The sequence below is a fragment of the Brevundimonas sp. genome, assembly GCF_046299595.1.
GTDB lineage: Bacteria > Pseudomonadota > Alphaproteobacteria > Caulobacterales > Caulobacteraceae > Brevundimonas.
Window position 1 is genome coordinate 165,948 of the sequence record NZ_JBKBHQ010000001.1, and the last position, 54,604, is coordinate 220,551.

A 54,604-nucleotide genomic window follows, 5' to 3' on the forward strand; every position below is an offset into this window, starting at 1 on the left:
GGAAGGGTGCCCTGGCATGCTCCTCGCGCAGGATGTCCGCCATCACCGCATCGGCCTCGCGCGTATGCACCACCAGCGGCAGGCCGCTGAGGCGAGCCGCTTCGATATGGGTACGAAAGACCTTGGCCTGCACATCGCGCGGGCTGAGGTCATAATGAAAGTCGAGCCCGCACTCGCCGATTCCGACCACCTTCGGGCGGCTGGCCAGCTCGGTCAGGGTGTGCGCCGACAGGTCCGGGTTCTCCTTAGCTTCGTGCGGGTGCGTGCCCACGGTGCACCAGATGTCAGGATGCGCCATGGCGAGGGCGTGAGTGGCCTCGAAGGTCGATACCCGATCCGAAATTTCCACCATGATGCCGACACCGGCGTCGCGCGCGCGCGCGATGACAGCATCGCGATCCTCGTCGAACTGGGGGGCGTGCAGGTTGACGTGGCTGTCGATGAGCATGGCGGGGCGAACTCAGGAAGGCGGCGCGAGGGTGCGGATGCGCGCCACTGCCTGCTGGAAAACCTCGCCGCGATCAAGGTTCAAGGCCAGGGCGCGCTCGCGCAACTCGCCGATCTCGGTCCACAATGCGGCCCAGCGCTCGCTGAGGCGTGCGCCGTCACTGCCGCTGACGGCGCGGGTGCGGATGTGATCTTGAATCAGGGCAAAGGTGTCCTCGAAGCGCGTCTGACCGTCGGCGCGCCTCAACTGATCGCTGTGGGCCAGCACCTCGCTTGGGCTCACGGTGCCCTCGACGATACCGGCCGCCAGGGCATCAAGCTCAAGAAGCCCCCTCGCCTGCGCCGACAGGGCCGCGCCCGGCGCGCCGCGCGACAGCCGCGCCAGCTCACGCGCATCGTGCCGCTCGACCCCCGCATCGGCGAGCCAGTCGATGAGCGTGTCGCTGTCCATGGGGCGGAAGGTCAGCTTGCGACAGCGCGAACGGATCGTGTCGAGCACGCTGCCGGGTGAATGACACACCAGCAGGATCACACCCTTCTCAGGCGGCTCCTCAAGGCTTTTCAGCAAAGCATTGGCGGAGTTCACATTTGCATCATCGATGGCATCGATGATCGCCACCCGCGCCCCGCCCATACTGGGGGACTTGGCAAAGAAGCCGGGCAGCTCGCGCATCTGGTCCACCGAGATGGACTTCCTGAGCCTGCCGCCCTCGCTGACGCGCTCGATGACCATCAGGTCCGGGTGTGCCTCGGCACTGATCATGCGGCTGACCGGATCGCTGGCGGGCACGTCGAGCCCTTCGCCCTGCCCGCCCAGGAGCTTTCGCGCGACCCGATAGGCGAAGGTTGCCTTGCCGACGCCCTCAGGCCCGACCAGCATCCAGGCGTGGTGCAGCCGCCCGCGTCCCAGCGCATCGAGAAAGGCCGCCTCGGCCTCGGCGTGGCCCACCAGATGATAGCTGTCCCGAGGATGGCGAGGTGCGTCGCTCATGAACGGTTCCCCTCAAGGACACGGATTGAGGCGCGCTTCGATCACTTTCCACACCCGCGCCTCGATCTCGTCTGCCGTGCCCGAGCCGTCGATGAGAACACAGCGATCGGGATAGCGCGCCGCAATCGCCTCCCACGCGCCGCTCAGGCGGGCATGAAAGGCCTCGCCCTTGCTCTCGAAGCGGTTTTCCGCGCCGCCGCGCGCCAGCGCCCGCTTCAGGCCCTCGGCGTGAGGCAGCATGAAGATCAGGGTCAGGTGCGGCTGGCTCTCGCCGACCACATTGCGATCCAGTGTCTCGATCAGATCGGCGCTGACCAGCCCGGCCTCGGACTGATATGCGCGGGTGGAGTCGGCGAAGCGGTCGCACAGCACCCAGTCGCCGCGCGCCAGAGCCGGGCGGATCACCCGCTCCAGATGGTCGTTGCGCCCGGCATACATCAACAGGGCCTCGGACAGCGGCGACCAGCGCCCGGCCTCGCCTTGCACCAGAAGCGCGCGCAGGGCCTCGGCCCCGGCCGTACCGCCTGGCTCGCGCGTTGCCAGTACGCTGTGTCCGCACGCCTCGAGGCGCGCTTTCAGCCGGGTGAGCTGGGTGGACTTGCCTGTCCCCTCCCCGCCCTCGAATGTGATGAATCGTCCGCCCATGTCCCATGCACCATGGCGCTGCGAGGCCCGCAGGCAAAGCCCGGGGTGCGCGATTTCCTGTGGTCGAACGCCGCTGTGCGGGGCCGGGTGGTCCCGGCGTCAGCGCGAGGGCAGCAGGGACGCCTGGGGATAGCCGCGCGCGATCACGGCCTGGCGGGCCTGTTCGGCGCGATTGGGATCATCCCAGGGCCCGACCAGAACCCGATAGGCCCCGCGAGAGAATTCGTCCACGCGTGCCTGCTGGCCCAGTCGGCGTGCGGCCCGCTCTGCCGGTCTGCGGGCATCATAGCGTCCGGCCTCGATCCAGTAGCCTGCTGCATGGGCCTGGGTCTGGACCGGGGGTTGAGCCTGAGCGGCTGCGCCGGTCTGAGGCGACGGAGTGCCTGCGAACTGGGCCGGCACGCCTCCGCCCGTGCGCGGTGCCCGGCCCACATAGCGCACCCGCACCCGGCCCACGCCGCGCTCCAGCAGGCCCAGTTCAACGGCCGCCTGTCGCGACAGGTCGATGATGCGCCCTTCGACGAACGGGCCGCGATCATTGAGTCGCAGGATGACGGTGCGCCCGTTCTCGAGGTTTGTGACCTCGACCAGACCCGGCAGAGGCAGGGTCTTGTGGGCAGCGCTAAGCCCATGCATGTCGAAGATCTCGCCCGTCGCGGTGGGCCGACCGTGAAAGGCATCGCCGTACCATGAGGCAAGACCGACTTCGTCATAGTCGGGGTCCTCGGCCGGGTGATACCAGACGCCCCTGATCTGATAGGGCCGCAGCGTCCCGCGCACGATCGGGGCCGGGTCGGTCACCTCGGGGATCGGCGCCCTGACCGGGGCGTGTGCGCGCACCGGAGCGCCCCCCGCTCCCGCCCCCACCGGCGCGGAGACGCTGGCACAGGCGCTGACCACCAGAGCGGACATGGCGCTGATGACGAGGGATGGCAGGGATCGCGAGGTCATGGGTCTCAACCGGCAGCTTGGTGCAGAGCAATTATTCTGGCAGCGCCGATTTCAGCTTTGGTTAACGCCCGGTGATGCTGCTAGAACGCCGCTTCCCGGATGGACAGGTGGCCGAGTGGTTTAAGGCAGCGGTCTTGAAAACCGCCGTAGGTGGAAGCCTACCGTGGGTTCGAATCCCACCCTGTCCGCCACCCTTTGAGATCGGTGAGCCGAGCAGGCGGGTGCCCCCATATGCAAAAGGGTCGCCCGTGGGCGACCCCTTCAACCAACCGTCTTCATTGAGGAAGATGGTCGGAGCGACAGGATTCGAACCTGCGACCCCTTGACCCCCAGTCAAGTGCGCTACCAGGCTGCGCCACGCTCCGAGGCCGCTCCGTATAGACGCGGGCGCGCCCGACCGCAAACCCTAAATCCCGCCCTGCTACAGCATTTTTCCGGCAGACTTGCCACCCTGGCCGGTCAGCTGGTCAGCACGCGGTCGAGGCGGGCGCGGGCAGTCTCGATCTCGGCCAGGGCGGCGCGCAGTTCGGCCATGCGAGGAGCGATGTGGAAGGCTGTACGCGATGCGGGCGTATCACTTGGGGCGCTTGTGGCGGCGGGCGCGTCAGAGGGCAGGCCTGTCTCGTTGCTCGCGGCAAGCATGGTGGCCAGATTGCCCGACAGGGCCGCCGCGCCATGTTCCCTGTAGAGCCGTTGCAGGCCCTTGATGGTCAGGCCCTCGTCCTGGAGCAGACGGCGCACCGCCTTGAGGGTGTCGATGTCGGCGGCGCGATAGAACCGGCGTCCGCCTGCGCGCTTCATGGGCTTGATGAAGGCGAACCGCTGTTCCCAGAAGCGCAGGACGTGCTGGGGCACCCCGACTTCCTCGGAGGCTTCCGAGATGGTGCGGAACGCGTTGGGCCCCTTGGTCAAGCGCTCAGCCCCGACCGTTCGCTTCGTCGACCTTGCCCTTCATGATCTGGGAGGCGCGGAAGCTGATCACGCGGCGCGGGTGAATGGCGGCGGGCTCGCCCGTCTTGGGATTGCGGCCCATGCGTGCACGCTTTTCGCGCACCTGGAACACGCCAAAGCCGGTCAGCTTGACGGTCTCGCCGCGCTCGAGCGATTCGACGATCAGATCGAGGGTGCGCTCGACCAGAGCGGCGCATTCCTGTCGCGACAGCCCGACCTCCTGATGCACCGCCTCACACAGATCGGCACGGGTCAGTGTGGACTGGCTCATGGATACGCTCCCGACAAGAATGGGCTGAAATGATATCGTCAATACTCGCAGCGAGAGGCAGCCGCGTGCCCTCACCTCATGCGCGAGGGCGTAACATCTGACCCCAAAAGCCAGAACTGTCAAAGCCGAACAGCGGTTTTCCGCTTAAGGTTAAAGCCTTACGGCGCAGGCCCCCCAGGTGAGCCCCCCGCCCATGGCCTCGAACAGCACCAGGTCGCCGCGCCTGATCCGCCCATCGCGGATGGCGGTGTCCAGCGCCAGCGGGATGGAGGCCGCAGAGGTGTTGGCGTGGTGGGAGACGGTGGAGATCACCTTGTTTTCGTCGAGCCCGAGGCGTTCGCCCACGCCCTTGATGATGCGCTGGTTGGCCTGATGGGGCACGAACCAGTCGACCTCGGCGATGGTGATGCCTGCGGCGGCGGCGGCGGCCTCGATGGCCTCGGCAATGTTGATGACGGCGTGGCGGAACACCTGATTGCCTTGCATCCTCAGGTGGCCCACGCGGCCATCTGTGGCCACGCCGCCGTCGACATAGAGCAGATCAGACTTGCGCCCGTCACTGCGCAGCGCAAAGCCGAGGATGCCGGTATCGGCGGGCGTGTTGCGCCCCTCGACGGGCTCGAGCACCACGGCACCCGCACCGTCCCCGAACAGCACGCAGGTGGTGCGGTCGCTCCAGTCCATCAGGCGCGTCATTTCCTCGGCACCGATGACCAGGGCGCAGCGGGCCTGTCCGCGCGCCACGAAGCCGTCGGCCACGCTGAGGGCATAGACGAAGCCAGAGCAGACTGCCTGAACGTCGAAGGCCGCACAGACCGGCACGCCCAGCTTCTTCTGCACGATAGCGGCCGTGGCGGGAAAGGTCAGGTCGGGCGTGGTGGTGGCCACGATGATAAGGTCCACATCGCCAACGTCGCGACCCGCATCCTTCAGTGCCGCGAGCGCGGCCTCAACCGCCAGGTCCGAGGTCGGCTGATCATCACGCGCGCGGTGACGCTGACGTATGCCGGTGCGCTCGACGATCCATTCGTCCGAGGTATCGACGATCCTGGCCAGATCGGCATTGCTGACGATGGTTTCGGGCAGATAGCTGCCCACGCCGGTGATGGCGCTACGCATGAACGCGGACATGACTAGACCCTGCTTTCCTCGGCGTGCTGCGTATGCGCCTGTGCGGCGGCGGATGCGCCATCCATGACACGGCCGAGGCGTTCCAGATTGGCGGTGACCTTGCGCGTGTAGTCGCTGCGGGCCAGGTCGACGGCGACGCGGATCGCATTGCCGAAGCCATAGGCGCTGGCGCCGCCGTGGCTCTTGACCACCACGCCGTTGAGGCCGAGCAGCGGGCCACCGTTGATGGCATTGGGGTCTATGCGCGCCCGGATCTGGCGCAGGGCCGGCATGGCGATGGCAGCCCCGACGCGCGAGCGCACACCGCTGGTCAGTGCCTCCTTCATCAGCGATGAGATGAACCGTGCCGTGCCCTCGGCGGTCTTGAGCGCGATATTGCCGGTGAAGCCGTCGGTGACGATCACGTCCACGGTGCCCTTGGCGATGTCGTCGCCCTCGACGAAGCCCTGATAGTCGAGATCGAAGCCGCCGGTCCTGAGCAGGCTGGCGGCCTCGCGCACGGCCTCGTTGCCCTTGATGTCTTCGGAGCCGATGTTGAGCAGGCCGATGCTGGGCCGCTCGACACCGTGAACGGCACGGTGGAACGCCTCACCCATGATGGCGAACTCGACAAGCTGCTCTGCGTCGCTCGACACATTGGCCCCGACATCCAGAACCGCCGTGATGCCGCGCAGGGTCGGCCAGCTCGCCACGATGGCAGGGCGCTCCAGACCCGGCGCGGACATTCGCAGGATCAGCTTGGACATGGCCATGAGCGCGCCGGTATTGCCCGCCGAGACCACGGCATCGGCCTTGCCGTCGCGGACCATCTCGATGGCGGACCAAAGGCTGGTGCCCTTGCCGCGGCGCACGGCCTGGGCCGGCTTTTCGTCCATGGCCACGACGCGCTCGGTGTGGACGATCTGGCAGATGCGGCGCGCACGTGCCAGACGCTTCAGCTCTTCGCGCAGGGCCGCCTCGTCCCCGTGCAGAACGAAGCGCACGTCCGCATCAGGATTGTTCTCGAGGTAGGACTCCACCCCGCCCGCAACGACGGACGGACCGTGATCGCCACCCATGGCGTCCAGCGAGATGATGATCTCTTTTGGCAAGAAGGTAAGGCTCCGAGGTGCGCCCGCCGCCCCTGGCACTTGGCGCATGGATGTTTCGGCGAACGATAGCGCCCGGCTGGCCTGATGCAAACCTTGCGCAGGGGAAATCTTTCAGGGCCTCGTCCGCGTAGTCTCTAGTCCTGATCGCGCAGCCTGGCGAGCACGGCAAAGGGTGATGGCGGCGCTTCGCTCTCGGGAGCTTCGAACACGGCGCCGGGGGCGCGCGGGAACGGATCGAGGCGCAGCGCGAGCTGCTCGACCGCATAGACGCCCAGGTCCACACGCGGGCTGTCGATCAGGTCCGGCCCCTCGTCATCGGGGTTGAGTTCCAGCACGCCGTCCTCACCCACAGGCGCCTGATCACCCTGAACCAGCCAAAGCGAGAACGGCTCGCTGATGCGGAAGGCCAGAGGGGCCAGGGTCACACCGCACACCTGTTCGCCCTCGGCATCGATATGGCCCGACAGGCGCCACTCCCCTCGCCCGCCACTGATCTCGAAGGTCACGTCAAGGCGGCCCAGACTGGCCAGATCGAGGGCGCGGGCAATGACGGCGCGCTCGGCTTCATCGGGTGTCACGCGGGCCGAGGCACCGGCTCTGGCCGAGGCCAGATCGAACATCATCGAGTGGATGGGAGGCGGCGCACTCATGTCACCACCTCCGGCCAGGCGACCCTGGCCTGAAGAAGTTCGCGGATGTCCTGAGCCGCGAGATGCGCTCTCGTGCGGTGCACATAGTCGGCGAGGGCCGGGGCGTGGCTTGCCGCCTCGTTGCCATAGACGTTGCGGCCCAGGGCGGCGGGCAGAGCCTCGCTCTGGCTGCGTATCAGGGGCTCATAGGCCTTCATGCGCCCGAACAGTGATTCGCCCAGCTTGCGCATCTTCTTGGCGATGGACAGATCACCCACCCCCAGCTCCCGCAGGGTGTTGTCCAGCGCCGAGACATAGGTGTCGAACAGGCTCTGCGAGGCTTCCAGCCCCTCAGGCGTGCCCTCGTCGCGCAGACGCATGACCAGCAGCAGCACATGCAGGGTGTAAAGCTCGAAGCGGGCGTCGATCTCATCGGCGACCCCAAGCGCGGTATAGAAAACCCGGCTGCGCGCCTGCTCGCAGGCCTGCTCGTAGAGGCGTACGATCGCCAGTTCATGCTCGGCGGGTCTGAAGATGGATGAAAACAGTCTTTTGAGCACGGTGCGCTGCCCCTTTTCGGCCTTGGCGTTGAACTAATGCTCGCGGGGCGCTAGGTCAAAGTGATCTGAGTTTTCGGGCAGGCATCATGAAACGCACCCCCTCCTCGCTTCTCGTCGGCGCAGCCGCTTGTGCTGCACTGCTGGCCGGACTGTCGGCCTGCGCGCCCACCGTTGGCCGCCATGGCTTTCAGCCCGTCGACGCGCGCCCCACGGACATCGTCGCGGGCACCGACACCCGCGAGACGGTGCTGTCGCGCCTCGGCTCGCCCTCGACGGTCACGACCTTCGACAACGACATCTGGTACTACATCAGCCAGACGACCGAGCGGTACACCTACAACCGCCCGCAGGTCTCCCAGCGTCAGGTGGTGGCCATCCACTTCAACGAGCGCGATCAGGTCAGCGACGTGCGCGTCCTGGGCCTGGAGGACGGCCAGAGCGTGGCCATGAACAGCCGCGAGACTCCGACCCGCGGTCGCCAGCTCACCATTCTCGAACAGCTGCTGGGCAACGTGGGTCGCGGACAGCTTCCTAACACCGAGGAAAACGATCCGGGCCGTCGCCGCCCGGACTGATACTGGCTGGACCCGAACTGGCGCACACAGTCAGCGCGCCTCAGCTCTCTGAACACAGGAAAACGCCCCGGAGATCGCTCTCCGGGGCGTCTTTGGTTTGCCCGAGGCGAACGGATCAGACGATCCGGCCGCTCGCCAGCACCGCCAGCAGCAGAAGCGCGACGATGTTGGTGATCTTGATCATCGGGTTCACGGCAGGGCCGGCCGTGTCCTTGTAGGGATCGCCCACGGTGTCGCCGGTGACGGAAGCCTTGTGCGCCTCCGAACCCTTGCCGCCATAGGCCCCTTCCTCGATGTACTTCTTGGCATTGTCCCACGCGCCGCCGCCCGAGGTCATCGAGATGGCGACGAACAGGCCCGTCACGATCACGCCCATCAGCATGGCGCCGACCGCAGCAAAGGCATTGGCCTTGTCCGGCTGGATCAGCATGATGGCAACGAACAGGACGATGGGCGAGAGCACTGGCAGCAGGCTCGGCACGATCATCTCCTTGATCGCGGCGCGGGTCAGGATGTCCACGGCCTTGCCGTATTCGGGCTTGGCCTTGTGCTCCATGATGCCGGGAATCTCGCGGAACTGGCGGCGAACCTCGGCCACGACGGCCTCGGCTGCGCGCCCGACCGCCATCATCGACATGCCCCCGAACAGGAAGGGCAGCAGACCGCCGAACAGCAGGCCCACCACCACATAGGGATTGGACAGGTCGAAGGCGACTTCACCCAGCCCCGCGAAGAACGGATAGCTCTCCGGGTTCGAGGAGAAGTAGCGCAGGTCTTCGGTATAGGCGGCGAACAGCACCAGCGCGCCGAGGCCCGCCGAGCCGATGGCATAGCCCTTGGTCACGGCCTTGGTGGTGTTGCCCACGGCATCGAGCGCATCGGTGGACACGCGCACATCGGCAGGCAGGCCCGCCATCTCGGCAATGCCACCGGCGTTGTCGGTGACGGGACCGAAGGCGTCCAGCGCCACGATCATGCCCGCCACGCCCAGCATGGTGGTGGTGGCGATGGCGATGCCGAACAGGCCGGCCAGCTGATAGGTCGAGACGATGCCGAGGATGATGGTCAGGGCGGGCAGGGCCGTCGATTCCAGCGACACGGCCAGACCCTGGATCACATTGGTGCCGTGGCCCGAGGCCGAAGCCTTGGCGACCGACTTGACCGGGCGGAAGCCCGTGCCGGTGTAGTATTCGGTGATCACCACGATGGCGGCGGTCACGGCAAGGCCGATCACGCCGGACCAGAACAGGTTCATGGGCTCGATGACGGAACCGTTGAACGCCGTCACCGGCCCCTCGACCAGCATCGAGATCAGGAAATAGAGGCCGATCACCGAGAGCACCCCGGTTACGATCAGGCCCTGATAGAGCGCGCCCATGATGTTCTGGCTCTTGCCGAGGCGCACAAAGAAGGTGCCGATGATCGAGGTCACGATGCAGACCCCGCAGATGGCGAGCGGCAGCAGCATCATCAGGTCCACGAACGGCGTCTCGCGGAAGAAGATCGCGGCCAGAACCATGGTGGCCACGGTCGTCACGGCATAGGTCTCGAACAGGTCGGCGGCCATGCCGGCGCAGTCGCCGACGTTATCGCCCACATTGTCGGCGATGGTGGCCGCGTTGCGCGGATCGTCCTCGGGGATGCCAGCCTCGACCTTGCCGACCATGTCGCCGCCGACGTCGGCACCCTTGGTGAAGATGCCGCCACCCAGGCGCGCGAAGATCGAGATCAGCGAGGCACCGAAGCCGAGGGCGACCAGGCCGTCGATCACGGCGCGGCTGGTGCGCTCAAGCTCAAGCACCTCGGTCAGCACGGCATAATAGCCTGCCACGCCCAGCAGGGCGCCACCGGCGACAAACAGGCCCGTTACCGCACCCGAACGGAAGGCCAGAGACAGGCCCTTGTCCAGACCCAGCGAGGCGGCGTGGGTGGTGCGCACATTGGCGCGCACCGAAATCAGCATCCCCGCATAGCCCGCTGCACCCGACAGCACGGCACCGATGACGAAACCGGCGGCGGCATAACCGCCGATCAGCAGCCAGGCGGCCACCAGAATCACCAGCCCGACGATGCCGATGGTCGTGTACTGGCGGCGAAGGTAGGCGGATGCGCCTTCCTGGATGGCGGCAGCGATCTCGCGCATCCTGTCGCTGCCGGTTTCGGCCTTGAGCAGGGAGGCGGTCTGGATGGCACCATACAGCACCCCCAGCACACCGGCCCCGATGACGAGCCATAGGTAGGAACTCATAGCGTTTCAGCCCTTTGTTTTGTGATGCGCGCGGACCCTTGGCGCGGTGCCTGAACAGGCGTGCCGCCTTCCGGTCCCCCCGTGCGCAGCGGGCGCATGTTCGCCCCCCGGGAATTGCGGCAGGAAAGTGCCAAATGCCAAAGGCTTGCGCAACCTGTCAGTGGGCGGGCTGTGGATAATCAGGTGCCGAGCATGGATGTTCGCCGCCGCGGCGTCTGGCTGGTGACTTCGGCGCGCACGACGAAGCCCTCGCCAAGGTGGACACGCGCGGCAGCCTCTGCGGCGGCGCGGATGCGCGGCTCGCTGAGCAGGAGCCAGGTGTCGGGCAGGGTAAAGGGCACGCGGTGCGCCGCCCTGACAATGGCATCGCGGATGTGGGCCGAGCGGTTGCGCGCCTGGGTCTGGTCCTTTCCGGGCGCCAGATGCAGGCGGATGTGCACGAACACATAGTTGCGGATGCGCCCCTCGCTCAGCACCGGCAGGCCAACGGGCTGCAACTCGACGGTGGCGGCAGCGGGTGCCTCGTCACCGCCACCGGCCATGGCACGGCCCGCAGAAGCAGAAGCGGCAACAGCGGCGAGAATCAGGGCGGCGCGGCGGTTCATGCCCTGCACACTGCCAGAGCCCCGTTAGCGAAACCTTTTTCGCCGTGGCGCGCGAGCGTCAGTCCTCTCCGTGACGCCAGCCAAGCCGCGAGGGGGTCAGGGGACTGTCGCCATAGCGGACTTGCAGGTGACCGGATTCGGTCACTTCGCCCAGCACAGTCAGGCGCAGGCGCCGCTCCCGCGCCTCAAGCTCCAGAGCAGAAAGCGCGCCGGGATGGGCCGTGAACGCGACCTGATAGTCATCTCCACCCGTCGCCAGCGTCAGGGCGGCATCGACGGGATCGACCCGGTTCTCGAACCAGCTGAGTGCGGCGCGCGACATGGGCAGGCGCGCAAGATCAATCTCCATACCCGTGCCGCTGGCCTTGCAGATGTGGGCCAGATCGGCCAGCAGGCCATCGGAGACATCGACCGCAGCATTGGCATGGGCCTGCAAGGGCTCGATGAAGTCGCAGCGCGGCTCAGGGATACGATAGCGCTCCAGCAGGGCCGCCTCGCGCTCAGGCTCCAGCGACAGGGTCTGCTGTGCGACCTTCAGGCCCAGATAGCCATCGCCTATGGTGTCGGTGACCAGCACGAGATCGCCGGGCCTCGCGCCCGAGCGGCGCACCATGCGCCCGATTCTGACCAGTCCGATCAGGGTGGCGGAAAAGACATATGGTCCGGGGGTTACGACCGTGTCGCCCCCCAGCAGGGTCAGGCCGTATCGACTCTGGTCCTCGCGAAGTCCGGCCGAGAAGGCTTCACGCTCGCGCCAGCCCGAGCTTTCGCGCCACGCCGTCGACAGCAGATAGCCGAAGGGCATGGCTCCCTTGGCGGCCAGATCGGACAGATTGACCCTCAGCAGCTTGCGCGCCACCAGGTCGAGGGGGTCTTCGGGCAGGAAGTGCACGCCCTCGACGATGGTGTCCTTGGTCAGAACCAGATCATGCCCCGAAGGGGGGCTAAGGCACGCGGCATCGTCCATGAGCGACAGGGCGGCCTCGTGCTCGGCCAGGGGGCGGAACAGCCGGGCTATGGTCTCGAACTCGTCCGCGCTCTCAAGCCCTCTGGTCACGCGCGATACCGTCCAGTGCGGCGTTGACGAACCGGGCCTCGGCCACATCGAAGAACGCCTTGGCCAGCTCGACATATTCGTCGATCACCACCTCGGTGGGAACGTCGCGCCGATGGGCCAGCTCCCAGCTCGCCGAGCGCAGCAGGGCGCGCATAGTTGCGTCGATGCGCTCCAGCTTCCAGCCCTCGGCCAGACGCGCGGCTATGGCCTGATCCAGCGCCTTTCTCTGATCGACGACGCCGCGAACGATCTGGGCGAAATAGGCTTCGTCGGCCTGGGCCAGAGGCTCGCCCTCGATGTCGGTATCGAAGCGGTGATCGGAGAACTCGCGCACGACCGTCTCGACGCCCTCTCCGCCCAGCTCCATCTGGTAGAGAGCCTGAACGGCAGCCAGTCGCGCGACGGTGCGCGCGCGCCGCTCGGCCGAGGTCAGGGAGGCAGGCGCACCGCTGGCCTCGAGCTGTTCGAGCGCGGCGCGGATGGAGGTCGGATCACTCATGCGGGGGCTCCCCGGAAAACACGGCGCAAGGCTATCAGGTCGAGACAGGCACGGGCAGCCCCCCCTCCCTTGTCGCCTTCGCTGGCGCGCGCGCGCGCCCAGGCCTGATCCTCGTCCTCGACGGTCAGTATGCCGTTGCCAATGGCCAGCCCGCGCGTGGCCAGCTGCATCAGGCCGGCCGAGGACTGATCGGAGACGATCTCGAAATGGTAGGTCTCACCACGGATCACGCAGCCCAGGGCCACATAGCCGTCGTAGTGGATACCGGCGGGCGAGCGCGAGGCTTCCTCGGCCATGGCGATGGCCGCGGGGATTTCCAGTGCGCCGGGCACGGTGACCACATCAACCTGCGCGCCGTGAACCTCGAGATAGTCCCGCGCACCGGCCAGCAGGGCTTCAGCCAGATCGTCGTAGAAGCGTCCCTCGACGATCAGGATTCTGGGTCGGTCGGTCACTGAGCGTCCTTTCCATCCATGTCGCGCCAGCCGACGATGCGCAGGCCATAGCCTTCCAGCGCAGTCGGGTTGGGACGGGTCGTGCTCATGACGATCATGTCGCGTACGCCGAGGTCCAGCAGGATCTGGGCGCCCACACCATAGGCCTTGATGGCCCGGTCGCTGCTGGCGGGCTTGTCGCCGCCGCTGAGCCGCTCGGCAAGGCCCTTCAACTCGGGATCACGCAGGAACACCATCACGCCCGCGCCCGGATGCGCGCTCAGGCTGCGCATGGCGCGCGGCACATAGTCGTGGCGCGCCTCGGCATGACCAAGCAGGTCCGCTGCGAAATCGACCTGATGCATACGCACCAAGGTGGGCTTGCCCGGCGCGATCTTGCCATGGACCAGCGCCACGTGCTCCACGCCCTCGATGCTGTTGCGATAAAGCATGAGGCGAAAATCGCCGCCGTGCACGCTCTGGAACGGGGTTTCCATGACCCGCTCGACATGGCGCTCGGTGCGGCGGCGATAGGCGATCAGATCGGCGATGGTGCCGATCTTCAGGCCGTGCAGCCGGGCAAAGCCGATGAGGTCCGGCAGGCGCGCCATGCTGCCGTCATCGTTCATGATCTCGCAGATGACCCCGGCGGGGTTGAGACCGGCCATGCGCGCGATGTCGACAGCCGCCTCTGTATGGCCCGCGCGCACCAGAACGCCGCCATCGCGCGCCACCAGCGGAAAGACATGGCCGGGCGAGACCAGATCGTCGGCGCTGCGGTTGGGATCGACAGCCACCTGGATGGTGCGGGCGCGGTCGGCGGCGGAGATGCCGGTCGTGACCCCTTCCCTCGCCTCGATGGATACGGTGAAGGCCGTGCCCATGCGGGTGCGGTTGTCGCTGGCCATGGGCGGCAGGCGAAGCTGGCGCGCTCGCTCGGAGGACATGGCCAGACAGATCAGCCCGCGTGCATGCTTGGCCATGAAGTTGATCTGTTCGGGCGTGGCGAACTGGGCGGGAATGACGATGTCACCCTCGTTCTCGCGGTCCTCGGCATCGACCAGGATGTAGGGGCGTCCGTTGCGGGCATCCTCGATGATGTCCTCGATGGGACTTATCGGACTGTCGTTGCGGTTGGCGGCGGGGGTAATCATCATGTCTCCTGAGCCGCGCGCGCGGCGGGCTCTGTCTCATGCCAGCGCGCGAGGTAGCGCGCCAGCATGTCGATTTCCAGATTGAGCCGGTCGCCGGGCCGCTTTTCTCCCAGTGTCGTCGCCGTGCGCGTGTGGGGGATGATATTCACGCCAAGGCAGCGGTCCTCGACCGTGTTGACCGTCAATGACACGCCGTCGATGGCGATGGAGCCCTTGCGGGCGATATAGCGGTGCAGAGGCACAGGCGCTTCTATGATCAGGCGCAGCGATCCGTCCTCGGAGCTGGCGGAGACCAGCGTTCCGACACCATCGACATGGCCCGAGACGATATGTCCGCCCAGCTCGTCGCCGGCCTTCAGGGCGCGCTCCAGATTGACGCGGCGGTCAGGCCGCCACTCCCCCAGCGTGGTCAGGTCCAGCGTCTCACGCGACACTTCGACCGCGTAATGGTCAGCCCCCTTGGAGACGACCGTCAGGCAAACGCCGTCGTGGGCAATGGAGGCACCGATATCGACTGTGGACAGGTCAAAGCGTGTCTCGATCTCGAGGCGCAGCGCTTGGCTGTCTGGCTCGACGCTGCGGATGCGGCCCAGATCGGTGATGATGCCCGTGAACATTTCAGGCGCGGCCTTTCGATGCGGCGCGTTCGTATCGCTCCCACAGGTCGGGGCCGAGGGGCTGAACGTCAAGTCTGTCGAAGCGCGGCGCATCGCCCAGTGCACTGACCGCCAGCGCACCGATGCCCGCGAGACCTTCCTCGCCGATCACCACAGGCGCGCGGAACCACTCGATGCGATCAATAAGCCCGGCCCGCAGGAACGAGGCCGCCACGGCCCCTCCCCCCTCGATAAGAAGGCGCTTGAGTCCGCGCCCGGAGAGATGGCGTGCGACCGCTTGCGCATCGACGCGGCCCGAAGGGTCGGCGGGAACCTTCACGACCTCAGCATCAAGATGATGAGCCGGTCCGGCAGAGGTCGTCAGGATCAGGCTGCCCGGACCCAGCAGGCGAGCGCCGGGCGGCGTGCGAAGCGCGCTGTCCATGACGATACGCAGAGGTTGCGGGCCACTGTATCCGGGCAGGCGGCAATCGAGGCGCGGATCGTCCGCCAGAACCGTGCCCACGCCGACCATAATGGCGTCGTGCTCGGCGCGCAGGCGATGGCCCTGTTCGCGCGCCGCCTCGCCGGTGATCCACTGGCTTTCGCCCCGCGCCGTGGCGATCCGGCCGTCGAGGGATGTGGCCAGCTTGAGCGTGATCGTGAGCGCGTTCATCCCCGCGGATCGGGATCGCTCAGGCCCTCGTCGCCAAGAAACTGGGCGAAGTCGCTCGTCTTGCGGAAGTCCTTGTAAACGGATGCGTAGCGGACATAGGCCACTTCATCGACCGATTTCAACGCCTTCATGATGAAATCTCCCACGACGTGCGAAGGGATTTCCGTCTCGCCCAGGCTTTCGAGCTGGCGGGTGATGCGGCTGACAAGCTGCTCGATCTGGTCGGGCTGCACCGGTCTTTTGCGGAGCGCGACATTGAGCGAGCGTTCAAGCTTGTCGCGGTCGAAGGGTGTGCGCCGTCCGTTCCGCTTGAGGATGGTCAGTTCGCGCAGCTGTACCCGCTCGAAGGTCGTGAAGCGCCCGCCGCACGCCGCGCACAAGCGCCGCCGCCGGATCGCTGCCCCGTCATCGGAGGGGCGGCTGTCCTTGACCTGGGTGTCGGCATTGCCACAGAACGGGCACTTCATCGCGTGTGTCCTCAGGCCGGATAGATGGGAAAGCGCGCCGTCAGGGCCCGCACCTCATCGGCCACGCGGGCGCTGACCTCGGGATCGGCCTCGGCCTCGCCCCTCATGCTGTCGATGATGTCGGCGATCATTTCGCCGACGCGGCGGAACTCGGCCACGCCGAAGCCGCGCGTGGTGGCCGCAGGGGTTCCGAGGCGCACGCCGCTGGTGATGGTGAAAGGGGCCTCATCAAAGGGAACGCCGTTCTTGTTGCAGGTCATCAGGGCATGCTCCAGAGCCGCCTCGGTGGCCTTGCCGGTCACGCCCTTGGGCCGCAGGTCCACCAGCATCAGGTGGCTGTCGGTGCCGCCCGACACGATGTCGAGGCCGCGCTCCTGCAACACCGCAGCCAGAGCGCGGGCGTTGTCGATCACCTGCTGGGCATAGAGGCGGAACTCGGGCTTGAGCGCCTCGCCGAAGGCCACGGCCTTGGCCGCGATCACGTGCTCGAGCGGCCCGCCCTGAAGGCCCGGAAACACCGCAGAGTTGATCTTCTTGCCCAGCTCCTCGTCGTTCGACAGGATCATGCCGCCGCGCGGGCCGCGCAGGGTCTTGTGGGTGGTGGTCGTCACCACATGGGCGTGGGGCAGAGGGTCGGGATAGACGCCGCCCGCGATCAGACCCGCGTAGTGGGCCATGTCCACCATCAGATAGGCGCCGACCGAGTCCGCGATCTCGCGGAAACGCTTGAAATCGATGTGGCGGCTGTAGGCCGAAGCCCCGGCAAGGATCAGCTTGGGGCGCTCGCGCTCGGCCATCTCGGCCACATGGTCATAGTCGATCAGGCAGGTATCGCGGCGCACCTGATAGGTGACGGGCCGGAACCACTTGCCGGACTGGTTGGCGGGACTGCCGTGCGTAAGGTGCCCGCCACAGGCCAGATCCATGCCCAGAAAAGTGTCGCCGGGCTTGAGCAGGGTCATGAAGACGGCCTGGTTCGCCTGAGCGCCAGAGTGCGGCTGCACATTGGCAAAGGCGCATCCGAACAGGGCCTTGGCGCGATTTCTTGCCAGGTCTTCGGTGATGTCGACATATTCGCAGCCGCCATAGTAGCGACGGCCCGGATAACCCTCGGCGTACTTGTTGGTCAGCACCGAACCCTGGGCCTGCAACACCGCGCGCGAGACGATGTTCTCCGACGCGATCAGCTCGATCTGCTCGCTCTGGCGCTTCAGTTCGCCCGCGATGCCGGCGGCAACGTCCGGGTCGCTTTCGGCCAGCGTGGCCTGAAAGAAATCCGCATGGGTGAAGGGGGTGTCGAGCGTTGCTGTCGTCACGGCGCTGTCCGGCTGGGTGTGAAACACAGACCTTTCTAGACCCCGCGCGGATTGGCCACAATATCTTGTGGGTCAGCGGGTCTTGCGCTTCAGAGGCCTGCGAGCTGTCGTCGCAGCTTGGAAAGCGCGATGCGCTCCAGCGAGGCGCGCTGGCTCACCGGCCCGATGGCCGTCGCTTCGGTGCCCGTGGCAACATGGACCACGGCGCATTTGAGAAAGGGGCCGTTACGGCTCAGCTCGATGATGATCTCGCCCAGCCCCTCCGCCATCTGGCGTGTCATGGCCGGAGTTCTGGCTCAGGCCGCTGCCGGACGACGCGCCACGTTGCAGTGCGTCCACAGGCGGTCCATGGCCGTGACGAGGGCTTCCATCATGCCGTCGTCATGGTCGGGCGAGGGCGTGAAGCGCAGGCGCTCGGTGCCCTTGGGCACGGTCGGATAATTGATGGGCTGGACGTAGATACCGTGCTCGTCCAGCAGCAGGTCCGAGACCATCTTGCAGTGGACGGGATCGCCGACCAGCACCGGCACGATGTGGCTGACCGAAGGCATGACCGGGATGCCCTGGCTCATGAGACGCGCCTTCAGCTCTGCGGCCCGCGCCTGATGGTCGAGGCGCAGGTTGCGGGCCTGTTTCAGGTAACGGACGGAGGCAAGCGCGCCTGCGGTCAGGGCGGGCGGCAGGGCCGTGGTGAAGATGAAGCCTGGCGCCCACAGGCGGATCGCATCCACCAGGGCAGCGCTGCCGGCGATGTAGCCGCCCATGACGCCTATGGCCTTGCCCAGCGTGCCCTCGATGATGTCGATCTCCTCCATCAGGCCCTCGCGCTCGGCGATGCCCGCGCCCCGATCGCCATAGAGGCCGACGGCGTGAACCTCATCGAGATAGGTCAGGGCGCCGTACTTCCGGGCCAGAGCCACGGTTCCGGCCAGATCGGCGATGTCGCCGTCCATGGAATAGACGCTCTCGAAGGCGATCAGCTTGGGCGCGTCGGCGGGCGCGGCCTTCAGCAGGTTTTCGAGATGCTCAAGATCGTTGTGGGCAAAGATGTGCCGCTCACAGCCACCGTGGCGGATGCCCGCGATCATCGAGGCGTGATTGAGGGAGTCGGAAAAGACGATCAGGCCGGGCAGCAGGCGTTGCAGCGTCGAGAGCGTCGCCTCATTGGCCACATAGCCCGATGTGAACAGGAGCGCCGCCGCCTTGCCGTGCCAGTCGGCCAGTTCGGCTTCCAGATCGACGTGCCAGCGCGTCGTGCCCGAGATGTTGCGCGTGCCCCCTGCTCCGGCGCCGGCCTCGGCGATGGCCTGCTGCATGGCGTCCAGCACCACGGGGTTCTGCCCCATGCCGAGGTAGTCGTTCGAGCACCACACCACCACGTCCTGCTCGCTGCCGTCAGGGCGGCGGCGCACGGCCCGCGGGAACGCACCGCGCACACGCTTGAGGTCGGCAAAGACGCGATAGCGCCCCTCCCCCCTCACGCGCTCGACGGCGGATTCAAATGCGGACTGATAATCGAACAAGGAAAGACCTTCCGGTGCGTTGCGGCACAGATGACGGGCTTTTTCGCATATTCGCTTTGGCTGCGTCCATGCCGCGGACGGGACAAAACGCCGCAAAGCCTTAATTGATAACGGTTCTCAACAGGGACTCAGTCCTGCTGACCGATCTCGGCCAGGCGCCCGCGCAGCAGTTGCAGCACGGCCGAGAAGTCCTTGCCGCCATAGCCCAGCCGGTCGAACAGGGCATAGGTGGCTTCGGCCTGGGCCCCCAGAGGGGTGGTGGCTCCGGCCTTGGCCGCAGCGTCCTGCGCCAGCTTCAGATCCTTGAGCATCATGGCCGTGGCAAAACCACCCTCATAGCCGCGATTGGACGGGGCCGCAGGCACCGGTCCGGGCCAGGGATAATAGCTGGTCACGCTCCAGCACTGGCCCGAAGACTTGGAGGCGATCTCGAAGAAGCGCTCGGGCTCAAGCCCCAGCCGCTCGGCCAGGGCGATGGCCTCGCAGGTGCCGATCATGCTGATGCCCAGCAGCATGTTGTTGCAGATCTTGGCCGCCTGCCCCGCCCCGTGACCGCCCGCGCGGATGGTGGCGCGCGACATGGGCTCAAGCACGGTTTCGATCCTGCTGAAGGCGTCCTCGTCACAGCCGACCATGAAAGCCAGGGTGCCTGCATCCGCCGCTGCCGTCCCGCCGGACACCGGTGCGTCGGCAAAGCTGTAGCCCTCGTTGGCCGCAAGACCCGCCACCTTGCGGGCCGTCTCGACATCGATGGTGGAGCAGTCGATCAGCAGGGCATCCGTGCGTGCATGGCCCAGAACCTGATCGGTATAGACTTTCAGCACGTGGGGACCGGCCGGCAGCATGGTGATCACGGCATCGGCGTCTGCTACCGCCTCGCTGACCGATCCTGCGGCCAGACAGCCCGCCTCCACCGCCCTGTCGAGAGCCTCTCTCGACAGGTCGAATGCGATGACCTCGCGACCGGCGCGCGCCTGATTGGCGGCCATGCCGCTGCCCATGTTGCCCAGTCCAATGAAGGCGATCTTCATGGCGTCGTCTCCCGGTGTTTGTTCTGTCAGGGCGCTGGATTAGACCCAATGGCGTGCCGATGCCAGCACGCGATCAGCCTTGTGTCACAGCGGGGTCCATTCCTCGCCCGCGGGCAGCGGCGCAAAGAGGGCCGCGATGGTCTCGTCACTGACGTCCTCGATGCGCGCTGGCGACCAGCGCGGCGCGTTGTCCTTGTCGATGATCACGGCGCGCACGCCTTCCTGAAAGTCATGGGTGCCAACGATGCGCCCGCCCAGTCGGTATTCCATGGCCATGGCTTCGGCAAAGCTGGCCATGCGCGCGCCCTCGCGAAGCTGGCGCAGTGTGACCTTCAGGGACTGGGGTGACTTGGCACGCAAGATAGCAAGCTGCGCCGCGGCCCACTCGGTGCCTTCATCGTCCAGCGCCGAGAAGATCGCCTCGATGCTGTCATGGCCGAACAGGCGGTCGATGGCCTCGAGATGCTCGCTGACCGGTGCAGGGCCGGGATCAGCCGCCAGTTCGGCAAGGACATCTTCTGCAGGGGCCTCGCCCGCAAGCAGCGCCGCCTTAATGGCCTCGATCTTCTCGACAGGAACGAAGTGGGTATGGATGCCCAGCGCCACTGTGTCTGCCGCCTTCAGCCGTGCTCCCGTCAGGGCCAGCCAGGTGCCGCTCTGGCCCGGCAGGCGCGGTAGGAACCAGCTTCCTCCCACATCAGGGAACAGGCCGATGCCGGTCTCGGGCATGGCATAGGTGGTGCGCTCCGTGGCGATGCGGATCGCGGCCGGCTCCGAGATGCCGACACCTCCGCCCATGACGATGCCATCCACCACGGCGATGACCGGCTTGGGATAGTCGAACAGCAGTTGGTTGAGGCGATACTCGGTGTGAAAAAACGCCCTGGCTTCCACTGCATCGCCCGCACCGCTCTCGGCGATCATGCGAATGTCGCCCCCGGCGCAGAAGCCGCGCTCGCCCGCATGGTCGATCAGCACCGAGCCGACCGCGGGATCATCGCGCCAGCTTCGCAGGGTCTCGATCATGGCCTCGCACATGGCCTTGTTGAGCGCGTGCAGGGCCTTGGGGCGGTTCAGGGTGATGACACCCATGCCATTCTCGACACGGGTGAGGATTTCGGCTTCGCTCACAGAACGCTCCATCGATACTGTTTTCATGCAAGAGCGCCCGCACCGGGCGCTGAGGCACTTACTGATCGTGCGGCCATAGCTCGGGTCTGCAGTTCAACGTGGCCGCAGCAGTCGGCCCACAGAGCCACAGGTCAAATGTGATCGTATCGCCCGGCCGCCCGAAGCCAGGTTCAAGGCGCGCGAGGTGCATGCGGCGCACCAGGTTTTGGCCGAAGCGGGAGCGCTCGGGCAGCTGACGGATCAGACGACAGTTCCGGACCTGGTCTTGCGGCGCGATCACACAGCTTATCCTGACCTGAGTGAAGTCTGCCGACGGCATCTGCGCGATAGGCAGATACGCCCAGTTGACCCGCATATGATGCGCGGGCCCCTCATCCTGCCCGGCCTCGGCAGGCTCGGGCATGTCTTGTGCGGCAAGGGGAGTCGCAGCGATCAGACCCGCGACAAGGGCCATAGCAGCTGTCGTTCGGCTTGAGTGGTTCATTGCCTCATCATCTCCCGCGCGGTGATGACGCGCATGATCTCGTTGGTGCCTTCCAGAATGCGGTGCACGCGCAGGTCGCGCACGATGCGCTCCAGCGGATAGTCCTTCAGATAGCCATAGCCACCGTGGATCTGAAGCGCGTCATCGGCGATCTCGAAACAGGCATCGGTAGCCATGCGCTTGGCCATGGCGCACCACTTGGTCTTGTCGGGGTGGCGCGTGTCGATGGCCCAGGCCCCGCGCAGTACCATCAGGCGTGCCGCATCCAGCGCCGTAGCCATGTCCGCCAGCTTGAACTGGGTGTTCTGGAAGGCATCGAGCGACTTGCCGAACTGCTTGCGCGTGGCCGCATAGCTCTGGGCCGTCTCCAGCGCCAGGCGCGCCCCGCCCAGCGAGCAGGCGGCGATGTTCAGCCGCCCGCCATCCAGCCCCATCATGGCATAGCGGAAGCCGTCGCCTTCCTTGCCCAGCAGGTTTCGGGCCGGCACGCGGCAGTCATCGAAGCTGACGATGGCGGTCGGCTGGGCGTTCCAGCCCATCTTTTTTTCCTGGGCCCCGAAGCCGAGGCCCGGCGTGTCCTTGTCGACGACGAAGGTGGAGATGCCTCGCGGCCCGTCCTCGCCCGTGCGCGCCATCACGACATAGACGTCAGACGTGCCCGCCCCCGAGATGAACGCCTTGGAGCCGTTGAGGACATAGTGCTCGCCCTCGCGCCGCGCTGTGGTGCGCAGGGCGGCGGCGTCGGAGCCCGAGCCCGGCTCGGTCAGGCAGTAGCTGGCGATCTTGTCCATGCCCACCAGTGCAGGCACATAGCGCGCGCGCAGCTCGTCCGAGCCGAAACTGTCGATCATCCAGCACGCCATGTTGTGGATCGAGATGAAGGCCGCCACAGAGACGTCGCCGCGCGAAAGCTCCTCGAAGATGATGGCCGACTCGACCCGGCCCAGACCCGTCCCGCCGTGCTCCTCGCCGGTGTAGATGGCGGCAAAACCCAGCTCGGCGGCCTTGCGCATCACATCGACGGGAAAATGTTTCTCCTCGTCCCAGCGCGCGGAATGGGGTGCAAGCTCGCTGTCGGCAAAGGCCCTTGCCATGTCGGCAATAGCGCGCTGGTCCTCGGTTAGGGCGAAATCCATGAGCGAAATCCCGTTGTGACGTGCGGGGTCGTCCCCGGTCTTGTATCTGGCCGTCGGCAGTTTTAACCACCTGCACGGTTGAGCTATGAGCCCGATGGGCGCATCGTCAGCCGCTCATAGCGCGCTTTCTGGCGCAGGAGACAGACCCACGATGACGGAAACGGCTTTTAGTGGACGCCCGCCCTCTGCGTCGAGTGATGATCGCAATCTCGCTTTCGTGACCTATGCGCTTCTGTTCGCCTCGCCCTTCGTGTTCGGCCTGACCGCCCTGATCGCCGTGGTGATCGCCTATGTGCGCAAGCCCGAGGCCGAGCCGGTCGTGGCGAGCCACTATCGCCATCAGATATTCGCCTTCTGGATCGCCTTTTTCCTTTCCGTCCTGGCGGCCGCAGGACTGATGGTGGCCGTGGGCTTTCTCGTTTACGAAAACCTCTTCTCGCTGCTGTCCGCCACGCCGGCCGATCCGTGGGAAGCGGTGGCCATGGACGTCTCGCCGCGCTTGCCCGCCGCCTCGCTGGTCGGGCTCATCGCCTTTGCCACCTGCTATGGTATGGCAACCCTGTGGCTGATCGTGAATGTCGTGGTGGGCATACTGAGGCTGAACGCCGGACGCGGTTTCGGCCGCGCGGCCAGCTGAGCCGAGCCTCGACAGCCTCATGAGCCTGCCTCCTGCCCCCTATCCCTACAGCCGTCCGAGACGCCTGCGCGCCAGTCCCTGGCGCCGCCGCCTGGTGGCCGAGACCACGCTGTCGCCTGCCGATCTGATCTGGCCCCTGATCGTGCATGACGGGGACGAGGCGCGCGAGCCCGTGCCCTCCATGCCCGGCGTCGAGCGCCTGTCGGTGCGCGCCTGTGCCGAAGCAGCGCGTGAGGCCGTGGCCATGGGCCTGCCCGCTGTCGCCCTGTTTCCCCATGTCAGCCCTCGGGTGAAGGATGCCCAAGGCTCGGGTGCCACCGATCCTTCCGGGCTGATCCCGGACTGCATCAAGGCGATCAAGGATGCCGCACCCGATCTGGGCGTGATGTGCGACGTGGCGCTGGACTGCTACACGGATCACGGGCACGACGGGCTGCTGCGCGAGGGTGTCATACTGAATGATGAGACCGTGGCGCGCCTGTGCGAGCAGGCTCTGGTTCAGGCCGAGGCCGGGGCCGACATCATTGCGCCTTCGGACATGATGGACGGGCGCGTGGGCGCCATCCGCGATGCGCTCGAGAGCGAGGGCCACAGGGACGTGATGATCCTGTCCTATGCGGCCAAGTACGCATCGTGCTTCTACGGCCCCTATCGCGATGCGGTGGGCTCAGCGCGCGCACTCAGCGGCGACAAGAAGACCTATCAGATGGACCCCGCCAACAGCGATGAAGCCCTGCGCGAGGTGGCGCTCGACATCGGTGAGGGTGCAGACGCGGTGATGGTCAAGCCAGGACTGGCTTATCTCGATATAATCCAGCGCGTTGCAGAGCGTTTTGAAGTTCCGGTCTTCGCCTATCAGGTGTCGGGCGAGTATGCGATGCTGAAAGCTGCGGCCGCCAACGGCTGGCTGGACGAGGACCGGGCCGTGATCGAGACGCTCATGGCGTTCCGGCGCGCGGGCTGCGCGGGCATCGTGTCTTATTTCGCGCCTAGGGCCTGTCGCCTGCTCGGGGCCTAGCGCCCGGTGAGGCGCGCGGCGAGGCTGGAAGTATCCCAGCGATTGCCGCCCATGGCCTGAACCTCGGAATAGAACTGGTCGACCAGGGCGGTCAGGGCCAGATGGCTGCCGTTGGTGCGCGCCTCGTCCAGAACCAGACCAAGATCCTTGCGCATCCAGTCCACGGCAAAGCCGAAGTCGAACTCGCCCCGGCTCATGCTGGCCCAGCGGTTGTCCATCTGCCAGGACTGGGCCGCGCCCCTGGAGATGGCCTCATAGACGCTCGTCTCGTCGAGCCCGGCGCGCCGCGCGAAATGCAGGGCCTCTGCCAGCCCCTGAACCACGCCCGCAATGCAGATCTGGTTCACCATCTTGGTGAGCTGGCCTGAGCCCGCCGGACCCATCAGACGCATCGCCTTCGCATAGGCTGCCATGACCGCCTCGGCGCGCGCAAAGGCGGTCTCGTCGCCGCCTGCCATCACGCTGAGCGTGCCGTTCTCGGCCCCCGCCTGCCCTCCCGAGACGGGGGCGTCGATGAAATGACGCCCGCCCGGCGACAACAGGTCGGCCATCTCTCGCGCCAGCGTGGCCGAGGTGGTGGTGTGATCCACGACAATGGCGTCATCGCTCAGTACTGGCTGTGCTTCGTGCACGACCGCGCGAACGTCGTCGTCGTTGCCGACACACAAGACAAGAAACTCCGCGCCGTCAGCAGCCTCCCTGATGGTAGCCGCCACCGCACCGCCGTTGGCCTCGGACCACTGTTGCGCCTTCGCGAAGGTGCGATTGAAGCCCCTCACCTCGTGGCCTGCACGCACCAGATGGCTGGCCATGGGCGCGCCCATGACGCCCAGTCCGACATAGCCGATCCTCATCAGCTGCCCTCCGTGCCGATCCGGCCATAGCGGCCGCGATAAAATGTCAGCGCGTCACCTTCGCGCGATTCGAAGGCCCGGACGGCTCCGACAATGACCATGTGATCGCCCATCTCGATGCGCTGATGGGTGGTGCAGTCGAGGCGCACGAGCGCGCTGCGCAGGCGCGGCGGCTCCTCGCTGTGGCGGTCGAACTCTTCGTCAGACAGGGCGCAGACGCCCCAGGCGAAGCGATCGGACATGGCCCGGTCCTCGGCTGCGAGCACATGAATGGCGAAACGCTCAACACCCGCGAAGGCCCGCCACCGCTCCGAGTTCTCGTCGAGGCACCACAGCACCAGAGGTGGCTCCAGCGAAACCGAGGTGAACGAGTTGACCGTGATGCCCAGTGCGCCCTGCGGCGTGTGGGCCGTCACCACGCAGACGCCCGTGGCAAAGCCGCCCAGCGCCCGGCGATAGGCCGCCGGGTCCATCCCGCCATACGCCGCTCCTGATATGGGCCGTGGGGTTGTCGTCAAGGCAATGTCCCGCTCTGGCGTGCTTGAAGGTCACACATAGTCTCGGCCTTGCGCCTGCGCGAGCCCCGCAACGGCCTCTTAACCAAACCGCCCTAGCGTTCACGGTGCTTTGTGCGGGGCCTTTGCGATGTCGATGAACGACCGTCCGATTCTGATCAAGAAGATCAAGAAGGGAGGCCACCACGGCCACCACGGCGGCGCATGGAAGGTCGCCTACGCCGATTTCGTCACCGCCATGATGGCGTTCTTCCTGCTGATGTGGCTCATCAACACGACCGACCCCGAACAGAAGCGCGGCATCGCCGAATATTTCGCCCCCGCCAGCGTGTCCCAGTCCACTTCCGGCTCGGGCGGCATACTGGGGGGCACTTCGCTGGGCCAGGACGGCTTCCGCAGCGACGGTTCCAGCTCGGTCGTCAGCCAGCTTGCGCCAGAGGCCCCCGACAATGCCCCGCCCGATGCAGGCCAGAGCACCAACCTGGCCTCGGCCAGCGAGGAAGCCCTGCGCAGCGAGATCGCGCGGCGCGAGGACGCGGCGTTCCAGAGCGCGGCGGCGTCCCTGCGACAGGCCATGCAGGATATGCCCGAACTGGCCGAGCTGTCGCGTCACCTCATCATCGACCAGACACCCGAGGGCCTGCGGATCCAGCTCATCGATCAGGAGGGCCGCTCCATGTTCGAGGAAAACTCGGCACGCCCCAACGAGCGTGCGCGCGTTCTGCTGCGGGCCATCAGCCGGGTGATCAACCAGCTTCCCAACCGCATCAGCATCACCGGCCACACCTCGGCTGTGGCCGGATCGTCACGGGCGTCATCCGCCGGTGACTGGCCGCTGTCGAGCGCACGGGCGGAGTCGTCGCGCCAGATCCTCATGACCGCAGGCGTGGATGCGGACCGCGTGTTCCAGGTTTCGGGGCGGGCCGGTGCCGAGCCGCTCTATCCCGACGATCCTTCCCTGGCGGGCAATCGGCGCATCGCCATCGTGCTGCTGCGCGAGGCGCCGGTGCTTCCCACCGACACGCGGTTCTGAGCCGTGGCAGCGGCGCGTTCGCCCATCACGCGCCAGACCTTGCGCCGGGGTGCGACTTGTCCCCAAATCACGCTCAGGGTCCGAGGACTTGCGCGGACGCATGGGGTCATGGCGCTGTGACACAGCTCTACACATCGCGACAGCTCAGGTTCTTCCTGACGGCGGCCTCGCCCTGTCCCTACCTGCCCGGTCTCGAAGAGCGAAAGGTGTTCGCGCACCTGCCGTTTTCGGATGGCTCCATCGTCAATGACCATCTGACCCATGCAGGCTTCCGGCGCTCGCAGAACATTGCCTATCGCCCCGCCTGCGAGGGTTGCAGCGCCTGCGTCTCGGTGCGCCTGCCGGTGCTGGAGTTCCGCCACAGCCGTGGACAGCGCCGCGTGCTGGCCCGCAACGCCGATCTCACCCGCAATCTGGTCGAGGCCGAGGCGACGACCGAACAGTTCGACCTGCTGCGCCGCTATCTGTCCGCGCGCCATCCCGGCGGAGGAATGAGCGAGATGGTCTGGCCCGATTATGTGGCCATGGTCGAGGACACGGCAGTGCGCACGCACCTGATGGAGTATCGCCTGCCCTCCCCGGACGACGGGCCGGGTGATCTGGTCGCCTGCGCGCTGGTCGATGTGATGTCGGATGGGCTGTCGATGGTCTACAGCTTCTTCCACCCAAGGATGGAGCGGCGCAGCCTGGGTGTGTTCACCATCCTCGATCACATCGCCCAGGCGCGGCTGGTGGGCCTGCCGCATGTCTATCTGGGCTATTGGGTCAGGGGCAGCGACAAGATGGACTACAAGGCCCGCTTCCGACCGCTGGAGGCCCTGGGCCAGCAGGGCTGGCACCGTCTTTCTGCGACCTAGAGAATCTTGCTCAGGAAGGCCTTGGTGCGTTCCTCGCGCGGATTGTCAAAGAACTGGGCGGGCGGCGCCTGCTCGACGATCTCGCCTTCGTCCATGAAGATCACGCGGTCGGCGACCTGGCGCGCAAAGCCCATCTCGTGAGTGACGACCACCATGGTCATGCCGCCCTCGGCCAGTTGCACCATCACGTCCAGCACCTCTCCGACCATCTCGGGGTCGAGGGCGGATGTGGGCTCGTCGAACAGCATGATCTCGGGCTGCATGGCCAGTGCGCGCGCGATGGCCGCACGCTGCTGCTGACCGCCCGACAGCTGGGCCGGGAACTTGCGCGCGTGCTCGGCGATGCGCACGCGCTCCAGCAGGGCCATGGCGCGCTCCTCGGCCTGACGGCGCGGCTCTCGCTTCACCCAGATCGGCGCAAGGGTCGCATTCTCCAGCACGGTGAGATGCGGGAAAAGATTGAAGGACTGGAAGACCATGCCCGTGCGCCTGCGCGCCTGTTCGGCGGCCTTGCGCGGCCCGGCCAGATCGACGCCGCTGACCTTGACCGTGCCTTCCTGATAGGGCTCCAGCCCGTTGACACAGCGGATGAGGGTCGATTTGCCCGAGCCCGAAGGCCCCAGCACCACGACCCGCTCGCGCGGGGCAATGGTGAGATCCACGTCGCGCAGGACGTGCAGGCTGCCGAACCACTTGTTCAGCTTCCTGATCTCGACGACCGGCTGAGCGGCCTCGGCTTGGCTGGCAGGCGTTGAGGCCATCAGGCGGTCTCCTTGGCCGGGGCGCGGTCAATGGCGATGACATCGGGGCGCGCGTTCAGGCGACGCTCCAGCGATGCCGACCAGCGCGACAGCGAAAAACAGATGATCCAGAAGAACAGGGCGATGAAGGCATAGGCCTCGCCCTCCAGCCCCTGCCACGAGAAGTCCGCCAGCGCCTGACGCATCACCCCGGTCACATCCAGTAGCGCGATGACGTAGACCAGGGTGGTATCCTTGAAGAGGGCGATGAAGGTGTTGACGACGGCCGGGATCGAGATGCGCATGGCCTGGGGCAGTACGATCAGCGCTGTTGTGCGGCTCCAGTCCATGCCAAGCGCGCGTGCCGCCTCGCCCTGCCCTTTCGGGATTGCTTGCAGCCCGCCGCGGATCGCCTCGGCCATGTAGGCGGACGAGAACAGGGTGATGACCACGACCGCGCGGGTGAGCTTCTCGAGGCTCACACCCGTGGGCAGAAAGAGCGGCAGGACGACCGACGCCATGAACAGCAGGGTGATCAGCGGCGCACCCCGCACGAACTCGATGAAGCCGACGCACAGGGCCTTGACGACCGGCAGGCGCGAGCGGCGCCCCAGCGCCAGGGCTATGCCCAGAGGCAGCGAGAAAACAGCTCCCGTAATCCCGATCAGCAGATTGAGAAACACGCCGCCCCAGTAATCGGTCGGCACCGAGGGCAGGATGCGCGCGCCTCCCAGAACGGCCCAGGCACCCACGACGAACAGCGGCGCCAGCGCCAGCGTCCATGACGGCAGCCTGCGCACGATGACCGGCAGGCACGCGCCGACCAGCAGCAACGTCGCCAGCGCGACCCGCCAGAGGTGTCCCTCGGGGTAGAAGCCGGCCAGAACCTGACGCCACCGCGCCGTAACGACGGCCCAGCACGCGCCGCCCGCCTCACAGGCGCTGCGGTCTTCGCCCACCCATGTGGCGCGCAGCACCGCCCAGTCGAGGGTGATCCAGGCAAACCAGACCACCAGCGCCCCCACGATCAGGGTCACTATGGCATCCAGCGGCGTGGCAAAAAGGTTGGTGCGCATCCACGCATAGGGACCGGCCGCGCGCGGCGGAGGCCTGCGGCCGGCGCGGGAGGGCAGTGGTTGGCTCATCTGTTCGCTCATGCCGCCCTCACCTCGGATTAGCCCAGCGGCTGGTGCGGGCATTCCACCAGTTCATGAAGGCGCTGATCGACAGGCTGAGTGCCAGATAGAAGGCCATGACCATGGCCAGGGTCTCGATGGCCTGGCCGGTCTGGTTCAGACTGGTGCCCGCGAACACCGCGACCAGATCGGGATAGCCGATGATGACGGCCAGCGAAGAGTTCTTGGCCAGGTTCAGGTACTGGCTGGCCAGCGGCGGCACGATCACGCGCATGGCCTGTGGCAGCACGACCAGGCTGAGGGTGCGCCGCTCATCCAGGCCCACGGACTGCGCGGCCTCGCTCTGGCCGGGCGGAACGGATTGCAGCCCTCCGCGCACCACTTCTGCAATGAAGCCGCCGGTGTAGAACGACAGCGCCGCCCACAGCGCGACCAGCGGGGGCGAGAACCAGATGCCGCCGGTAAAGCCGAAGCCCTCGGCCTGCGGCAGGTCAAAGCCCGTGGGATTGCCTGTCAGAAGCATGGCGGCGGTGACACCGACACCGGCAGCGGCCCAGCCCCAAAGCGGCGAGACGCGCGCACCCATCTCGCGGCGGCGGCGCCTCAGTATGGATGACAGCACAAGGCCGATGACCAGAGCGGCGGCGGCCAGCATCAGGGCCGTGCCTCCGGCATCGTTCCACTCGGGCCTGGGCAGGTAGAGGCCCCGGTTCGACAGCCATAACAGCCCGCCCGCGCCCAGAGCATCGCGCGGCGGCGGTGCCACCAGCATCAGGCTGTACCAGAGCAAAATCTGGATCGGCAGGGGCGTGTTGCGCGCGACCTCGACGTAGGTGGAGGAGATGATGCGGGCCAGCCAGTTGCGCGACAGCCGCATCACCCCGGCGATCAGGCCTAGAAAGGTCGCGGTCAGTATGCCCAGTGCTGCCACCTGGAGCGTGTTCAGCGCGCCGACCAGAAACACCCGCGCGTGGGTGTCTGTGGGCGAATAGTCGATCAGGGACTGCGAGATGTCGAACCCGGCCTCTCGCCCCAGAAAGTCGAAGCCGGAAGAGAGGCCGCGCGCGGCCATGTTGGTGGCTGCGTTCGATGCCAGCCACGCGATGAGGGCCACGAACGCCCCAAGCAGCAGAGTCTGGGCGATCAGCCCAGGCCAGCCTCCGGTCCAGGCCCGGATGTTGTCTCTTGCCCCCATGAGATCAGGACCTAGCGGATCGGCGGCGCATACATCAGGCCGGGCCGGGGCGCGTTCCACTGCGCATTGAGGCCGCGTTCCAGGTCGAGCGGAGAGCCCGAGCCAATGTTGCGGTCGAAGATCTGGCCATAGTTGCCCACGGCGCGGATTGCGTTCGCCGCCCAGTCATTTCCAAGCCCCAGCATCTCACCGAAGCCCCCTTCGACACCCAGCAGGCGCCGCACGTCCGGGTTGGTTGATGTGCGCCGCATTTCATCGACGTTCTGAGAGGTTACGCCAAGCTCTTCAGCGAGAACGATGGCGTAGAGCGTCCAGCGGACGATGTCGGCCCACTGGGCATCATCCTGGCGCACCACGGGGCCGAGCGGCTCTTTCGAGATCACCTCGGGCAGGATCATGTGGCTTTGCGGATTGGGCATGGTGGTGCGCGCCGCCGCCAGCGCAGAGATGTCTGCGGTAAAGGCATCGCAGGCCTCGCGCGCATAGTTGGAGCGCGCCTGATCCTCGGTCTCGACCACCACGGCCTCGTAACGCAGCCCGCGTGCGCGGAAATAGTCGGCGAGGTTCAGCTCTGTGGTCGAGCCGGTCTGCACGCAGATGCGCGCGCCGTTCAGCTCGGTGGCGCTGTTCAGGTTCAGCGACCGGCGCACCATGAAGCCCTGGCCGTCGTAATAGTTCACCCCGCCGAAGTCGAGCCCGAGGCTGGCGTCGCGCGACAGGGTCCAGGAGGTGTTGCGCCACAGCACGTCCACCTCACCCGACTGCAGGGCGGTGAAGCGCTCGCGAGCCGACAGGGGCGAGAAGCGGATGGCATCGGCATTGCCCAGCACGGCTGCTGCCGTCGCGCGGCAGAAGTCCACGTCAAACCCCCGCCAGCGGCCCCGATTGTCGGTGTAGGCAAAGCCTACCAGCCCTTGGTGCACACCGCAGTGCAGGCGCCCGCGCTGGCGCACCGTGCGCAGGGTCTGGCCGCTGGGGCGCGCGCCCTCTGTCAGCGAGGAATCCGGCACGCCCTCCACGCCTGCCGCCGTGGGGGGCGACTGATCGACGGCCGATCCGGGATCACCACAGGCCGCCAGCGTCAGACCTGCCAGTAGGCTGGCGGCAATCGCTGCGGGGGCCGACCTGATCATGGAAGCGTTCTCCTCGAACTCGATACCGCCTGGCGGGCTGTTGAGGGAAGTGGCGCTTGAACGGAGCGCCTGCCCTGCCATCATGGTTTCAAAAGCCAGTCTTGACCCCGTGCCGTCAAGCCCGCCCATGCCTGCCTGTTCATGAAAGCTGCACATTCATGGCCCGACGTCCCGCCGACAGAACCCGCCTGATCGCCGCGACGACCCGGCGCGATGGACTGCGCAGGCCCGTCAATCCGCCCATCGAGCGCGCCTCGACCATGCTGAACGGCGACCCGGGCCGCATGCGCGACGAGACGCTCGGCCCCGTCTATGGCCTTGATGGCATGCAGGCGAACAAGGACCTGCGCGCCGCCATCGCCGATCTGGAGGGCGCGGCCTACTGCGCGATCACACCCTCGGGCCTGTCGGCCGTCACCGTGGCACTGATGGCGAGCTTGCGGCCCGGCGACACCGTTCTGACCACGGATGCGCTCTATGGCCCCAGCCGCCGCTTTCTCAAGCGCTATCTGAAGCGTTCGGGAATCACCGTGCGCTATCATGCGGCAGGCGCAGACACCGACGAGATCATCGCGGCCCTGCCTGGCGCGAAAGCGCTGCTGATCGAATCGCCGGCGTCGCTGACCTTCGAGATGGTGGACGTCGCCGCCCTTTCGTCAGCAGCGCGCGCGCAAGCGGTCACAACCATCATGGATAACACCTGGGCCTCGGGGCTGGCCTTTCGTCCGCTCGAGCACGGCGTGGACATCAGCGTTCAGGCGCTCACCAAATATGCCTCGGGTCATTCGGACGTGCTGATGGGCGCCATCTGTACCGCTGAGGGCGTTCACGCGCGTTCGGTTGCAGAAGTGATCGAGGATCAGGGCTGGCACGTCTCGCCCGACGACGCCTGGCTGGTGCTGCGTGGCTTGCGCACCCTGCCGCTGCGCTATGGCGAGCATGGCCGCTCGGCGCTGATGATCGCCCGGTGGCTGGACGCGCATCCGGCGGTAGATCGCGTGCTGTATCCACCCCTGCCCGGCTCGGTCGGACACGCGCTGTGGCGCCGTGACTATACTGGCGCACCCGGCCTGCTCGGCATGGTGCTGAACGGCGCGGACGAGAAACAGGCGCATCGTTTCATGCAGGCGCTCAACCTGTTCGGCATGGGCTATTCCTGGGGCGGGTTCGAGAGCCTCGTCACCCATGAAAGCCCGCAGCTGTCTCACCGCCTGCATCCGCCGGTGCTGAAAGGCGCGCTGATGCGCCTGCACATCGGTCTTGAGGATCCCGACGACCTGATCGCCGATCTCGATCAGGCTCTGGGTCAGGTCTGCGGCCCGGACGCATCCTGACCATTCGCCGTTCGCATACCTCTTATTGGGGATGCGGCGGCTGATTCACTCTCGCACATTCCGCCCCAGGGCCGCGTAGGCGCGCCTCGTATCAAGGCTTCATTTCCTGGGGGAAGACAATGCGTAAGATTACCATCGGACTGCTGGCCGCAACGGGCATGGTGCTGAGCGCCGGGGCCGTCGCTGCACAGGACACGGGTCTTTATGGCTCGGTCAACATCGGCACGACCTCGGTCAAGGATGTCGACATCGAGTACTACGACATCGGCGGCGCGTTCGGCGGCACGGGCACGCGCGACAGCATCGAGGGCACCTATCACATCAAGCGCGGCACTGCCTTTCGCATCAGCCTCGGCTATGACTTCGGCGCCGTGCGGTCCGATGTCGAGATCAGCTATGGCCGTAACGACATCGAGGGCCTGAGCCTGACCTCGGTCAATGGCGGGCCGGTGCCGACGCTGACTCCTGCCGATTACGACGACATTTGCGACTATCTGGAAGTCGACAACTGCTCGGGCTCGGGCAACCGCATCAACTTCTCGGGTGAAGGCGTGCGCCAGGCGACCGCGATGGCCAGCGTCTGGTTCGACCTGCCGGTCGCCACCCAGTTCAGCCCCTATGTCGGCGGCGGCATCGGCATCAACGGCTTCGAGACCGGCGGTGAGGGCGACGCCACTTTTGCCTGGCAGGTCGGCGCGGGCATGGCCTTCAACGTGACCCCGAACCTCGCCATTACGGCGGACTATCGCTATCGCCGCGCGGGCTCCTCGGAGATCGTGTGGGATACGGACTCGGGCTTCAATGTCGGCCCGATCAGGACTCAGACGCTCAGCGTCGGGGTGCGCCTGCGTTTCTGACGCCAGGCGTAGAGGCTCCAGTCTTTCTGGAGAGTACTGTCTGAACGAGACTGGCCGGGCCCTTCGCACAGGGGCCCGGCTTTTTCGTGTGGGCTGGGAGCGCGCAGCGCAGTCCGCGGAACTATCAGAGAGGCTGCTGAGAAACGCGGGGCCTGTCAGCGCGGCATGTCGGTAAAGCGGTGGGCTGGCGCCAGGTCAGCCGCCAAAGCGTCACCTACGGACTGGGCGCCCTCGTCGCCCAACGAGTGCTGCCGCGTGCCTTTGGCTCTAGATATTCACCTTGCCCCTGGGTCAAAAAAACGCCTGTCATGGCCACAAATCGAGAACATACCGATCAATGCGAACAACAATGCCGTCTGACGTCAAAATACTATACTGTATATGTTTGTTTCTTACAGCAAGAGCACCATTTTTTGCGCACCAATCGCTTCCATCGTTCCGCATGTAGCGGTCTCCATCAATATTAATTGACTCTCGGGCGCAAAGGTAGCTGTATACATAATAGCCTTCAAATAAGACGTCCTCTGTATAAACGAACCGGTCGCCCACTCTCAGGTGCTCAAACTCTTTGGCTTCCATCAAATGACACGCGCTCAGGCCAAAGAAAAATATACCCATCAAACCTAGAGCGGATGTCTGCAGAATTAACATATCTGTTCTATGTTTCGGCATGAATTTTCAACAATCTCTGCAATTTCGCCCGGTGGAAGACAAACTTCATTTAAAGTTACTGTGCTGACTTACATATTGCTTGGCACAAAAAGCTAGCCCGGCTACGCTCGCACTCATCATGACAGGTGCGCCACCACGATTATGCTGTCGGCCAAAAATGCATTTCACCGAACCAAGTGTTGAAGCGAGCAAGATAGCTTAATTCAACAAGGTGGTCGACAGCCGGAGCCCTGCCTGCACACGAAACTATAACACTGCTTTTATTTGCGGAGCGTATAGTTGGGCCGACAATCATTTCCTGACCGAGGCACGCCATCCTGTGTTCAGATGTTGCTTGAACAAATTCCTCGTGGCTTATGCTTCCTCCACCCCACAAGCACGTAGGCCCCCAGTCGCCCCCACAACGAAGCGCTTTTTCTAGCGCTAGGGTTCGATCACTCTGCGATGAGGTCTGTGATCCCAACATTGCTGCCAAAGCGATAACCATAACGGATGTCAACAGTCGCAAGGACAGACTCAAGACATGCATCAATTTAACGCCTTCCTTCTGGCTCGCGAAATTCAAGGCGTCTTACACCGTGTCCGCATTGGGTATCTGCTCATAATCGCTAGAATCTGTACATATTACGCCACCCCAAAGATGTAAGCTGACTTGCCAGTGTGGCAGCCTCTGCCCCCCCCCCCGGCGGCCAAGTACCCACGGCGTGGGTGAAAACATCGGAATGAGTTTCGACCAAAAACCGGCGGGGACGATCAAGAGTAACGCTCTTGCAGAAATCCACGCGAACCCACGTGCGCGCGGCGCAGGCCGCGGAGCTATCAGAGAGGCTGCTGAGTAACGCGGGGGCCGGAAGTCGGCCAGCGAAGTCCTGGCGGAGACGGAGGGATTCGAACCCTCGATACCCTTTGGGGGTATGCCGCTTTAGCAAAGCGGTGCCTTCAGCCTCTCGGCCACGTCTCCACTGGGGCGCACCGAATAGCGGGCAATGCGCACGCGCGCAATGGACATGATGGATGTTAACGCGACATCCACGCGCCCTGTGCATGATCGGCCCCGAACCCGTTGCCAGCGCTGCTGATTCCGAAAGCCCAAGTCCAGCTCATGCCTGCCTCTCGCCCCCGCGCCGAAGCCTGCCCGGAAACAGGTGACGAGGGTGCCTCGCGCACCCGCCCGCGCCTCGACGCCCATGCCTTGCAGGCCCTGGCGGCGCGTCTGGTCACCGAGCCCGGCGCGCGCGAGAAGACGGCCCCATCGGACCAGACCCGCCAGCGCCTGAGCATCGAAGCGCGGCGCGGCCCTTTCCGCCCCGGCGCATGGGCCAGCGCCCGCGAGCGCCAGAGCGTCTATCTGGCGGCCCATTATTTCCGTGCCCTCGACACCCTGGCGGTGATTGCCCTTACCTTGCTGGCACTGGCCTACTTGAGCGGCGCGCCCGAATTGCTCGATGCGCGCCTTGCTGCCGTGCTGCCCCTGTTCGCCGGAGCCGCCACTGTGCTGGCGATGAGCGCCTCGCTCGGTGTCTATCGCTTCACGGGCCGTGAGCGCACACGCCGCCACCTGGCCAAGCTGCTGCTGAGCGTGGCGAGCGGTCTGGCCTTGGCCTGCATGCTGTGGCTGGCGCGGCCCGCTGCCCTGCCGCTGTCAGGCGTGCTGATCTGGGGCGCTGTGCTGGCGCTGTGCCTTACGGGGCTTCATGGCATCTGGAATGCGAGGGTCGGGCGCTGGCGCAGGCAGGGTCTGCTTTCGCCCAATGTCGTCATAGTCGGCGCCACTGGCCACGCCCAGCGCCTGATCGATGCGGCGCTGAAGCGACGGGACATCAATGTGCTGGGCATCTTCGACGACCGTTTGGCGCGCTCGCCTGACAGCGTGTCGGGTGTGCCGGTGCTGGGCGATGTCGACACCCTGATGGGCCATCGCATGATCCCTTATGTCGATTCCATCGTGCTGGCGGTCGATCCGGCTGCGCGCGGGCGCGTGCGCGAGATCGCAGAGCGGCTGTCCGCCCTGCCCAACAGCGTCTCCATGCTGATCGACAGCCCTGATGGCACCGGCGCCGACGAGGCCCTGCGCCGCCTTGCCGACACGCCGCTGGCCAGCATGGCGGGGCGCGCCAGCCCTGATCAGCGCGCCTTTCACAAGCGTGTGCAGGATCTGATCGTCGGCATGGTCATGCTGCTCGCCCTCGCGCCTGTCATGGCCGTGATTGCCCTGCTCATCCGACTGGACGGGCCGGGACCGATCTTTTTCCGCCAGCGCCGCCACGGCTTCAACAACGAGGAGATCGTGGTGTGGAAGTTCCGCACCATGCGCCCCGAGAGCGCCGACGCGCGCGCCGAGCGTCAGGTCACGGCGGACGACGAGCGCATAACGCGCGTCGGGCGGGTGCTGAGAAAGACCAGCCTCGACGAGCTGCCCCAGCTGTTCAACGTGCTCTCGGGTGAAATGTCGCTGGTCGGCCCGCGACCCCACGCCATCGGGATGAAGACCGGCGAGACCGAGTCCGCGCGCCTCGTCGCCGACTATGCCCATCGTCACCGGATCAAGCCGGGCATGACGGGCTGGGCCGCGATCAAGGGCTCAAGAGGGCCGCTGCACAGCGCACAGGACGTCAGGCGGCGCGTACAGCTGGATGTGGAGTATATCGAGCGCCAGTCGCTCTGGCTCGATCTCTATGTGCTCGCCATGACCGCGCCCGTGTTGCTGGGAGACCGCGCGGCGGTGCGCTGATCATGTTCTGGCGCGGACTCTGGGGCTATCTGCCCGCCAATATCGTTCAGGGCGCGGTCGGCTTTCTGGCCATCGTCATCTTCACGCGCCTGCTCACGCCGGACGACTTCGGCCGTTATGCCCTTGCCTATGCGGTCCTGACCCTCAGCCACGTCGCCGTGTTCACCTGGCTGGAAGCGGCCATGGCGCGCTTCTGGGCCGCGCAGCAGACGCCCGCACAGATCGCGGACCACTTCCGCAGCCTGTATCGCACCGTTTTTGGCCTCAGCGCTCTTTTCGTGCCCATGGTTGCCCTGGTGCTGTGGCTGTGGCCCGCCCCCATGGCTCTCAAGGCCGCGCTGGCGGCAGGCCTGCTGGGTGTGCCCGTGCGCTGCGTCGTGCGCCTCGTGCAGGAGCGATACCGCGCCGCCGGTGAAGTCGGGCCCGCCGCCCGTCTCGACATGGCCCAGAGCGTGCTCGGCCTGCTGATCGGTGTCGGCTTTGCCTGGGCAGGATTCGGCGGGGCCGCGCCCCTGATCGGGCTGGCGCTGGCGCCCGTTCTTGCCCTGCCCTTCATCCTGCCTGCCGAACTCAAGTTCGCCCGCGAGGGCCAGGTCGACAGTGCACGCCTGCGCTCTTATGCGGCCTACGGCTATCCCATCGCCGCATCACTGGCCCTGACGGTGATCCTGTCGTCGACCGACCGTTTCCTGCTGGCGGCCTTCATGAACGAGGCCACGGTGGGCGCCTATCACGCGGGCTATTCGCTGGCGAACCGCACGCTGGATGTGATGTTCATCTGGCTGGGCGCTGCCGGTGGCCCGGCCCTTGTCATGGCGCTGGAGCGCGGCGGGCGCGAGGCCTTGGCTTCGGCGGCGAGGGAACAGTTCTCGACCTTCGTGCTTCTGGCCCTGCCCGCCTGCGTCGGCCTGATGCTGGTCGCAGGCCCTCTGAACACCCTCATGATCGGCGAGGCCCTGCGCGCTGATGCCACCCGCATAACGCCGTGGATCGCTCTCGCCGCGCTGCTGTCAGGCATGACGACCTATTATTTCCACCAGGCCTTTACCCTGGCACGGCGCACCGGCTGGCTGCTGGGCGTCATGGCGATCCCGGCGCTCAGCAATGTCGTGCTGAACGTGCTGCTGATCCCCGCCTTCGGCATCATGGGTGCGGCCTGGGCGACGGTGGCCAGTTTTGCAGTGGGCCTGCTGGCCTCGATCCTGATCGGTCGCGCCGTCATGCCCATGCCGGTGCACTGGCGCACCCTGGCCCAATGCGGCCTTGGCTGCACTGTCATGGCGGTCGTGGTGCTCATGCTGCCCGCATGGGGTGGGCTGCCGGAGCTGTTGCTCAAGGCGGCGGTAGGGGCCGGAGTGTATGGCGTGGTCGTGCTTGCGCTCGACACCGCAGGCATCCGCAGATTGGTAAGAGGCCGCCTGCTTCGCCTGCGTGAAGGTGGAGGAATGGCGTGAGCGCCCCTGCGCCAGTCGCATATGTCCAGAACGCCGCCCGCGAGCGCGGCGCGCCCGTCTCGCTGTCGGTCCTGATCCCGTTTTTTAAGGATGATCCCTCCGCCTTGCTGGCCGAGCTTGAAGCCATGGCGCCCGAGGGGGTCGAGATATGCCTGCTCGATGACGGCACAGGCGACAGCGCCCTGACGCGGCGGCTCGCTGAGCAAGTCACTGCCATGACCTGCCCGGCCCGCCTGATCACTCTGGTTCGCAACGCCGGGCGGGCTTCGGGGCGCAATATTCTCGCTGGCGCGGCACGCGGCGGACACCTGCTGTTTGTGGATTCCGACATGCTGCCCGACGATCCGGGCTATCTGCTGCGCTGGCGCGAGCTTGCGAGCAGAGACAATCCGGCGGTGGCCTTTGGTGGCTTCAGCCTGAAGCGCGCGCCAGACAGCGCCCCGTTCGCCCTGCACCGCGCCATTGCTGCACACGGCGAATGCCTTGATGCCGCACAGCGCGCCCGCGATCCGGCCAAGCACGTCTTCACCTCGAACCTGCTGGTGCGTCGTGATGTGCTTGACGCCCACGCCTTCGACGACAGTTTCAGCGGCTGGGGCTGGGAGGATGTCGAGTGGGCGATGCGCGTCGCGCGCCATCATCACATCGTGCACATCGACAACACCGCCAGTCACCTGGGTCTCGACACGCCCGAGGCCCTTGTCGCCAAGTACGAGCAGTCTCCTGCCAACTTCGCCCGCATGATTGCGCGCCACCCCGAGGTGGTCAGCCGCTATCCCAGCTATCGCGTCGCGCGCATGATCCGTGCCCTGCCGCTGCGCAGTGTGTTCAGGCGCATACTGCGCGCCGCTGTGCTCGCCTCAAGCCTTCCCGGGCGCGTGCGTGCGCGCCTGCTTCGCCTTTATCGCGCGGCCCTCTATGCCGAGGTGGTCCGATGAACCCGATCTACAGCGCGGACCGGAGCCTGAAGGGCAAGCTGCGGCGCAGGCTGGCGCGCCTGCGCCATCGCCGCAGTCTCGTCGACCTGCCCGAGGGGCCGATCGTCAGCTTTACCTTCGACGATGCTCCGGCCAGCAGCCGCGAGCACGGCGCGCCCATTCTGGAGGCCAGCGGCAGCCTGGGCACCTGGTATGTCTGTGCGGGGCTCTGTGGGCAGGACAGCCACATGGGCCGCTTTCTTGATCACGACGAGATTGCCGATCTGGCCGCGCGCGGTCACGAGATCGCCTGCCACACCTACAGCCACCTCGACTGCGGACGCGCGCTCCCCGATGCCACGGGAGAGGACTGTGAGCGCAACCGTGAGGCTCTGGCACGAAAGGGATTTGATCTGCGCCACTTCGCCTACCCTTACGGCGAGGTCTCGGCATCGGCCAAAGCCATGCTCGGCGCGCATTACGGCTCCATGCGTGCGCTGCATCCCGGTCTCGTCAAGGCGGGCAGCGACCGGAACCAACTTCCTGCCGTGGGCATCGAAGGGGCCGATGGTCTGGACCGCGCGCGGCGCTGGATCGACCGGGCGGTGCAGGAGCGCGCCTGGCTGATTCTCTATTCCCATGACGTGCGCGAGAGCCCGTCCGACTTTGGCTGCACGCCCGGCACGCTGGAGAAACTGGTCAGTCATGCGAAGGCGTCGGGGGCAAGGATCGCGCGCGTGGGCGATGTGATCTGATGGTCGCGCTCGCTGTCATTATCCCTACCCTGCGAAGGCCTGACAGCCTTCAGCGCGCGCTCCTCTCGCTGGTTCGCCAGCAAGGTGCCCCGCCTTTTGAGGTCGTTGTCGTCGACAATGACCCCGATGGCTCGGCGCGCGCGATCACAGATGCCCTCCCGGTGCCCTTTCCCCTCACCTATGTGCACGCCCCCCGGCCTGGTGTGGCAACCGCGCGCAACGCCGGACTGGCCGCCACCAGGGCCGGGCAGATCGCCTTTCTCGACGACGATCAGGAGGCCATGCCCTCCTGGCTGGGCACGCTTTGCCAGACCCACGAAGCACTGGGTGCCGATGTCACCTTCGGGGCGATCACCGGAGCCATACCGGACAGCGTGACGCGGGGACGCGCCCACCTAGAGCACTTCTTCGGCCGCCACGGCCCCGCCGAGCCTGCCCTGATCGATGAGCCCTACGGCTGTGGCAACAGCCTGATGAACCGCGCCAGCGCCCTGTCGGGATCAGCCCCCTTCGATGTGCGGATGGATGCCACCGGCGGCGAGGACGATGTGCTGTTCGGTACGCTGAAAGCCAAGGGCTGCCGCTTTGGCTGGGCACCACACGCGCGCGTGCTGGAACATGCCCCCGCCCACCGGGCCACCATGGCCTATGTGCTGAAGCGGGCATTCGCCTATGGCCAGGGCCCCAGTCAGGACGCAGCGCGCAGACGCGACATGGCAAGCCTGATCCGGCACATGGGCACAGGGGCGGGCCAGGCCGCAGTGTTCTCCATCGCTGCGCTCGCATCATCGCGCGAACAGGCTCCGGCGCGCTGGGACAAGGCCGCACGAGGTCTTGGAAAGTTATTTTGGTTCAGTATCTTCGAGCCTCATCTTTACGGAACGGCTGAACTGAGACGAACTTACCGCCAGAGCTGATCAGCCACCCGCAACGCGCCTCAGAAAGCCCGGCATTTCAAAGCGCGAGCGGTTCAGAACCACTCCGGCAATCGTGCCGCCTGCGGCCTCGATCTCGTCGCGCAGCACTCCGGCGTCAGCCACATCGGTGCTCTCGGCCGCCAGCACCAGAACAGTGGCGTCGACATAAGGTGCCAGCACCAGGGCTGCATCCGAGCGATCCAGAGCTGGCGCATCGACGATCACGGTATCGGCATGGGGGCGCAGCGCCTGCCAGTATCGCTCCGATGCCACGATGACCGGGCGCTGTCCGGCCTTGAGCGCTTCGACGCGAAAGCGCGTGACCCACAGCCTGCGCCCCAGTGCGGGACGCGCCAGCATGAGGCGGGCAGGTGCAATCGCACGGCCCTCGCGCGACTTCAGCGGCGGCGCAATGGTGAAGAAGCTCGAGCCGTCAGGAGTCGAGGCCGTGGCCGATCCCAAAGCACCAAAACGCTCGGGATCCTGATGGACGGCATCCATCTGCGAGGGGCTCATCAGATCGGCATCAATAAGCCACACGGGCTTGCGCGCACGCACGGCACAGATGCGGGCGAACTCGCGCGCGACGCTCGACACACCCTCGCCAGAGCTGGAAGCCACGAACTGGATCACCCGCCCACGGTGGGGTGCAGACGGCCCGAGCGCCGCCCACAGTCCCGCCATTTCGGATGTCAGATCGACCATCGAATCGTCACACGCACAAAGACATCCGCAGCCTAGACCAAGTGCGCCCCGGTTGAAATCAGCGCGCCTTGACCGGGGCGACCGCCAGCACCGGCAGGTCGAGGGTGCGCGACACGCTGTGCTCGGTGATGAAGCCCCGGCGCGAGAAAATGCGCACCAGCCCCACGCACAGCGCGGTGAACCCGGCGAAGATCAGCGCCAGCAGCATAAGCGGGAACTTCATGCTGGAACCGCGCGTGGGCGGACTGGCACGCTCGATCACCGTGACGGAGTCGGCTCCCCCTCTGGCAAGGTCGCTCGAGGCACGGCTCTGGGCCTCACGGCTTGTGAACTCTCGGATCGAGGTGGTCAGCACGTCGCGCTGGGCGCTTAAGGTCGCGTTGCGCGATTCCAGCTCCGTCATGCGGGTCTGGCGGTCGCGCAGGTCGGCAAGCTGGCGGTCGAGCACGGCCCGCCTGGCCACAAGGGCGTCATGCTCGGCCTGGGTGTTGATGCGCTGGGTCTCCAGATCGACCCAGATGGGATTGGGGCCGACGCGCATCTCGCGCGGGCCGATGGCCGTGCCGCTGGCGACGAAGCCCTCGAGCTGGGCGATGCGTGCCTCGATGTCCTGCACGGGCTGGGCATCGGGCTGATAGCGAGACAGCAGGCTCTCGCGCTCGGTCCGCAGTTGCAGGATCTGATCCTGGGCGGCGATGTTGAGATCCTGGGACAGGGCGACTTCCGGCGGCACGGCGCGCATCTGCTCGGTCAGCGAGACCAGCCTTCGTGCCGCCTGGCCCGCCTGGGCATCGACGCTGAGGCGCTCGGCAAAAGTCGTCTGATAGGTCGCGGCAAGGGCGCTGCGAAGCGAGCTGAAATCGCCGATGCCGTTGGCCGCCAGAAACTGCTCGTACTCCTGATCCACCGCTTCCAGCTCGTTCTGGAACACCTCGCGCTGGCCCCGCAGCAGAGGCGTGGTCACATCGCGGAACACCTCGCGCCGGTAGACAAGATACTGATCGATGACCGTGTTCAGCACTCTGGAGGCAAAAGCGGGATCACGATCCCGATAGCTTAGCGAGACCACGCTGTTCTGAGGAGCGATGCCGACGCTGAGATTTGAGCCCAGCGCCCGGATGGCGGCGCGCTCGGCCGCCTGACGCTCGGTTGCCGACGGATTGTCGCCAAGGCGCGGCTGGAAGGCCTGCAGCCCCAGTGCGGCAATCACGCGTCGCTTCAGCTCCTCGCTGTTGAGAATGGCGGCTTCGGACTGCACGAGCTGCTCGACCTCGGGCACGGCCCCGCGCGCCGCATCGCCTGCTCGGGGCTCATAGACATACTCCTGGCCCAGGCGGACAAAGAGGCTGGCATTGGCCGTGTAGGTGCGCGGGATCAGCAGAAAGATCGCCACTGCGGCCACGATGGCGATGGCCAGAAAGACGCCGAGCATGACGAACAGCTCGCGCCACAGCAGGGCGGCGAGGTCGAACAGGCCGTAGCGCGGCCTCGTCACGACTGTGGTGCTGGAACGCATGAACGCTATGACGACCGCTCGGCTTGAGGAATCGGATAAACCTTAACGCCATGCACCCTGAACGAAGGTGCGTTAACCACTGCTTACCTTCTCGCGGGCAGCTTGGCCCGTGCGAGGGCCGGTAGGCGCCCGCGGCGCGACTCAGGGCATGATCCTGCCGTAGCGCCTTCGCGTCGCCAACCGATGCGCGCCTCGCCAGAAGCGGACCGACAGGCACGATGATCAATCGCCGCGTGATGATGATGACGCTGATCGGCACCGGGCTCACGGCCTGTGCCGCTGGAGGCAATGCGTCCCGGATGCCCCTGCCCGGCCAAGGCAGCGCACGTGAGGCCGGCCGGGCGCCGGCTTTTCCAGATATTGCGTTCGCGGACTGGTCCGATGCCGAGCCGGAATATCTGCTCTATCCGGGCGATGAGCTGAACATCCGCTTTCCCACGGCGAGCGAGCTCAATCGCGATGTCAGGGTCGGCCCCGACGGGCGCATCCAGCTTGCCCTCATCGGACAGGTAATGGCGGCGGATCGCTCATTGCCGGAGCTGTCATCCGATCTGGAGCGGGCCTATGGCACCCAGCTGCGCCGCCCCGTCGTCGAGATCACCCTGGCGCAGTCCGCTCCGCTCAAGGTCTGGGTGGATGGAGAGGTGGGCCAGCCCGGCGTCTATGATATGCCCGGCGATATCGATGCGTGGCAGGCCATCATCATGGCGGGCGGATTCCGGCCCAGTGCACGACGCTCCGAGGTCGCACTGATCCGCCGCGGGCCGGGCAGCGTGCGCATGATGCGTGTCATCGACCTTCGCCAGAGGCTCAACCCGGTGGCGCTGCGCCGCTCGGACATCCTGTTCGTGCCCCGCACCAGCCTGGCCGAGCTTGCGGTGTTCTTCAGCCAGATCCGCGACGCCCTGCCGATTGGCTTCAACTACACGATCAACGGGCAGTATCAGCAGTTCTGACAGCGCTTGCGGCTGGCGGTTCAGGCCGAAAGGGCGACCCGGCCCTGATCGATCCACTGGCGCGCGGCGCGCTGGGCGGCAGCGATGTCGTCCTGCTCCATCTCGCGCGACAGCTCGCGGCGAAAATCGCGCGCGGCCTGAGAACCGCGCATGGCCGCAAGGTTCAGGATCATGTGGGCCGAGACCAGATCGAGCGGCGCACCGCCCGTGCCGGTCGAATACATCCGCCCCAGTTCGAACAGGGCCTCTGCGTCCATGTCCGGCGTGGGCAGCGGCATGAAGCCGTCCTCAAGGCCGCCTTGCGTCAATTCTTGCGCGTTCATAACCATCATCCCTGGCTTGAGCCCCGTTCTGAGGCCCGCTTGATGAGGTGATGAAACCGCCGCGCACCTGAAGCCAGGGTTAACGCCGAACGGCGCCAGCAGACTTTTGCGTAAAGGAGCCCTTTACGCAGAACGCGCACTTCATGGCGCGTCAACAGAGGCAAACAGATCCTCTACGACTGCATGGTGCGCGCGCCGGATCACCCTCACCGCAGGGCGCGCTGGCCGAACAGCACCTTGCGCGCTTCCTCTGCGCTTTTTCCGCTCGATGCCAGATTGCCGCGCAGCTCCTGCCCTACGGCAAAGCCGCGCTTGACCCCTTCACGCGACCCGACCCGCTCGAACCACGCCTTGAGCGCGGGGGTGTCGTTCAGGTCCTGGCCCTGATTGGCGTAAGGCACGATCCAGGGCCAGATGGCCATGTCGGCAATGGAATAGTCGCCGGCAACATACTCACGATCGCTGAGCCTGCGCTCAAGCACGCCATAGAGGCGGTGAGTCTCGTCGGTGTAGCGGCGCACGCCGTAGGCCAGCTGGCGCTGGTCGTGAATGATCGCGGGCGCATACTGCCTGAAGTGATGGGTCTGGCCTGCCATGGGGCCAAGCCCGCCCACCTGCCAGAACAGCCACTGATCGACCTCGGCGCGGGCGCGCTCGTCGGATGGATAGAACTGGCCTGACTTGCGCGCCAGATACTGCAAGATGGCGCCGGACTCGAACACGCTGATCGGCTGGCCCTCCACGCCGCGGTCGATGATCGCAGGCATACGGTTGTTGGGCGAGATGCGAAGGAAGGCAGGTTCGAACTGCTCGCCCTTGCCGATATTGACGGGCTTCAACTCATAATCGAGACCCATTTCCTCCAGCGCGATGGAGACCTTCCAGCCGTTGGGCGTGGGCCAGTACCAGAGTTCGATCATCGGACAGCCTCATGTGGTTTCTGCACAGGTGGGCGCTTGATGCACCGCTTTCAACCGGCACCCGGCTCAACGTGGGGCGCCGCCCGTTCAGGCTTGTGAACGGGTCATTCAACAGGCGTTCAGCCAGGCACCAGCACATCTGCCTGCGGGCTGAGAGGGATGGGTGTTCGACACCTGGCAGGGGCACGGTCGGGACAGGGATCGTGGCCGAAGACATGAGGCAGCCATGAAGAACTTCGCCAAGCTGGCTATCGCCGCCATCGCGCTGAGCGTGGTCGCGGCCCCGATGACGGCAGAGGCCCAGTCGCGCCACGACCGGCGCGAGTGGCGCGAGGATCGCCGCGATCATCGCTATGACCGACGCGATCACCGGCGCGACTATCGCCACGACAGGCGCGATGCGCGTGCGGACTGGTGGCGCGGGCGTCCGGAGTTCCGCGACTATCGCGGTGCGCGCCACGGCTATTACTACGCTCCGACCTATGGCTATTACCGGGTCGAGCCGCGCTACTACGGTCATCGCTGGGCGCGCGGGCACATCCTGCCGCCTGCCTATCGCACCTATTATGTACGCGACCCCTATCTCTATCGCCTGCGCCCTGCCCCGCGCGGCTATCGGTGGGTGCACGTCAACAACGATATCGTCCTGATCGCCCTGGCCACGGGTCTGATCGCGGAGATCGTCTACGGCGTCTATTGAGACAAGACGCCCGCGGACACGAGGGGCCTGCCGGGCGCGACGGGCCCCTTTTTCGAGCGCGCAACGCAAAGCCGCTTGGATTCCGTCGCCTGACGGCACCGTTCAGCAAAGGTTCATGGCGCGCTCTTCATTTTCATGAACAAGCGCATGACAGGGGCGCCGGGAGATCTGAACCGAAATGAAAAAATCCTTGCTCGTAGCGACGGCGATCGCATCGCTCGTCCTGCCTCTCGCGGCACCCATATCCGAAGCCATGGCCCAGGATCGTGGCGGCCGGGGGGAAAGATCCGAGTCGCGCGGTGATCGCGGCAGTGCCGATCGCGGCGGTCAGCGCGGCGGTGACCGCTCATCGGCCCAGCGGCCCGAACGCGATTCCCGCGACACCACCCAGGCACCCTCGCAGCGTCAGCGTCCCGCACCGCCGCAGCGCCAGGCCGAGAGCGCGCCAGCGCCTCAGCAAAGTGCCCCGCCCTCCAACCGAGGCGGCGGCCAGCAATCGGGCGGCCAACGCGGTGGTCAGCAGTCTGGTGGTCAGCAACGCGGTGACAATCGCGGTGACTGGAACCGTGGCGGCCAGCAATCCGGCGGTCAGCAACGCGGCGACAATCGTGGCGGCAATGATCGCGGTGACTGGAACCGGGGTCAAAACCGTGGCGGCCAGCAATCCGGCGGGCAGCGCGGCGGCGACAACCGCGGCGACTGGAACCGGGGTGACAACCGTGGCGGCCAGCAAGGACGTCCTGACGGGCGTCGTGACGACAATCGCGGCGACGGCAACCGCGAATGGCGTCGTGACGACAACCGTGGCGGCAACTGGCAGGGCCGTCCCGACAACCGCCGCGACCCGCGCGCGGAGGAACGCCGTCGCAATCATCAGAACTTCCAGCGCAACTGGAACCGCGACAACTGGCGCCGTGACTTCTCGCGTCGTCACCAGCCCAACTGGCACCGCAACCACCCCCGGTTCCGTGGCTATCAGGGCGTAAGGGTCGGCTTCTATTTCGCGCCGGGCTATGGCTACTACAGCGTGCCGCGCCAGTATTTCAACCAGCGCTGGTTCGCGGGTCAGTATCTGCCCAACTTCTTCTGGCGCTATCGCGTCGTTGACTGGCGCTTCTATGGCCTGCCCGCCCCGCCGCCCGGAACGGCCTGGATCTATGTCAACAACCACATCTATCTGGTCGATCTCTATGATGGCTACATCATCGACGTGATCTGGGACGTGTGGATCTGGTAGGCGAAAGCCTGCCCATGAAAGCGGCCCCCGGAGCGATCCGGGGGCCGTTGTCATTTCGGACCGGCCTCAGAGGCCAAGGCGCGCCTTGAGAATCTCGTTGACCGCCGCAGGATTGGCCTTGCCGCCGGTGGCCTTCATCACCTGACCCACGAACCAGCCGATCGCCTGGGGCTTGTCCCGCACAGCCTCGGCCTTGTCGGGATTGGCCGCGATGATCTCGTCGATGGCCCTTTCGATGGCCCCGGTGTCGGTCACCTGACGCAGGCCGTGCTTCTCGACGACCTCGGAGGGTGAACCCTCGCCGTTCCAGACGTGATCGAACACCTCCTTGGCGATCTTGGACGAGATGGTGCCGTCCTCGATCAGGGCGACCAGTTCGGAGACATGGCCTGCGGGCAGAGGATTGTCGGCAAAGTCGCGGCCGTCCGCCGCCAGCCTGGCCGAGACCTCGTTAGTGACCCAGTTGGCGACCAGTTTGGCGTCTCGTCCCTTTGCCGCAGCCTCGAAATAGTCCGCCTTGGCCTGTTCGGAGATCAGCACACCCGCATCGTACTGCGACAGGCCATAGTCGCTCATGAAGCGGCGGCGCTTGTCGTCGGGCAGTTCGGGCAGCGAGGCCCTGATCTGCTCGATCCAAGCCTGTTCGATCACCAGCGGCAGCAGGTCGGGATCGGGGAAGTAGCGATAGTCGTGCGCTTCCTCCTTGGAGCGCATGGAGCGCGTCTCGCCCTTGCCGGGATCGAACAGGCGGGTTTCCTGGATGATCTCGCTGCCGTCTTCCAGAATCTCGATCTGGCGTCGCGCCTCGTACTGGATGGCCTGGGAGATGAAGCGGAACGAGTTCACGTTCTTGATCTCGCAGCGCGTGCCCAGGTGCGCGAAGTCGCCGCTGGCACGATACTTCTCGTACTGGCCGGGACGACACACCGACACGTTCACGTCGGCACGAAGGTTGCCCTTTTCCATGTCGCCGTCGCAGGTGCCCAGATAGATCAGGATGGTGCGGAGCTTCTTGAGGTAGGCGACCGCCTCGTCGGGCGAGCGCATATCGGGGCGCGACACGATTTCCATCAGCGCCGTGCCCGCCCGGTTCAGATCGACATAGCTCTCGGATGGCGAGAGGTCGTGGATCAGCTTGCCGGCATCCTGCTCCAGATGGAGGCGTTCGATGCGCACGTCGAAGAAGCTGCCGTCGTCGCGCTCGACCTCGACCACGCCCTCGCCCACGATGGGGTGATAGAGCTGGCTGATCTGATAGCCGGTCGGCAGATCGGGATAGAAATAGTTCTTGCGGTCGAACTGGCTCTTTTCGTTGATCTGCGCCCGCAGGCCGAGGCCCGTGCGCACCGCCTGCTCGACACAGAACCTGTTCAGAACCGGCAGCATGCCCGGAAAGCCCGCATCGACCAGCGAGACCTGCTCGTTGGGTCCGGCCCCGAAGCCCACGGCCGCCCCGGAGAACAGCTTGGCCTTCGAGGCGACCTGCGCATGGACCTCAAGCCCCAGCACCAGCTCCCACGGGCCGGTGCTGCCTTCGATGACGTAGCGTGCGGTTTGACTGGTCTCGTTCATTCTCACCACCACTTGTCAGGGCGCGCGTTGAAGCCAGCCGCATCTTCAAGTGCCCCGGCGACCTGAAACACCGTCGCCTCGTCTAGCGCCTTGCCGATGACCTGCAGACCGAGCGGCAGTCCGCCAGAGTCCAGCCCCGCAGGCACCGAGATGCCCGGCAGACCCGCCAGATTGGCCGTCACCGTGAAGATGTCGTTCAGATACATGGTCAGCGGGTCGACCTGCTTGTCGCCCAGCGCAAAGGCCGCTGAGGGCGTCGAGGGGGTCAGGATGGCGTCAACGCGGCCCCACACATCGTCGAAGTCCTGAGCGATGCGGCGACGCACTTTGAGGGCGCGCACATAATAGGCGTCATAGAAACCGGCCGAGAGCACATAGGTGCCGATGGTCAGGCGGCGCTGCACTTCCTTGCCGAAGCCCTCGGCGCGGCTGGTCTCATAGAGGTCGGTCAGGGATTTCGCCTCGCTAGCCCGGTGACCGAAACGCATGCCATCATAGCGGGCCAGGTTCGAGGACGCCTCTGCGGGCGCGACGATGTAATATGTCGGCAGGGCATATTTGGTGTGCGGCAGGCTGATCTCGACGATCTCGCAGCCCGCGTCGCGCAGCCACTGCACGCCCGTATCCCACAGCGCCTGGATTTCGGCGGGCATCCCCTCGACCACATATTCGCTGGGCACGCCGATGCGCAGCCCCTTGACCGACTTGCCGACCGAGGCGCTCCAGTCAGGCGTCTCCACGTCCAGAGAGGTGGAATCGCGCTCGTCGAACGAGCACATGGAACGCAGCAGGATGGCCGCATCCTCGACCGTGTGGGCGATGGGCCCTGCCTGATCGAGCGACGAGGCAAAGGCCACCATGCCATAGCGGCTGGCGCGCCCATAGGTCGGCTTGATCCCCACGGTTCCGGTGAAGGCAGCGGGCTGGCGGATGGAACCGCCCGTGTCGGAGGCCGTCGCCCCGAGGCACAGACGCGCGGCCACGGCGGCGGCCGATCCGCCCGACGAGCCGCCCGGCGTCAGGTCCGCGTTCGACCCGCGCGACTTCCACGGATTGACGACGGGTCCGAAGGCACTCGTTTCGTTGGACGAGCCCATGGCGAACTCGTCCATGTTGAGCTTGCCCAGCATCACCGCGCCGTCGCGCCAGAGATTCGCCGTGACGGTCGACTCATAGGGCGGAACAAAGCCGCGCAGCATGTTGGAGCCCGCCGCCGTCTGCACCCCTTCGGTGCAGAACAGATCCTTGATACCCAGAGGCGCTCCCTCAAGCGCTCCGCCCTCACCCCTCGAGAGCCGGTCATCTGCGGCGCGAGCCTGATCGAGCGCGCGCTCGGCCGTCACCTCGACATAGGCATTGAGCGCAGGGTTGGCCTGCGCAATCGCGTCGAGAAAGGCCTCGGTGATCTCCACCGAAGAGAAGGCCTTGCCCTTCAGGCCATCGAGCGCGGCCTTGAGCGTCAGGTCGGTCAGCGCAGCCATCACTCCACCACCTTGGGCACGACGAAGAAGCCATCAGCGGACTTGGGCGCATTGGACAGAACGGCTTCGATCCGGTTGCCGTCGGTGACCACATCATCACGCAGGCGCAGGCTCTGGCTGACGTTCGAGGTCATGGGCTCGATGCCCGACACATCCACCTCGTTGAGCTGTTCGATCCAGGCGAGGATGCCGTTCAGCTCTGCGGCAAGCGGCTCCAGCCGCTCCTCGGGCGTCTTGATGCGGGCAAGATGGGCGACCTTGCGAACGGTCGCGGCGTCGATGGCCATGAGCGGGACTGCTTCCTGATGGTGGCAATGGCGATGGCGTCCGTTACCTTTGCGGGCGCGGACTTGGCAAGGGCTTTGGACGCATGGACCTTTGGCGGTCCTTGTGACGCCTCAGCTCCCCGGCGTGACGGTAATGCTGTCGCTCTGGCGAGGGTCGAAGCCGATGATGATGCGGCGCGTGCGCGTCATGGCCAGGCCCGTGTCGGGGTTGAGCGTGCTCTCGCGTGCCTCGATCACCACCCGGCCCTGACGCTCGGACAGAACCGTCCAGTCCTCGAAGTCGCCGATCTGGAACACCTGCCAGCCCTCTGCCGGACCGAGAAACAGCGCGAAATATGTGTAGAGGCCGTTGATCGCCGGATCGCCGCCCGCCGTCGAGAACAGCTTGGCGTTCTGGCTTTCCATGGCGTGCAAACGCGCCACAGAGGCCGGGCCCTGCAACTGCGGCTCGACGCTGGGCTCCAGAGTTTCGGCAGGGCCGGTGGGATTGGTTCGTGGCCGCGCGCGCTCGGCGGCGTCAGCACTGGCCTCCGAGGCGGCCGCCTGAGCCTCGGCGTCGCCCTCGCGCTCGGCACCTGCAGGCGGCTCGACCTGGGGTACATCGCAGGCCACCACCAGGCCGAACACAGCCGCAAACAGAAAGCCCCTCAAAGCATCGGTCTTACGCATGATGACAGCCCTCCTTCGCCAAACCGCTGCCATCTTGGCCTTTGACAAGCCCTCTGACCAGTCTTACCGCAAGGCCGTGCCCGTGCTCGACCTTTTCGAAATGGAACGCCTCAGCCCGCCCGGCACGCCGTGGCTGGGACTGGATCTCGGCGAAAAGACCATCGGGGTCGCTGCGTCCGACGCCACGCGCACCATCGCCTCCCCGCTGGAACTGATCCGCAAGGTCAAGTTCACGCCTGACGCTGAAACCCTTTTCCGCCTGATGGACCAGCGGCGAGCCAGCGCGCTCGTCATCGGCCTGCCCGTCAACATGGACGGCACCGAAGGTCCGCGCGCCCAGTCCGTGCGCGCCTTTGCCCGCAATCTGGACCGGCTGCGCGAGACGCCCGTGGCCTTCTGGGATGAACGGCTCTCGACTTCGGCGGTAGAGCGTTTCCTGATCGACGAGATGGACCTGACCCGCAAACGCCGCGCAGGCGTGGTGGACCGGACGGCGGCCGCATGGATCCTTCAAGGTGCGCTGGATCGCATCAAGGATGCACCCGCGCCCGCTCACGAGGGCTGAGCGGCCATGCACGCGGTCCTGCTTGGCGTCTTTCCGGTCTTTGCCCTGATCGCGCTGGGCTGGGGCCTGAAGAAGTCAGGCTTTCTCGGGCCAGAGCAATGGCGTCCGGTCGAGCGGCTGACCTATTTCGTATTCTATCCGGGCTTTCTGATCCCGACGATCTGGAGCGCGGAGTTCTCGGGACTCTCTGCAGGGGCCGTAGGGCTCGCCACGACCAGCGCTGCGGTGCTGGTCAGCATTGTCACCGTGGCCATGAGGCCGCTGATCCCCCTGCCCGGCCCCGCCTTCACCAGCGTCTTTCAGGGCGTGATTCGCTGGAACAGCTTCGTGTTCCTGCCCGTCGCCGCCGCGGTGTTCGGGCAGGAGGGTCTGGCGCTGGCTGCCGTGGCCGTGGGCGCGCTGATCCCCGTCATCAATGTCGCCTGCGTGCTGGTGCTCTCGCGCTGGGGCGAGGGTCAGGGCACATCACTGCGCATGGTGCTGCGCGCGCTCTGGGTCAATCCGATCCTGTGGGCCTGCGCCATTGGCATTGCGCTCAATCTCATGGGTGTGCCGCGCCTGGAGCTGATCGTTGCACCCATCCAGCTTCTGGGTGCGGGCGCCCTGGCACTGGGCCTGATTCTGGCCGGGGTGGGTCTCAGCTTCCGCGCCTCGATCGACCGGCCCGTCACCATCGCCCTGGTGAGCGCCTTCAAGCTGATCGTCCTGCCCGTTCTGATGTGGTGGCTGGCAGGGGCGTTCGGCGGTGACGCGCTGGCACGGGGCGTAACCTTGCTGTGCGGAGCCGCGCCGGGCGCTGCGGCCTCCTATGTGCTGGCAAGGCACATGGGCGGCGATGCCTCGCTGATGTCGGGAATCGTGGCGGCCACGACCATCGCCAGCGCCGTGACCATTCCGCTGTTGCTGATAGCCTTCGGCTACAGCTGATCATGCCCCTTTTCCATCGACGGGCGGATGCGTATAGCAAGCAGCTTATGACCCAGCTCGACGTCGTGACCGATCTGATCCGTTCCCGGCAGATCGCCTTTCCGCACGATCACTTCATCAGCGCAGGCGACCTCGACCCGCCGTCCGTGCTCGCCCTGCTCGATCTGGCCGAGGCCTTCGTCGAGCTGAATCGTCAGGATCACAAGAAGCTCGACCTGCTCAAGGGCCGCACCCTGGTCAATCTGTTCTTCGAGAACTCGACCCGCACCCAAAGCTCGTTCGAGCTGGCGGGCAAGCGCCTCGGTGCGGATGTCGTGAACATGAGCGCGCGCACCTCCTCGGTGACCAAGGGCGAGACCCTGATCGACACGGCCGTCACGCTCAATGCCATGAAGCCCGACATGCTGGTGGTTCGCCACGGCTCGTCAGGTGCGGCGAGCCTGCTGTCGCAAAAGGTCGGCTGCTCGGTGATCAATGCCGGAGACGGCCGCCACGAGCATCCCACGCAGGCCCTGCTGGACCTGCTGTCGCTGCGCAGGGCGTTTGGCGATGTCGGCGGGCTGTGCGTCGCGATCTGCGGGGATGTGATGCACAGCCGCGTGGCACGGTCGAACGTGGCGCTTTTGTCGATGATGGGCGCGCGCGTTCGCCTGGTAGGCCCGCCCACCCTGGTGCCCGCGGATGCGGACCGCTGGGGCTGCGAGGTCCATCACGACATGAAGGAAGGGCTGGCCGGATGCGATGTGGTCATGATGCTGCGGCTTCAGCTTGAGCGCATGGAAGGTGCCTATGTGCCGTCCACGCGCGAATATTTCCGCTTCTACGGCCTCGACGCCGACAAGCTCTCTCTGGCCCGCGCGGGCGTTCGCGTCATGCACCCCGGCCCGATGAACCGCGGTGTCGAGATCGACTCGGTCATCGCCGACGATCCCGAAATCTCGCTGATCCAGGATCAGGTCGAGATGGGCGTGGCCGCACGCATGGCGGTGCTGGCCAGCCTGGCCGCACGTCAGGAGGCCGACCGATGAGCGACATCGTCATTCGCGGCGCGCGCCTGATCGACCCCGCCCGCGACTTCGACGGCCCCGCCGATGTGCGTATCGAAGGCGGCGTGATCGCGGCCATCGGTGAAGGCGGGCTCGATGCTTCGGGTGCTGCACGGGTCATTGAGGCGCACGGGCTGTGCCTCGCGCCCGGTCTGATCGACATCCGCGTCAAGACCGGAGAGCCTGGCAACGAGCAGAAGGAAACCCTTCTCAGCGCCGCGCGCGCGGCAGCGGCAGGAGGCGTCACCACCATCGTGGTCCAGCCGGACACCGACCCCACCGTGGACGATCCGGCCATGGTGGACTTCATCCGCAGGCGCGGGGCCTCGCACGACCTTGTTCGCGT

58 protein-coding genes, 3 tRNA genes and 1 pseudogene (2 of these 62 only partly in view) are annotated in these 54,604 nt (G+C 66.1%); 20 read left to right on the forward strand and 42 right to left on the reverse strand.

Annotated elements, in window-relative coordinates; all coding sequences use genetic code 11:
* The 4 genes from ACK4E3_RS00850 to ACK4E3_RS00865 form a co-directional block, all read right to left on the reverse strand.
* Window positions 1-448, reverse strand: the 5' portion of a protein-coding gene (locus ACK4E3_RS00850) for a TatD family hydrolase (protein WP_409694961.1). It extends 332 nt beyond the left edge of the window; 448 of the gene's 780 nt are visible here — the first part of the coding sequence; its start codon is at window positions 446-448; its stop codon lies beyond the left edge, outside the window.
* A gap of 12 nt (window positions 449-460) precedes the next feature.
* Window positions 461-1,438 (reverse strand): DNA polymerase III subunit delta', encoded by a 978-nt coding sequence (locus tag ACK4E3_RS00855; protein ID WP_409694963.1) that lies wholly within the window; start codon window positions 1,436-1,438, stop codon window positions 461-463.
* A 12-nt stretch (window positions 1,439-1,450) separates the two neighbouring features.
* Window positions 1,451-2,083 (reverse strand): dTMP kinase, encoded by a 633-nt coding sequence (tmk, locus tag ACK4E3_RS00860; RefSeq protein ID WP_409694966.1) that lies wholly within the window; start codon window positions 2,081-2,083, stop codon window positions 1,451-1,453.
* 99 nt (window positions 2,084-2,182) lie between these two features.
* Window positions 2,183-3,034, reverse strand: a complete 852-nt coding sequence (locus ACK4E3_RS00865) for a septal ring lytic transglycosylase RlpA family protein (protein ID WP_409694969.1) — start codon at window positions 3,032-3,034, stop codon at window positions 2,183-2,185.
* Between the two features lie 101 nt (window positions 3,035-3,135).
* On the opposite strand from ACK4E3_RS00865, the gene ACK4E3_RS00870 reads away from it, so the two are divergent.
* A tRNA-Ser gene (locus ACK4E3_RS00870) sits at window positions 3,136-3,225 on the forward strand.
* Window positions 3,226-3,322: 97 nt separating this feature from the next.
* Here ACK4E3_RS00870 and ACK4E3_RS00875 read toward each other — a convergent pair.
* The 7 genes from ACK4E3_RS00875 to ACK4E3_RS00905 form a co-directional block, all read right to left on the reverse strand.
* Window positions 3,323-3,399, reverse strand: a tRNA-Pro gene (locus ACK4E3_RS00875).
* A gap of 94 nt (window positions 3,400-3,493) precedes the next feature.
* On the reverse strand, window positions 3,494-3,946 hold the full coding sequence (locus ACK4E3_RS00880; protein WP_409694972.1) for a MerR family transcriptional regulator: 453 nt from the start codon (window positions 3,944-3,946) through the stop codon (window positions 3,494-3,496).
* A gap of 4 nt (window positions 3,947-3,950) precedes the next feature.
* Window positions 3,951-4,256 carry an integration host factor subunit alpha gene (locus ACK4E3_RS00885; RefSeq protein WP_409694975.1) on the reverse strand — a complete coding sequence of 102 codons (306 nt, stop codon included), beginning with the start codon at window positions 4,254-4,256 and terminating at the stop codon, window positions 3,951-3,953.
* Window positions 4,257-4,406: 150 nt separating this feature from the next.
* Window positions 4,407-5,387, reverse strand: a complete 981-nt coding sequence (locus ACK4E3_RS00890; protein ID WP_409694978.1) for a beta-ketoacyl-ACP synthase III — start codon at window positions 5,385-5,387, stop codon at window positions 4,407-4,409.
* 2 nt (window positions 5,388-5,389) lie between these two features.
* Window positions 5,390-6,478 carry a phosphate acyltransferase PlsX gene (plsX, locus tag ACK4E3_RS00895; RefSeq protein ID WP_409694980.1) on the reverse strand — a complete coding sequence of 363 codons (1,089 nt, stop codon included), beginning with the start codon at window positions 6,476-6,478 and terminating at the stop codon, window positions 5,390-5,392.
* 134 nt (window positions 6,479-6,612) lie between these two features.
* Window positions 6,613-7,128 carry a YceD family protein gene (locus ACK4E3_RS00900; protein WP_409694983.1) on the reverse strand — a complete coding sequence of 172 codons (516 nt, stop codon included), beginning with the start codon at window positions 7,126-7,128 and terminating at the stop codon, window positions 6,613-6,615.
* Entirely contained in the window at window positions 7,125-7,667 is a 543-nt protein-coding gene (locus ACK4E3_RS00905; RefSeq protein WP_409694986.1) for a ubiquinol-cytochrome C chaperone family protein, read from the reverse strand. The genes ACK4E3_RS00900 and ACK4E3_RS00905 overlap by 4 nt, the downstream gene beginning before the upstream one ends.
* Before the next feature lie 86 nt (window positions 7,668-7,753).
* On the opposite strand from ACK4E3_RS00905, the gene ACK4E3_RS00910 reads away from it, so the two are divergent.
* Window positions 7,754-8,242, forward strand: coding sequence for an outer membrane protein assembly factor BamE (locus ACK4E3_RS00910; RefSeq protein WP_409694989.1), 489 nt, complete (start codon window positions 7,754-7,756; stop codon window positions 8,240-8,242).
* 115 nt (window positions 8,243-8,357) lie between these two features.
* Here the strand turns inward: ACK4E3_RS00910 and ACK4E3_RS00915 are convergent, their stop codons facing one another.
* The 16 genes from ACK4E3_RS00915 to ACK4E3_RS00990 all read right to left on the reverse strand — a co-directional run bounded on the left by ACK4E3_RS00915 (window position 8,358) and on the right by ACK4E3_RS00990 (window position 22,599).
* Window positions 8,358-10,490: a sodium-translocating pyrophosphatase gene (locus tag ACK4E3_RS00915; RefSeq protein ID WP_409694992.1), complete on the reverse strand. Its 2,133-nt coding sequence runs from the start codon at window positions 10,488-10,490 to the stop codon at window positions 8,358-8,360.
* Window positions 10,491-10,669: 179 nt separating this feature from the next.
* The gene (locus tag ACK4E3_RS00920) at window positions 10,670-11,095 is read right to left on the reverse strand and encodes a hypothetical protein (protein ID WP_409694995.1); all 426 of its coding nucleotides are present in this window, start codon (window positions 11,093-11,095) and stop codon (window positions 10,670-10,672) included.
* A gap of 58 nt (window positions 11,096-11,153) precedes the next feature.
* Window positions 11,154-12,152, reverse strand: coding sequence for a thiamine-phosphate kinase (gene thiL / locus ACK4E3_RS00925; protein WP_409694998.1), 999 nt, complete (start codon window positions 12,150-12,152; stop codon window positions 11,154-11,156).
* Window positions 12,136-12,651: a transcription antitermination factor NusB gene (gene nusB / locus ACK4E3_RS00930; protein WP_409695000.1), complete on the reverse strand. Its 516-nt coding sequence runs from the start codon at window positions 12,649-12,651 to the stop codon at window positions 12,136-12,138. Before nusB ends, thiL begins: the two co-directional genes overlap by 17 nt.
* The gene (gene ribH, locus ACK4E3_RS00935) at window positions 12,648-13,106 is read right to left on the reverse strand and encodes a 6,7-dimethyl-8-ribityllumazine synthase (RefSeq protein WP_409695003.1); all 459 of its coding nucleotides are present in this window, start codon (window positions 13,104-13,106) and stop codon (window positions 12,648-12,650) included. Before ribH ends, nusB begins: the two co-directional genes overlap by 4 nt.
* On the reverse strand, window positions 13,103-14,239 hold the full coding sequence (ribB, locus tag ACK4E3_RS00940) for a 3,4-dihydroxy-2-butanone-4-phosphate synthase (RefSeq protein WP_409700984.1): 1,137 nt from the start codon (window positions 14,237-14,239) through the stop codon (window positions 13,103-13,105). Before ribB ends, ribH begins: the two co-directional genes overlap by 4 nt.
* Complete coding sequence (locus ACK4E3_RS00945; RefSeq protein WP_409695005.1) at window positions 14,239-14,856, reverse strand: riboflavin synthase; 618 nt, start codon at window positions 14,854-14,856, stop codon at window positions 14,239-14,241. Before ACK4E3_RS00945 ends, ribB begins: the two co-directional genes overlap by 1 nt.
* A gap of 1 nt (window position 14,857) precedes the next feature.
* Window positions 14,858-15,511 carry a RibD family protein gene (locus ACK4E3_RS00950; RefSeq protein WP_409695008.1) on the reverse strand — a complete coding sequence of 218 codons (654 nt, stop codon included), beginning with the start codon at window positions 15,509-15,511 and terminating at the stop codon, window positions 14,858-14,860.
* Window positions 15,508-15,978 (reverse strand): transcriptional regulator NrdR, encoded by a 471-nt coding sequence (gene nrdR / locus ACK4E3_RS00955; RefSeq protein WP_409695011.1) that lies wholly within the window; start codon window positions 15,976-15,978, stop codon window positions 15,508-15,510. The genes ACK4E3_RS00950 and nrdR overlap by 4 nt, the downstream gene beginning before the upstream one ends.
* Before the next feature lie 11 nt (window positions 15,979-15,989).
* A complete protein-coding gene (gene glyA, locus ACK4E3_RS00960) occupies window positions 15,990-17,294 on the reverse strand; it encodes a serine hydroxymethyltransferase (RefSeq protein ID WP_409695014.1) in 1,305 nt (434 codons plus the stop codon).
* A gap of 89 nt (window positions 17,295-17,383) precedes the next feature.
* A complete protein-coding gene (locus ACK4E3_RS00965) occupies window positions 17,384-17,575 on the reverse strand; it encodes a DUF6898 family protein (RefSeq protein WP_409695017.1) in 192 nt (63 codons plus the stop codon).
* Window positions 17,576-17,590: 15 nt separating this feature from the next.
* The gene (gene hemA / locus ACK4E3_RS00970) at window positions 17,591-18,817 is read right to left on the reverse strand and encodes a 5-aminolevulinate synthase (protein ID WP_409695020.1); all 1,227 of its coding nucleotides are present in this window, start codon (window positions 18,815-18,817) and stop codon (window positions 17,591-17,593) included.
* Window positions 18,818-18,945: 128 nt separating this feature from the next.
* A complete protein-coding gene (gene mmsB / locus ACK4E3_RS00975; protein ID WP_409695023.1) occupies window positions 18,946-19,848 on the reverse strand; it encodes a 3-hydroxyisobutyrate dehydrogenase in 903 nt (300 codons plus the stop codon).
* An 84-nt stretch (window positions 19,849-19,932) separates the two neighbouring features.
* Entirely contained in the window at window positions 19,933-20,979 is a 1,047-nt protein-coding gene (locus ACK4E3_RS00980; RefSeq protein ID WP_409695026.1) for an enoyl-CoA hydratase/isomerase family protein, read from the reverse strand.
* A 58-nt stretch (window positions 20,980-21,037) separates the two neighbouring features.
* Complete coding sequence (locus ACK4E3_RS00985) at window positions 21,038-21,433, reverse strand: hypothetical protein (protein ID WP_409695029.1); 396 nt, start codon at window positions 21,431-21,433, stop codon at window positions 21,038-21,040.
* 26 nt (window positions 21,434-21,459) lie between these two features.
* Window positions 21,460-22,599, reverse strand: coding sequence for an acyl-CoA dehydrogenase family protein (locus ACK4E3_RS00990; protein WP_409695032.1), 1,140 nt, complete (start codon window positions 22,597-22,599; stop codon window positions 21,460-21,462).
* A gap of 217 nt (window positions 22,600-22,816) precedes the next feature.
* Between ACK4E3_RS00990 and ACK4E3_RS00995 the strand changes: the two genes are divergently transcribed.
* Window positions 22,817-23,236 (forward strand): hypothetical protein, encoded by a 420-nt coding sequence (locus ACK4E3_RS00995; protein ID WP_409695035.1) that lies wholly within the window; start codon window positions 22,817-22,819, stop codon window positions 23,234-23,236.
* A 19-nt stretch (window positions 23,237-23,255) separates the two neighbouring features.
* Window positions 23,256-24,254, forward strand: a complete 999-nt coding sequence (gene hemB / locus ACK4E3_RS01000; protein WP_409695038.1) for a porphobilinogen synthase — start codon at window positions 23,256-23,258, stop codon at window positions 24,252-24,254.
* Here hemB and ACK4E3_RS01005 read toward each other — a convergent pair.
* Together ACK4E3_RS01005 and ACK4E3_RS01010 are read right to left on the reverse strand one after the other, a co-directional pair.
* Complete coding sequence (locus ACK4E3_RS01005) at window positions 24,251-25,108, reverse strand: NAD(P)-dependent oxidoreductase (RefSeq protein ID WP_409695041.1); 858 nt, start codon at window positions 25,106-25,108, stop codon at window positions 24,251-24,253. The two genes, hemB and ACK4E3_RS01005, sit on opposite strands and share 4 nt — an antisense overlap.
* Window positions 25,108-25,581: a flavin reductase family protein gene (locus ACK4E3_RS01010; protein WP_409695044.1), complete on the reverse strand. Its 474-nt coding sequence runs from the start codon at window positions 25,579-25,581 to the stop codon at window positions 25,108-25,110. The genes ACK4E3_RS01005 and ACK4E3_RS01010 overlap by 1 nt, the downstream gene beginning before the upstream one ends.
* 172 nt (window positions 25,582-25,753) lie before the next feature.
* Here ACK4E3_RS01010 and ACK4E3_RS01015 point away from each other — a divergent pair, with 172 nt between their 5' ends.
* Window positions 25,754-26,656: a flagellar motor protein MotB gene (locus ACK4E3_RS01015; protein ID WP_409695047.1), complete on the forward strand. Its 903-nt coding sequence runs from the start codon at window positions 25,754-25,756 to the stop codon at window positions 26,654-26,656.
* A 116-nt stretch (window positions 26,657-26,772) separates the two neighbouring features.
* Complete coding sequence (locus ACK4E3_RS01020; protein WP_409695050.1) at window positions 26,773-27,513, forward strand: arginyltransferase; 741 nt, start codon at window positions 26,773-26,775, stop codon at window positions 27,511-27,513.
* Here ACK4E3_RS01020 and ACK4E3_RS01025 read toward each other — a convergent pair.
* Genes ACK4E3_RS01025 through ACK4E3_RS01040 form a run of 4 tightly spaced genes read right to left on the reverse strand, consistent with a single transcriptional unit; the run spans window position 27,510 to window position 31,717 of the window.
* On the reverse strand, window positions 27,510-28,274 hold the full coding sequence (locus ACK4E3_RS01025; RefSeq protein ID WP_409695053.1) for an amino acid ABC transporter ATP-binding protein: 765 nt from the start codon (window positions 28,272-28,274) through the stop codon (window positions 27,510-27,512). The genes ACK4E3_RS01020 and ACK4E3_RS01025 overlap by 4 nt on opposite strands.
* On the reverse strand, window positions 28,274-29,398 hold the full coding sequence (locus ACK4E3_RS01030; RefSeq protein ID WP_409695056.1) for an amino acid ABC transporter permease: 1,125 nt from the start codon (window positions 29,396-29,398) through the stop codon (window positions 28,274-28,276). The genes ACK4E3_RS01025 and ACK4E3_RS01030 overlap by 1 nt, the downstream gene beginning before the upstream one ends.
* 19 nt (window positions 29,399-29,417) lie before the next feature.
* Window positions 29,418-30,584, reverse strand: a complete 1,167-nt coding sequence (locus ACK4E3_RS01035) for an amino acid ABC transporter permease (RefSeq protein WP_409695059.1) — start codon at window positions 30,582-30,584, stop codon at window positions 29,418-29,420.
* An 11-nt stretch (window positions 30,585-30,595) separates the two neighbouring features.
* Window positions 30,596-31,717, reverse strand: a complete 1,122-nt coding sequence (locus ACK4E3_RS01040; protein WP_409695062.1) for an amino acid ABC transporter substrate-binding protein — start codon at window positions 31,715-31,717, stop codon at window positions 30,596-30,598.
* Between the two features lie 158 nt (window positions 31,718-31,875).
* Here ACK4E3_RS01040 and metC point away from each other — a divergent pair, with 158 nt between their 5' ends.
* Both metC and ACK4E3_RS01050 read left to right on the forward strand, forming a co-directional pair.
* On the forward strand, window positions 31,876-33,051 hold the full coding sequence (metC, locus tag ACK4E3_RS01045) for a cystathionine beta-lyase (RefSeq protein ID WP_409695065.1): 1,176 nt from the start codon (window positions 31,876-31,878) through the stop codon (window positions 33,049-33,051).
* Between the two features lie 119 nt (window positions 33,052-33,170).
* Window positions 33,171-33,908, forward strand: coding sequence for an outer membrane protein (locus ACK4E3_RS01050; RefSeq protein WP_409695068.1), 738 nt, complete (start codon window positions 33,171-33,173; stop codon window positions 33,906-33,908).
* Window positions 33,909-35,450: 1,542 nt separating this feature from the next.
* Here the strand turns inward: ACK4E3_RS01050 and ACK4E3_RS01055 are convergent.
* A tRNA-Ser gene (locus tag ACK4E3_RS01055) sits at window positions 35,451-35,541 on the reverse strand.
* Window positions 35,542-35,682: 141 nt separating this feature from the next.
* On the opposite strand from ACK4E3_RS01055, the gene ACK4E3_RS01060 reads away from it, so the two are divergent.
* Genes ACK4E3_RS01060 through ACK4E3_RS01080 form a run of 5 tightly spaced genes read left to right on the forward strand, consistent with a single transcriptional unit; the run spans window position 35,683 to window position 41,354 of the window.
* Window positions 35,683-37,311, forward strand: coding sequence for an exopolysaccharide biosynthesis polyprenyl glycosylphosphotransferase (locus tag ACK4E3_RS01060; RefSeq protein ID WP_409695071.1), 1,629 nt, complete (start codon window positions 35,683-35,685; stop codon window positions 37,309-37,311).
* 2 nt (window positions 37,312-37,313) lie between these two features.
* Complete coding sequence (locus ACK4E3_RS01065; RefSeq protein WP_409695074.1) at window positions 37,314-38,765, forward strand: lipopolysaccharide biosynthesis protein; 1,452 nt, start codon at window positions 37,314-37,316, stop codon at window positions 38,763-38,765.
* Window positions 38,762-39,703: a glycosyltransferase family 2 protein gene (locus ACK4E3_RS01070; protein ID WP_409695077.1), complete on the forward strand. Its 942-nt coding sequence runs from the start codon at window positions 38,762-38,764 to the stop codon at window positions 39,701-39,703. The genes ACK4E3_RS01065 and ACK4E3_RS01070 overlap by 4 nt, the downstream gene beginning before the upstream one ends.
* Entirely contained in the window at window positions 39,700-40,437 is a 738-nt protein-coding gene (locus tag ACK4E3_RS01075; protein ID WP_409695080.1) for a polysaccharide deacetylase family protein, read from the forward strand. Before ACK4E3_RS01070 ends, ACK4E3_RS01075 begins: the two co-directional genes overlap by 4 nt.
* Complete coding sequence (locus tag ACK4E3_RS01080) at window positions 40,437-41,354, forward strand: glycosyltransferase family 2 protein (protein WP_409695083.1); 918 nt, start codon at window positions 40,437-40,439, stop codon at window positions 41,352-41,354. Before ACK4E3_RS01075 ends, ACK4E3_RS01080 begins: the two co-directional genes overlap by 1 nt.
* On the opposite strand, the gene ACK4E3_RS01085 is transcribed toward ACK4E3_RS01080, so the two are convergent.
* Entirely contained in the window at window positions 41,355-42,059 is a 705-nt protein-coding gene (locus ACK4E3_RS01085; protein WP_409695087.1) for a hfsB, read from the reverse strand.
* A 58-nt stretch (window positions 42,060-42,117) separates the two neighbouring features.
* Entirely contained in the window at window positions 42,118-43,575 is a 1,458-nt protein-coding gene (locus tag ACK4E3_RS01090; protein ID WP_409695091.1) for a GumC family protein, read from the reverse strand.
* A gap of 218 nt (window positions 43,576-43,793) precedes the next feature.
* Here ACK4E3_RS01090 and ACK4E3_RS01095 point away from each other — a divergent pair, with 218 nt between their 5' ends.
* Window positions 43,794-44,531, forward strand: a complete 738-nt coding sequence (locus tag ACK4E3_RS01095) for a polysaccharide biosynthesis/export family protein (RefSeq protein ID WP_409695094.1) — start codon at window positions 43,794-43,796, stop codon at window positions 44,529-44,531.
* Between the two features lie 20 nt (window positions 44,532-44,551).
* Here the strand turns inward: ACK4E3_RS01095 and ACK4E3_RS01100 are convergent, their stop codons facing one another.
* A complete protein-coding gene (locus ACK4E3_RS01100) occupies window positions 44,552-44,854 on the reverse strand; it encodes an SEL1-like repeat protein (RefSeq protein ID WP_409695097.1) in 303 nt (100 codons plus the stop codon).
* A 206-nt stretch (window positions 44,855-45,060) separates the two neighbouring features.
* Complete coding sequence (locus tag ACK4E3_RS01105; protein ID WP_409695100.1) at window positions 45,061-45,774, reverse strand: glutathione S-transferase N-terminal domain-containing protein; 714 nt, start codon at window positions 45,772-45,774, stop codon at window positions 45,061-45,063.
* A 226-nt stretch (window positions 45,775-46,000) separates the two neighbouring features.
* On the opposite strand from ACK4E3_RS01105, the gene ACK4E3_RS01110 reads away from it, so the two are divergent.
* Window positions 46,001-46,474 carry an RcnB family protein gene (locus ACK4E3_RS01110; RefSeq protein WP_409695103.1) on the forward strand — a complete coding sequence of 158 codons (474 nt, stop codon included), beginning with the start codon at window positions 46,001-46,003 and terminating at the stop codon, window positions 46,472-46,474.
* A gap of 178 nt (window positions 46,475-46,652) precedes the next feature.
* A complete protein-coding gene (locus tag ACK4E3_RS01115) occupies window positions 46,653-47,711 on the forward strand; it encodes an RcnB family protein (protein WP_409695106.1) in 1,059 nt (352 codons plus the stop codon).
* A gap of 66 nt (window positions 47,712-47,777) precedes the next feature.
* Here the strand turns inward: ACK4E3_RS01115 and gatB are convergent, their stop codons facing one another.
* The 4 genes from gatB to ACK4E3_RS01135 form a co-directional block, all read right to left on the reverse strand.
* On the reverse strand, window positions 47,778-49,283 hold the full coding sequence (gatB, locus tag ACK4E3_RS01120) for an Asp-tRNA(Asn)/Glu-tRNA(Gln) amidotransferase subunit GatB (protein ID WP_409695109.1): 1,506 nt from the start codon (window positions 49,281-49,283) through the stop codon (window positions 47,778-47,780).
* Between the two features lie 2 nt (window positions 49,284-49,285).
* A complete protein-coding gene (gatA, locus tag ACK4E3_RS01125; protein WP_409695112.1) occupies window positions 49,286-50,764 on the reverse strand; it encodes an Asp-tRNA(Asn)/Glu-tRNA(Gln) amidotransferase subunit GatA in 1,479 nt (492 codons plus the stop codon).
* Window positions 50,764-51,051 (reverse strand): Asp-tRNA(Asn)/Glu-tRNA(Gln) amidotransferase subunit GatC, encoded by a 288-nt coding sequence (gatC, locus tag ACK4E3_RS01130; RefSeq protein WP_409695115.1) that lies wholly within the window; start codon window positions 51,049-51,051, stop codon window positions 50,764-50,766. Before gatC ends, gatA begins: the two co-directional genes overlap by 1 nt.
* Window positions 51,052-51,162: 111 nt before the next feature.
* Complete coding sequence (locus ACK4E3_RS01135) at window positions 51,163-51,720, reverse strand: hypothetical protein (RefSeq protein WP_409695118.1); 558 nt, start codon at window positions 51,718-51,720, stop codon at window positions 51,163-51,165.
* A 76-nt stretch (window positions 51,721-51,796) separates the two neighbouring features.
* Here ACK4E3_RS01135 and ruvX point away from each other — a divergent pair, with 76 nt between their 5' ends.
* The 4 genes and pseudogenes from ruvX to pyrC form a co-directional block, all read left to right on the forward strand.
* Window positions 51,797-52,285 (forward strand): Holliday junction resolvase RuvX, encoded by a 489-nt coding sequence (gene ruvX / locus ACK4E3_RS01140; protein WP_409700987.1) that lies wholly within the window; start codon window positions 51,797-51,799, stop codon window positions 52,283-52,285.
* Window positions 52,286-52,291: 6 nt separating this feature from the next.
* Entirely contained in the window at window positions 52,292-53,212 is a 921-nt protein-coding gene (locus ACK4E3_RS01145) for an AEC family transporter (protein ID WP_409695121.1), read from the forward strand.
* 40 nt (window positions 53,213-53,252) lie between these two features.
* Window positions 53,253-54,240: pseudogene (locus ACK4E3_RS01150) on the forward strand (aspartate carbamoyltransferase catalytic subunit); the annotation flags it as partial.
* On the forward strand, window positions 54,237-54,604 hold the beginning of the coding sequence (pyrC, locus tag ACK4E3_RS01155; RefSeq protein WP_409695124.1) for a dihydroorotase. The gene runs 919 nt beyond the window's last position; 368 of the gene's 1,287 nt are visible here — the first part of the coding sequence; the start codon lies at window positions 54,237-54,239; the stop codon falls past the right edge of the window. The pseudogene ACK4E3_RS01150 and the gene pyrC, both read left to right, overlap by 4 nt.

Bases quoted from the DNA above. Each gene is read 5' to 3' on its own strand.
- ACK4E3_RS00990 (WP_409695032.1), bottom strand. From the start codon at position 22,599: ATGGATTTCGCCCTAACCGAGGACCAGCGCGCTATTGCCGACATGGCA.
- ACK4E3_RS01105 (WP_409695100.1), bottom strand. From the start codon at position 45,774: ATGATCGAACTCTGGTACTGGCCCACGCCCAACGGCTGGAAGGTCTCC.
- gatC (WP_409695115.1), bottom strand. From the start codon at position 51,051: ATGGCCATCGACGCCGCGACCGTTCGCAAGGTCGCCCATCTTGCCCGC.
- ACK4E3_RS01075 (WP_409695080.1), top strand. From the start codon at position 39,700: ATGAACCCGATCTACAGCGCGGACCGGAGCCTGAAGGGCAAGCTGCGG.
- ACK4E3_RS00890 (WP_409694978.1), bottom strand. From the start codon at position 5,387: ATGTCCGCGTTCATGCGTAGCGCCATCACCGGCGTGGGCAGCTATCTG.
- ACK4E3_RS00900 (WP_409694983.1), bottom strand. From the start codon at position 7,128: ATGAGTGCGCCGCCTCCCATCCACTCGATGATGTTCGATCTGGCCTCG.
- ACK4E3_RS01040 (WP_409695062.1), bottom strand. From the start codon at position 31,717: ATGATCAGGTCGGCCCCCGCAGCGATTGCCGCCAGCCTACTGGCAGGT.
- ACK4E3_RS01025 (WP_409695053.1), bottom strand. From the start codon at position 28,274: ATGGCCTCAACGCCTGCCAGCCAAGCCGAGGCCGCTCAGCCGGTCGTC.
- ACK4E3_RS00920 (WP_409694995.1), bottom strand. From the start codon at position 11,095: ATGAACCGCCGCGCCGCCCTGATTCTCGCCGCTGTTGCCGCTTCTGCT.
- ACK4E3_RS01005 (WP_409695041.1), bottom strand. From the start codon at position 25,108: ATGAGGATCGGCTATGTCGGACTGGGCGTCATGGGCGCGCCCATGGCC.
- ACK4E3_RS01030 (WP_409695056.1), bottom strand. From the start codon at position 29,398: ATGAGCCAACCACTGCCCTCCCGCGCCGGCCGCAGGCCTCCGCCGCGC.
- ACK4E3_RS01035 (WP_409695059.1), bottom strand. From the start codon at position 30,584: ATGGGGGCAAGAGACAACATCCGGGCCTGGACCGGAGGCTGGCCTGGG.
- gatB (WP_409695109.1), bottom strand. From the start codon at position 49,283: ATGAACGAGACCAGTCAAACCGCACGCTACGTCATCGAAGGCAGCACC.
- ACK4E3_RS01145 (WP_409695121.1), top strand. From the start codon at position 52,292: ATGCACGCGGTCCTGCTTGGCGTCTTTCCGGTCTTTGCCCTGATCGCG.
- tmk (WP_409694966.1), bottom strand. From the start codon at position 2,083: ATGGGCGGACGATTCATCACATTCGAGGGCGGGGAGGGGACAGGCAAG.
- ACK4E3_RS00885 (WP_409694975.1), bottom strand. From the start codon at position 4,256: ATGAGCCAGTCCACACTGACCCGTGCCGATCTGTGTGAGGCGGTGCAT.
- ACK4E3_RS00945 (WP_409695005.1), bottom strand. From the start codon at position 14,856: ATGTTCACGGGCATCATCACCGATCTGGGCCGCATCCGCAGCGTCGAG.
- ACK4E3_RS01065 (WP_409695074.1), top strand. From the start codon at position 37,314: ATGTTCTGGCGCGGACTCTGGGGCTATCTGCCCGCCAATATCGTTCAG.
- ACK4E3_RS01050 (WP_409695068.1), top strand. From the start codon at position 33,171: ATGCGTAAGATTACCATCGGACTGCTGGCCGCAACGGGCATGGTGCTG.
- mmsB (WP_409695023.1), bottom strand. From the start codon at position 19,848: ATGAAGATCGCCTTCATTGGACTGGGCAACATGGGCAGCGGCATGGCC.
- hemB (WP_409695038.1), top strand. From the start codon at position 23,256: ATGAGCCTGCCTCCTGCCCCCTATCCCTACAGCCGTCCGAGACGCCTG.
- gatA (WP_409695112.1), bottom strand. From the start codon at position 50,764: ATGGCTGCGCTGACCGACCTGACGCTCAAGGCCGCGCTCGATGGCCTG.
- ACK4E3_RS01095 (WP_409695094.1), top strand. From the start codon at position 43,794: ATGATCAATCGCCGCGTGATGATGATGACGCTGATCGGCACCGGGCTC.
- ACK4E3_RS00985 (WP_409695029.1), bottom strand. From the start codon at position 21,433: ATGGCCCTTGTCGCGGGTCTGATCGCTGCGACTCCCCTTGCCGCACAA.
- ACK4E3_RS01015 (WP_409695047.1), top strand. From the start codon at position 25,754: ATGTCGATGAACGACCGTCCGATTCTGATCAAGAAGATCAAGAAGGGA.
- ACK4E3_RS01080 (WP_409695083.1), top strand. From the start codon at position 40,437: ATGGTCGCGCTCGCTGTCATTATCCCTACCCTGCGAAGGCCTGACAGC.
- ACK4E3_RS00965 (WP_409695017.1), bottom strand. From the start codon at position 17,575: ATGACACGCCAGATGGCGGAGGGGCTGGGCGAGATCATCATCGAGCTG.
- ACK4E3_RS00855 (WP_409694963.1), bottom strand. From the start codon at position 1,438: ATGAGCGACGCACCTCGCCATCCTCGGGACAGCTATCATCTGGTGGGC.
- ACK4E3_RS01135 (WP_409695118.1), bottom strand. From the start codon at position 51,720: ATGCGTAAGACCGATGCTTTGAGGGGCTTTCTGTTTGCGGCTGTGTTC.
- ACK4E3_RS01090 (WP_409695091.1), bottom strand. From the start codon at position 43,575: ATGCGTTCCAGCACCACAGTCGTGACGAGGCCGCGCTACGGCCTGTTC.
- ACK4E3_RS00950 (WP_409695008.1), bottom strand. From the start codon at position 15,511: ATGAACGCGCTCACGATCACGCTCAAGCTGGCCACATCCCTCGACGGC.
- metC (WP_409695065.1), top strand. From the start codon at position 31,876: ATGGCCCGACGTCCCGCCGACAGAACCCGCCTGATCGCCGCGACGACC.
- ACK4E3_RS01115 (WP_409695106.1), top strand. From the start codon at position 46,653: ATGAAAAAATCCTTGCTCGTAGCGACGGCGATCGCATCGCTCGTCCTG.
- ACK4E3_RS00910 (WP_409694989.1), top strand. From the start codon at position 7,754: ATGAAACGCACCCCCTCCTCGCTTCTCGTCGGCGCAGCCGCTTGTGCT.
- ACK4E3_RS01100 (WP_409695097.1), bottom strand. From the start codon at position 44,854: ATGAACGCGCAAGAATTGACGCAAGGCGGCCTTGAGGACGGCTTCATG.
- ACK4E3_RS01085 (WP_409695087.1), bottom strand. From the start codon at position 42,059: ATGGTCGATCTGACATCCGAAATGGCGGGACTGTGGGCGGCGCTCGGG.
- nrdR (WP_409695011.1), bottom strand. From the start codon at position 15,978: ATGAAGTGCCCGTTCTGTGGCAATGCCGACACCCAGGTCAAGGACAGC.
- ACK4E3_RS01010 (WP_409695044.1), bottom strand. From the start codon at position 25,581: ATGGACCCGGCGGCCTATCGCCGGGCGCTGGGCGGCTTTGCCACGGGC.
- ribB (WP_409700984.1), bottom strand. From the start codon at position 14,239: ATGATTACCCCCGCCGCCAACCGCAACGACAGTCCGATAAGTCCCATC.
- ACK4E3_RS00865 (WP_409694969.1), bottom strand. From the start codon at position 3,034: ATGACCTCGCGATCCCTGCCATCCCTCGTCATCAGCGCCATGTCCGCT.
- ACK4E3_RS01060 (WP_409695071.1), top strand. From the start codon at position 35,683: ATGCCTGCCTCTCGCCCCCGCGCCGAAGCCTGCCCGGAAACAGGTGAC.
- nusB (WP_409695000.1), bottom strand. From the start codon at position 12,651: ATGAGTGATCCGACCTCCATCCGCGCCGCGCTCGAACAGCTCGAGGCC.
- ACK4E3_RS01110 (WP_409695103.1), top strand. From the start codon at position 46,001: ATGAAGAACTTCGCCAAGCTGGCTATCGCCGCCATCGCGCTGAGCGTG.
- ACK4E3_RS00915 (WP_409694992.1), bottom strand. From the start codon at position 10,490: ATGAGTTCCTACCTATGGCTCGTCATCGGGGCCGGTGTGCTGGGGGTG.